This window comes from Brenneria roseae subsp. roseae, assembly GCF_003115845.1.
GTDB classification, from domain to species: Bacteria; Pseudomonadota; Gammaproteobacteria; order Enterobacterales; family Enterobacteriaceae; genus Brenneria; species Brenneria roseae.
In genome coordinates this window covers 115344-173014 of record NZ_KZ819028.1, presented here as the reverse complement: position 1 = coordinate 173014, position 57671 = coordinate 115344, and the positions used below count along the sequence as shown (strand labels likewise).

Sequence of the window (57671 nt, the reverse complement as noted above, 5' to 3'; positions counted from 1 at the left end):
GTTCGGCTTAATTCTGTTTGTGTATTCCATTGGGATTCAGGTCGGTCCGGGTTTTTTCTCTTCTTTGCGTGTTTCTGGTTTGCGTCTCAACGGTTTTGCCATTCTGACGGTATTTCTCGGCTGTCTGGTAACCGTCGGGATTCATAAAATTTTCAATGTTCCTCTCCCCATTATTCTCGGGATTTTCTCGGGTGCCGTGACGAATACGCCTTCGCTCGGCGCGGGCCAGCAAATCCTGACCGATCTCGGCTCCAGCAGCGCGATGGTAAATCAAATGGGAATGGGCTATGCCATGGCTTACCCGCTGGGTATCTGCGGCATCCTGCTGGTGATATGGCTGTTGCGGGTTCTGTTTCGCGTAGCGATCGATGCGGAGGCAAAACAGTTTGAAAACCACAGCGGGCAGCATCATGAACAGCTGCTTACGATGAACGTGTCGGTAACGAACGCCAATTTACAGGGACTGGCGATTCAGAATGTCCCCATTTTGAACAATGACACGATCGTTTGCTCTCGCCTGAAGCGTGGCGATGAACTGATGGTGCCTTCTCCGGCGACGGTGATTCAACAGGGCGATTATTTGCATCTGGTCGGGACGAAAAACGATCTGGAACAGGCGCGATTGGTGATCGGTCAGGAAGTGGATACATCGCTATCGACCCGTGGTACCGATTTGCATGTTGAGCGGGTGGTCGTGACCAACGAAAAGGTGCTGGGGCGCCGGATTCGTGAGTTAAACCTGAAGCAAAACTACGATGTGGTCATTTCCCGTCTGAACCGTGCCGGCGTCGAACTGGTCGCCGGTCACAATGCCAGTCTGCAATTCGGGGATATTCTGAATCTGGTTGGACGAAAATCCGCCATTGATGCCGTGGCGGATATCGTGGGAAACGCGCAGCAGAAACTTCAGCAGGTACAAATGTTGCCGGTATTCATCGGGATTGGTCTGGGCGTTTTGTTAGGATCGATTCCGCTGTTTATTCCGGGGTTTCCTGTCGCTTTAAGGTTGGGGCTGGCGGGAGGGCCGCTGGTGGTTGCGCTGATCCTTGGGCGAATTGGCGGCATTGGTAAGCTGTATTGGTTTATGCCCCCCAGCGCCAACCTCGCGCTGCGTGAACTGGGCATTGTGCTGTTTCTGTCGGTGGTCGGGCTGAAATCCGGCGGTGATTTTATTGACACTCTGTTGTATGGCGATGGGCTGTGGTGGATCGGCTACGGTGCGCTGATTACCATTATTCCGCTGCTGATTGTCGGCGTGTTGGCGCGAACGGTGGGCAAAATGAATTATCTGACGCTGTGCGGGATGTTGGCCGGCTCAATGACGGATCCGCCGGCGCTGGCGTTTGCCAATGGATTGCATTCCAGCAGTGGCGCCGCGGCGCTTTCCTATGCCACGGTCTATCCGCTGGCGATGTTTTTACGCATTATGTCGCCCCAGCTACTGGCCGTTCTGTTCTGGGCGATGTAGCGCACACGGCGGGAAAGCCATTTGCTTGAAAAGCGTGCTGAAATGTTATCGTCAGGATAAAAAATAAAACCAATTAAGGAGGGGAGAATTCCTCTCCTTAATTATTTTTATTTAATGGGAATATTGTGTTTAAAATAAATAAATTTGTATAAATGGTTGGCGGTAAAAAGGAATATAAAGACCTTTCAAATAATGTGGTTTTTATATTGGGTTTATAAGGTGGATTCAAGTTAATTTTATGTTCTTTAATTGTCAATTATTATTGAATTTAAAGGTTTTTTATTTTCCCCATTATCCTAAAAAAGAATTGCTAAATAAACTAATAATCACATTTAGTAATTAAAGTAATGCTATTTTCAGATCGCTTTATAATATTATCTTTTCATTAGTTATTCGATTTGATGGGACGAGAAAAGCCCCCTGACCTGTTATTTTCTCGTCCTTTTTTTTCCACAGATGTTTCCTGTTGTGCTCGTTAATATCGCATTAACCTGCTGGATGATGAAGGAAGAATAAAAGAAACGCCAACGCTTCCGCACGGGACATCCGTCGTGAATTAGAGAATTCGTTTTAATGAAGAGTGGTGTTCTTATGTCTGCAAATAGTAGCAGGTTGCTAAAGCTCCTGATCATACTTTGTATTGCCGGTGGGTTATGGTTACTCCCGGTTCCTGAAGGGGTTAAACCCGACGCCTGGCATTTAATGGCGATTTTTATTGCCACGGTTGTCGGTCTGATTCTCTCGCCTTACCCGCTCGGCGCCATGGCAATGTTCAGCCTGACGTCTGTCGCAATCCTCGGTCTGTTATCCATTAAAGATGTTTTGGCGGGATTCAGCGATCCGACCATCTGGATGATCGCCTGCGCGTTCTTTATTTCCCGCGGATTTATCAAGACCGGTTTTGGCCGCCGTATCGGTCTGCTGTTTATCAGCAAACTGGGTAACAGCTCACTGGGCCTGGCCTATGGATTGGTATTCACCGATTTACTGTTTGCGCCCGCCATGCCTTCCACCTCCGCACGCTGTGGCGGGATTATCACGCCGCTGTTCCGCTCCATTTCCGAAGCGTATGATTCAACGCCGGAAAAAGGCACGCAGCGTCGTATCGGCGCTTTCCTGGTGCAGTCCATTTTCCAGTGTAACGCCGTAACGTCAGCGATGTTCATGACCTCCATGGCGGGCAACCCGATGGTTGCCAAGCTGGCGTCTCAGTTCGGTATTCATATCAGTTGGACCGATTGGGCATTGGCCACGTTGTTGCCTGGTTTCCTGTCGCTGGCGCTGATTCCTTATCTGATCTACCGCTTCTATCCGCCGGAACTGAAAAAAACCTCAGAAATGCGCGCCATTGCTGTCGAAAGGCTGCGTGAAATGGGGGCGATGAGCCGCGATGAATGGGTCGTATTAGGCGTCTTCGTGGGTCTGGTGACGTTCTGGGTGCTGGGTTCTACGTTGAACATTGATGCCACCCTGACGGCGCTGGCGGGGCTGAGTGTGCTGCTGCTCAGCCGTGCCCTGACCTGGGATGACGTGGTCGGTGAAAAAGAAGCGTGGCACACCGTTGTCTGGTTCGCCGTGCTGATGACGCTGGCGGGACAGCTTAACAAAATGGGGTTGATTGCCTGGATGGGAGGGCTGGCAGGTAGTGCGGTAAGCGGTATGCACTGGTTGCCGATGCTCGGCCTGCTGCTGCTGGTTTACTACTACAGCCACTATCTGATGGCGAGTGCGATTGCCCACATCAGTGCGATGTATGCGATTTTTGTTTCGATTGCGCTGGCGGCAGGTGCGCCACCGATGCTGACCGTGCTGGTTTTCGGTATCTTCAGTAACCTGTTTATGTCCACGACCCACTATTCCAGTGGACCGGCGCCGATTCTGTTTGGCTGTGGTTACGTGCCGTTGAGCACCTGGTGGAAGATTGGTTTCTTTGTCAGCCTGGTCATCATTCCAATCTGGTTGGGTGTGGGCGGCATGTGGTGGAAACTGCTTGGTTTCTGGTAAGGCCAGATAACGCCCTTGTCTTCAGCTTTATTCTAGTTCCTTTCTAATATAACGCGCTCAACCACCCGTGGTTGGCGCGTTTATCCCAATACGCGAAAAGTGGCGAAACAGTATAAGATAACGGTGTCATGATGGTTATTCTGGAGAGCGACATGAGCAAGAAAAAAGCACCGTTGAAGTTAGGGACGTCGGTGTTTCTAATGGTTTCTGTTGTGATTGGCGCAGTATTGTTGATGGTGTACTCCTTATTGTTTTTTCGCATCAATCAATTATCAGAAGATCATCTGCGGGAAAAAGCCTTCTCGATTGCCCGTACCTTTGCTGCTTCCCCTGCGGTTATTAATGACCTGAAGGGCTTTGGAAATCCGGATGACGTTCAACGGGCGGCGGAAATGGTCCGTCAGCGTAATCAGTTGCTCTTCGTTACCGTCACCGATATGGATACCATTCGCCACAGTCATCCGGAACCGGAAAGGATTGGTGAATATTTTGCCGGTCGCGACATTTATCCCTCGCTGCTGGGGGTGGAAAACACCTCGATTAACCGTGGCACGCTTGATCCGGCATTGAGGGTGTTTACGCCGGTGTTTGACTACGATCATCGGCAGGTCGGCGTGGTTGCGCTCGGCATTGCGTTGACCAGTGTGCAAAAAGTTATCAGTGATAACCGTTGGATGATCCCGTGGGCAATCCTTGCCGGGGCGCTGGTCGGCTGGTTGGGAACCTTGATTCTGGTGAAGGTGCTCAAACGGATTATGCTGGGTTTTGAACCGTTCGAAATATCCAATCTGTTTGAACAGCGTAATGCCATGTTGAAACATATCAAGGAAGGTGTGATCGCGGTTGATCAACAGGCGCGTATTACCGTGATTAACGATGAGGCCAGGCGGCTATTCCGTCAGGATAATCCGTTGCTGAATAAGTCTACGGAGCGCGTCAGCGAGCAATGGCTGGAGCACTTACACCTGAAGCAGGTTTTGGAAAGCGGCACTCCCCGTCGTGATGAGGAAATCAACTTTAACGGACACCTGTTGCTGACCAATACCGTGCCGGTGTTTGTGAAGGGCGATATTATCGGGGCAATCGCGACGTTTCGTGATAAAACGGAGATCAGTCAGCTACTACAGCGTTTGACCGGGATGTCCTACTATGCGGACGCCCTGCGGGCGCAGTCGCATGAGTTTATGAATAAGCTGCATGTGATATTGGGGATGCTGCATTTAAAATATTATTCTCAGCTGGAGAATTATATTTTGAAAACCGCCAATAACTATCAGGCGGAAATTGGCTCCATTATTCGTAAAGTAAAATCGCCGGTGATCGCCGGTTTCTTGTTGGGTAAAATTAACCGCGCCCGCGATCTTGGCATTACGTTATCCATTAGCGAAGAAAGTCTGTTGCCGGACACGGATAATGTCGATGCAACCAATGAATTGATTACGGTGCTGGGTAACCTGATTGAGAACGCCATGGACGCCATAAACGGCCAGGAAAATTGCGAAATCAGCGTCAGTTTCCATCATCAGGATGGACGTTTACATGTTACGGTTGGTGATGACGGCCCCGGCATTGCGCTGGCGGATCAGGAACGTATTTATGAGCAAGGTTTTTCCACTAAAGGCAGTGGACGCGGTATTGGCCTGTATCTGACCAAACAGAGTCTGGAAAAGATCGGCGGCCACATCGATTTTGAGTCGGAACCTGAGGTATATACCCAGTTTTTCGTTAATATCCCTTATCAAGCAAGGCTGTTTGACCATGATTAATGTACTGATTGTTGATGACGATGCCATGGTTGCAGAGCTAAATAAATCTTATCTGAATCAGGTTTCCGGATTTAGCTGTTATGCGACAGTGCCCACATTGCAACAGGCAAGAAATTTACTGATGCAACCGAATTCCGAAATCGACCTGGTGTTGCTGGATATCTATATGCAGCAGGATAACGGGCTGGATTTGTTGCCAACCATCCGTGAATTCAGTGAGAAGACGGATGTGATTATTATTTCTTCCGCCAGTGACGTCCATACCATCAAAAAAGCGCTGCACTACGGTGTGGTGGATTACCTGATCAAGCCTTTCCAGTTCTCCCGTTTTGAACAGGCATTAACGGCCTACCGTGAAGAAGCGAATTTACTGAAACACCGTGATTTCGTGGCGCAGTCTGATATCGATAACCTGATTCGCCGTACCAACAGCAATTCGGCCAGTGAGCGTAAGAAACTGCCGAAAGGACTGACCAGCTTAACGTTGCGCACCGTGTGTGAGTGGATTGAAGGGAATCAGGGGGCTGAATTTTCAACGGAAATGCTGGCCAATGCTATCGGCATTTCCCGCGTCTCGTGCCGTAAGTATCTGATCTATCTGGCTGAGACCGGTATTCTTGCCACCAATATTCTGTATGGTTCAACGGGCCGTCCGGTGTATCTCTATCGCTTGTTGCCGGAAAAGCAGGATGCGTTGCGGCAGTATTGCGAATAGAGCAGGCATTCCCGCCGTATACGCGATGCGTTTGTACGCGGAATAACGCGTACAAACGCATCGCCACGATTTCTCTTTTATCTTGAAAGAAAATGTTCTTCACTTTATAGCGTCAAGCTGCCAAACGCTTTCTTCCAGTCGTTATCGAATTTTCCTATTGCCGCCAGTACCGCGGGCGTATTGATAAACTGTTCCGCCACGTCGACAGGCAGCGTAATGGCCCGGCATCCTGCCAGCATGCAGTCCAGCGCCTGACGCGGCGTTTTAAAACTGGCCGCCAGTACCGTGGCGTGCGGCGCGTGCAGCGTCAGCAATTGTTGAAGTTCGCTCACGGTCTGTATCCCGTTGCCTCCCTGCGCGTCGATGCGATTGACATACGGCGCCACATATTCTGCGCCTGCCAGTGCGGAAAACAGCCCTTGCGCCGCGCCGTAGACGGCGGTTCCCAGCGTGGGGATGCCCTCGCTGTGCAAGATCTTTATCGCCGCCAGACCTTCCGCGGTGGCTGGGACTTTGACGATCAGGTCGGCAATGCACCGCCTCAGTTCAAACGCTTCCTTGACCATCTCCTTTGCGTTTCCCGCCAGAACCTGGGCAAAAAGACGTCCTTTCCCCGCCAGCGCCTGATGCAGTTCCGGTAATCGCTGGCGGATGGGAACACCTGCGGCGGCGATAATACTGGGATTTGTGGTTACACCTGCCAGCGGCAGCGTGCGTGCTAATCGGGTGACGGCGTCGATATCCGCGGTATCAAGATAGATCTGCATGACTTCTTTCCTCTCCTCATTTGTTATCTTTCATATTAACCTATCATTTAGGTTTCATTTTGAAATAAATAACTTTCAAAGTGTGATCAATTTAAAATTAAAAAAAGAATTTTGATTATACTTTATTAGCATCTTAACGGGGGCGGCGCGATCGCCTGCCGTTGAGCACACACCAGAGGAAACAGGAGAGCGAGAATGATAGAGGTCATCACCCACGGGGCTGAGTGGTTTATCGGCCTGTTCCAGAAAGGTGGCGAAGTTTTTGTCGGTATGGTCACCGGCATACTGCCTTTACTGATAAGTCTGTTAGTCGTTATGAACGCCTTAATTGTATTTGTCGGTCAGGAGCGCATAGAGCGGTTGGCACAGCGCTGTGCCGGCAATCCCTTATCCCGGTATCTGATCTTGCCGGTGATCGGCACCTTCGTGTTCTGCAACCCGATGACGTTGAGCCTGGGGCGTTTTATGCCGGAGAAATATAAGCCCAGCTATTATGCCGCCGCGTCCTATAGCTGCCATTCGATGAACGGTCTGTTTCCCCATATCAATCCGGGTGAACTGTTTGTCTACCTCGGCATCGCCAACGGGCTGACAACGCTGGGGCTGCCGCTGGCGCCGTTGGCCGTGAGCTATTTGCTGGTTGGCATGCTGACCAACTTTTTCCGCGGCTGGATCACCGATCTGACCACGTCCATCTTTGAACGCAAAATGTCCATCCAGCTTGACCGCCAGGTCCGGCTTTAAGCGGAGACTCTTATATGAACAACGTCCGTATTGAAAAAGGCGAAAGCGGTTGGGGTGGCCCGTTACTGATTGAGGCCGTGCCAGGGAAGAAGATTGTGTATATAACGGCGGGAACGCGGCCGGCGATTGTCGATCGCCTGAGTGAACTGACCGGTTGGCCGGCGGTGGATGGCTTTAAAGACGGCGAACCGCCGGAAGAGGAAATCGGCGTAGCCGTGATTGACTGTGGCGGCACGCTGCGCTGCGGGATCTATCCCAAGCGCCGCATTCCGACGGTGAATATCCACTCTACCGGGAAGTCCGGCCCGCTGGCGCAGTTCATCACCGAGGATATTTATGTCTCTGGCGTACGCGAAAAGCATATTCAACTGGTGGACGCGTCGAGTGACGGGATTACGGCGCCTAAAGCCGCTCCAACCGCTGGCGGAATTGAGCGAGAGTACGACAGTAGTAGAAAAATTACCGAACAGAGCGATGGGTTGCTGGCCAAAATCGGCATGGGTATGGGGTCGGTGGTGGCGGTGTTTTTCCAGGCCGGCCGGGAAACCATCGACACGGTACTGAAAACCATCCTGCCGTTTATGGCGTTCGTCTCAGCGCTGATCGGCATCATCATGGCGTCCGGGCTGGGCGACCTGATTGCCCACGGCCTGACGCCGCTGGCGAACAGTCCGATCGGTCTGGTGACGCTGGCGTTGATCTGTTCGTTCCCGCTGCTTTCTCCTTTTCTCGGCCCCGGAGCGGTTATCGCACAGGTTATCGGCGTGCTGGTCGGCGTGCAGATCGGTCAGGGGAGCATTCCGCCGCATCTGGCGCTGCCGGCGCTGTTCGCGATTAACGCGCAGGCGGCGTGCGATTTCATTCCCGTCGGCCTGTCGCTGGCAGAAGCCAAACAGGACACCGTACGCGTGGGCGTGCCTTCGGTTCTGGTGGGGCGCTTCCTGACCGGCGCTCCTACCGTGCTGCTTGCCTGGGCGGTATCCGGCTTTATTTATCAGTAAATTCATTCGGTTGAGGAGTACGCATGAATACGATTTTTCAGACGGTTTTTACCCGGGTCGGCGATAACGCGCGCGAGTCGCTGATTGAAAACATGATGATTACCTTTCGCGAAGGTGCGCCGGCGGATATCGAAGCTTTCTGCTTTATCCACCGGCACGGCGAGATGAATGGCGAAGTGAGCGCCGGGAGTACGCTGAGACTGGCTGACGCCGAGTATCCAATCACCGCGGTAGGCAACGTGGCGACGCAGAACCTGCGCGAGCTGGGACATATCACTATCCGGTTTGACGGCGCCGCCCAGGCGGAATTCCCGGGCACCATTCACGTGGAGGGCGCGACGCCAAAAGATATTCCGGTAGGCAGTACGTTAACGATTTTGGCTTAAATTTCAGTTAGGAGTAGATATATGAAACAGGTTGCGGTCGTCATCGGTGGGGGACAGACTCTCGGTGCGTTCCTGTGTATGGGATTGGCTGAGGCGGGGTATCGCGTGGCAGTGGCCGATTTGAACACGCGACACGCCGATGAGGTGGCGGAGGAGATTAATGCGCGTTACGGCGCCGGCAGCGCCTGGGGTTTTGGCGCGGATGCAACGGATGAAGCGCAGGTCAGGCAACTGGCGCAGGAAGTGGACTCGCATTTCGGTCAGGTTAATCTGCTGGTTTACAGCGCGGGCGTGGCGAAAGCGGCGCCGCTTACCCAGTTTCAACTTAATGATTTCGACCTGTCGTTGCAGGTCAACCTGGTCGGCTATTTCCTGTGCGCGCGTGAGTTCGCGAGTCTGATGATCCGCGACGGCATTGCCGGGCGTATCATCCAGATTAACTCCAAGTCCGGAAAAGTGGGCAGCAAACACAACTCCGGCTACAGCGCGGCCAAGTTCGGCGGCGTCGGGCTGACGCAGTCTATGGCGTTGGATCTGGCTGAGTACGGTATCACCGTGCACTCTTTGATGTTGGGTAATCTGTTGAAATCGCCGATGTTCCAGTCGCTACTTCCGCAGTATGCCAAAAAACTGGGTATCCGGCCGGAAGAGGTGGAAAAATACTACATCGACAAGGTACCGCTGAGGCGGGGGTGTGACTATCAGGATGTGCTGAACACGCTGCTGTATTATGCCAGCGATAAGGCGTCGTATTGTACCGGTCAGTCGATCAATATCACCGGCGGACAGGTGATGTTCTGAACAAACAGACTTCTCTGGGCCGGAATGCCGGAGGACGATCGTAACGGGAGGAGAAATGAGTCCGGCATCGGTTTTGATTACGTGCGCCATCGGCGCCTGGGTGTTGCAGATTGCTTTGGGGTGGTGGCAACTGCGTCGTTTTAATCAGGCGTTTGACGCGCTATGCAGCAATGGCGTGACGGTGGGGATTGGGCGCTCGACGGGCAGATTTAAGGCCAGGGTCGTGATGGCGCTGGCTTTTGACGAACAGGAGCGAGTGTGTGACGGGTTTATCATGCGCGGTTTCACGGTGTTCGCCCGACCTCAGCCGATGCCGACGCTGATCGGCCTGAAGAGAACGCAACTGACGCCAAATGTGATCTTCCCGAAAGAGCTGGCATGTCAAACGGCGCTTTCATTAGCGATTAAACCGAAATCATGATATTTTCATTTTAAAAGAAACTTCCTTTCATTCTTTGTTTTTATGCTGTTGTCGGTTTGTAAAGGAAGCGGTGAAAATAGCATATCGGGATAAATATCGTGATGAAACCTAAGCAGCGGCAGGCTGCCATTCTTGAGTATCTGCAAACTCACAGTAAAGCCTCGGTGGAAGCGTTGGTTAGCCGTTTTAATACTACCGGAACCACAATCCGGAAGGATTTAACGGTTCTGGAAGAGGAAGGCGCGGTTATCCGCACCTATGGCGGCGTGATGCTGAGCCGTGAGGAAGGCGATCAGCCAATCGATCGCAAAACCCACATCAACACGGCCAAAAAGAAGCAGATTGCCCGCGTTGCGGCAACCTTGATTAACGATGGCGACTCGCTGATCTTCGATGGAGGCAGCACGGTGCTGCAAATGGTGCCGTGGCTGGCGCAGTTCAACAACATTACGGTAATGACTAACAGCCTGAGTATTGTGAATGAGTTGGTTGAGCTGAATAACGACCAGACCATTCTGATGCCAGGCGGGACCTATCGTAAAAATTCCGCCACTTTTCACGGCAGCCTGGCAGAGGCCGCCTTCTCGTATTTCAGTTTTGACAAGTTATTTATCGGCGCAGATGGCGTTGATATGAACGCCGGCGTGACCACGTTCAATGAGTTACATGCGGTTAGCCAGGCGATGTGCCGCGCCGCCAAGCAGCGGGTTTTGCTGGTAGACTCGTCCAAGTTTGGCCGTAAAAGTCCGAATGTGGTCTGTTCGCTGGAAGATGTGGATATCCTGATTACCGACAGCGATATCAGTCCGGATTATCTGCGCGCATTACGAGAAAAGGGGATTAATGTGATGCTGGTGGATAACGGCGATGAATGAACGTTTGCTGGCTTTCGCGCGGGTTCTGCATCAGCAACATATTTCCGCCGCGCCGGTGGTGGACAGCGAAGGCCGTCTGGTGGGGGCGATTAATCTGCACGATCTGCATCTGGCGGGAATGGGCTAAGCGATCCGCCGGAAATGGCGTTCGGCCATATTACGAGAAAGCAGATCGCCACGGAGAGAGAAAGTAAAATGCCAGTCGTCAACGTGACCGACTGGCATTGGCTGTCGCGTCAGACGCTATTACATCAACCACCCCAGCAGCAGTGTCGCGCCAATCACCGTTGATGCTCCACCGATACGGGTGGCGATCTGTGCAAACGGCATCAGCGACATACGGTTGGATGCTGACAGAATCGCCACGTCACCAGTTCCGCCCAGTCCGCTGTGGCAGGTCGTTACGATGGATGCTTCAATTGGATACATATTCAGGCGTGGCGCGATCAGGAAGCTGACCAGGGCCATAGACAATACCACCGAACCACAAACGATCACGTAGCCGACTGAGAACACGGAAACCACGCTTTCCAACGGGATGTACAGCATACCGAGGCCGATCATCAGCGGCCACACCAGCGAGCTGGAAACAAATTTGTAAACGCTGTGCGCGCCGGTTTCCATGATGGCGGGAATAACGCGGCCATATTTGCAGAATACGGCAATCAGAATCATCAGTACTGGTCCTGGAATATGAACCACATGTTCAAGCAGCCCGCCGATGATAAAGAAGGCGCAGATCATCAGCAGCCCGCCGCCCATCAAATGGAAATCCACCGGTTTGGGCGCTTCGTTGGTGACGAACAACGCGTTGTCCTCATCGCTGCGCACCAGACGGCCTTCACCGGTCAGATCTTTACGGCGCATTCCCAGACGAGACAGAATCCCTGCGCACAGAATAGCGAAGATATTACCGACAACGGCAGCCGGGGCGAGCTGTGCGACATAGACATCCGGGCTTTGACCCAGGATCGCCGAATAGGCTAATGACAGAGGCAGAATGCCTTCACCGATGCCACCGCCGATAATCGGGACGATGATGAAGAAGAAGGTGTGGTATACGCTGTAGCCGCACAGTTTGCCAACCAGCAAGCCGGTAACCAAGGCGGTTATGGTACCGATCACCAGCGGAACGAACATACGAATCATGCCCTGGATCAGGATTTTGCGGTTCATACCAAGAATACTGCCGACCACCAGACAGGCAATGACGAAGTAAAGGAAATTCGCCTCTTTCATCAGCAGGTGCACGGTCTTCATGGTGTTTTCATTGAAGAGATCAAAATACACCATAACGGACGGCACCATCAGGCAAAGAATTGCCGGACCGCCAATATCTTTAAATACCGGAATATTATGTCCGATGTGCGCCAGTAAAAAACCCATCGTCATGATAATGGCGAAACCGCCAATCATATTTTTAGGCAGGAAGCCCTCGTAGGCGGCGATAGTAACAATAGCCGCAATGGCAAAAAAAAGAAGGACAGGGACAGAGCCTATTTTCTTTTTGAAAAGAATATCCATGAATGAAGTGGAGATCGATGAATCTATGGCGATATTGTTATCACATAGAATATCAGTTTCGGTTTTTTTCATTGTGTTCACCCTGCTATGACAGTAGGTACAGGAAAACCTGTGCATTATTTTCTAAAAGTAAGAAATTACATTTTTTTGTTCTTTATCAATAAATAATAAAAAACTAAAAATGATAGTGGGTTATTTCAGTGCGTATTTTTATTAGTCGGTAATCTAGCATGGGGGAATGTTAAAAATAATATGTTATTTCATGATTTGTGAAGTTATCAGCAACTCCATTTTAAATAACTTATATTCTTTTTTCGTAATTAAATTAATTTTCAGATAACGATAGTGAAGAATTTTGGCGGGGAAAGTACAAACAGGAATGAGTTAAAAATACCATTTTTTGAGAATAAGTAAATACGCAAATTGATTATTGGTGATAATAATTTCATAACTAAAAATTTAATTTGTTTTTAGTGTGAATTAGCTGAATAAGTGCATATGAATTTTTCATGTAATACTTCGGATACTCATGTCATGCGACACCGACTCTCTATCGATGCCAAACCCGTCTCTGTGGCCGTCCCGGCTTGAGCAAACGGTGTGCTTCCACATCTTCGCTCCACCACCTGATCCTGTCTTGGATCGGAAGCCGCACCGATTCTCTATAACCTGTCATAAAGTTTTTTTATGAAGCGTAGATAGTTATATTTCTGCTTATAATGAACCAAATCAATATCAGTTTTTCTTATTAGAAGGCAGGGTTTTCACCTGTCATTAACCTTTTTAACAAAAAATAGTGCTCATATCTTGGACATACAAGTAGGTTTTACTATAGTTTTTTTAATGGTGATAATTTCTTTTTATATGCAGATTAATGGTTTTTTACCCTGATTTACTGGATTAAACCGAGATATAAGTAGTGATTTTATTCCAAAAGCTGAATTTTATTTTTAGAAATGATAAGGATGAGGATTGTAAATCCCTACTGCTTATATTGACGTCTCTTTGATCTGTTGACAAATTGAGGACGTCACTTAAAGGGGAAGCTGCGGATTGTATGAAAAATACGACGTACAGGCGTTCGTGAGTTTTGTGCACGCTGTGGCAAGCTCGTCTCCTCAATCATTTTGATTTGTGCCTTCGGGCAACAGGGTACGGACCGGGGCATTTAAAAATACAGGTCTGGCCGAATGAACACACAACATAACCCACATTGGAGCACAAGTAATGGCAAATTCCCTGGCTAAATCAAGGGTACTGAAACTCGGCCTGGGTCTGCTGGCAATGTCTGTCGCGGCAGGTCTACAGGCAAAAACGCTCGTTTATTGTTCAGAAGGCTCTCCGGAAGGATTCAACCCTCAGCTGTTTACCTCTGGCACCACGTTTGATGCCAGTTCCATTCCTATCTATAACCGTCTGATTGAATTTAAAGACGGCACCACCGATATCGAACCGGGTCTGGCAGAGAAATGGGATGTCAGCGACGATGGGAAAACGTACACTTTCCATCTGCGTAAGGGCGTGAAGTGGCAGGAAAATAAAGATTTTAAACCTTCCCGCGAGTTCAATGCCGACGACGTGATTTTCTCCTTTATGCGTCAGCAGGATGCCAACCACCCATACCATAAAGTTTCTGGCGGCAGCTATGAATACTATCAGGGAATGGGGATGCCGGAACTGATCGGTAAAATTGAAAAAGTGGATGATTATACCGTTCGCTTTGAGCTGACTCGTCCTGAAGCGCCGTTCCTGGCGGATCTGGCGATGGATTTTGCTTCCATCATGTCGTCTGAATATGGCGATAATATGCTGAAAGCGGGTACGCCGGAAAAAATCGACCTGAACCCGATCGGTACGGGTCCGTTCCAACTGCAACAGTATCAGAAAGATTCCCGTATTCTGTACAGCGCTTTTGACGGTTTCTGGGGAAGCAAACCGGGTATTGACCGTCTGGTCTTCTCCATCACCCCGGATGCTTCCGTGCGTTACGCCAAACTGCAAAAAAACGAATGCCAGGTGATGCCGTATCCGAACCCGGCCGATCTGGCGCGCATGAAAGAAGACAAGAACATTACGTTACTGGAAAAACCGGGTCTGAACGTCGGCTATCTGGCCTACAACGTTGAGAAAAAACCGCTGGATAACGTGAAAGTTCGTCAGGCGCTGAGCTATGCGGTCAACAAATCCGCCATCATCGAAGCGGTTTATCAGGGCGCGGGGCAAGCGGCGAAGAACCTGATTCCGCCGACCATGTGGGGCTATAACGACGACGTTACAGACTACGCTTACGATCCGGAAAAAGCCAAAGCCCTGCTGAAAGAAGCGGGCGTGCCGGACGGTTTCTCCATCGACCTGTGGGCGATGCCGGTACAGCGTCCTTACAACCCCAATGCCCGTCGTATGGCTGAAATGATCCAGTCTGACTGGGCGAAAGTGGGTGTCCAGGCCAAAATCGTGACCTACGAATGGGGCGAATATCTCAAGCGTGCCAAAGACGGCGAGCACCAGACCGTATTGATGGGCTGGACTGGCGACAACGGGGATCCGGATAACTTCTTCGCCACGCTGTTTAGCTGTGATGCCGCCAAGCAGGGTTCCAACTATTCCAAGTGGTGCTATAAGCCGTTTGAAGATCTGATTCAGCCTGCTCGTGCTGTCTCCGATCATGAAAAACGTATTGAGCTGTACAAACAGGCTCAGGTTGTGATGCACGATCAGGCGCCGGCGCTGATTGTCGCGCACTCCACGGTGTACGAACCGATACGTAAAAACGTCAAAGGCTATGTGGTTCAGCCACGCGGTGTGCACAGTTTCAACAACGTCACACTGGATTAATTCAGCCACTGATTTTTCATGGGTATTGAAAACCCCGACCTTGCGGTTGCTCGTTAGAGGAACCGTGGAGGCGGGGTTTCTTGCCCGTTAAATATTATGACGGGCTTGCTGCCCGTCACCCTGCGGGCCGTCGTACACGACGTTAAAAATCGCTCCTGGCGATTTTTTATGGCGGACTTCCCTGCCCGCCACCCTTACGGGCCGTCGTACACGACGTTAAAAATCGCTCCTGGCGATTTTTTATGGCGGACTTCCCTGCCCGCCACCCTTACGGGCCGTCGTACACGACGTTAAAAATCGCTCCTGGCGATTTTTTATGGCGGACTTCCCTGCCCGCCACCCTTACGGGCCGTCGTACACGACGTTAAAAATCGCTCCTGGCGATTTTTTAGCGGTGAGCAATGATAAGCCCGGTCGCCAATGAGCAATCGGGCACACTTATACAGAGAGTTCGGGATATGTTGCAGTTCATACTCCGGCGTTTGGGGCTGGTTATCCCAACGTTTATTGGTATTACCCTACTGACCTTTGCTTTTGTGCACATGATACCGGGCGACCCGGTGATGATCATGGCGGGTGAGCGTGGCATTTCTGCCGAGCGCCATGCACAGCTGTTGGCCGAAATGGGGTTGGATAAGCCGATGTGGCAGCAATATCTCCATTATATTGGCGGTGTGTTGCAAGGCGATCTGGGGGTTTCCCTCAAGAGCCGTATTGCTGTCTGGGAAGAGTTCGTTCCTCGTTTTAAAGCGACGCTGGAACTGGGAACCTGTGCGATGATTTTCGCCGTCATCGTCGGGATCCCCGTCGGCGTACTGGCGGCGGTAAAACGCGGTTCAATTTTCGATCACACCTCCGTTGGGCTGGCGCTGGCCGGCTATTCCATGCCCATTTTCTGGTGGGGCATGATGTTGATCATGCTGGTTTCCGTCCATCTTAATCTGACGCCCGTATCGGGACGCATCAGCGATATCGTTTTCCTTGATGAAAGTATGCCGCTTACCGGGTTCATGCTTATCGATACCTTGTTCTGGGGCGAACCCGGGGATTTTATTGACGCCGTTGAGCACATGATCCTGCCGGCCGTGGTACTGGGTACGATCCCGCTGGCGGTGATTGTGCGCATGACGCGCTCGGCGATGCTGGAAGTGCTGGGAGAAGACTACATTCGTACGGCGCGCGCCAAAGGGTTAAGCCGGCTGCGCGTTATTGTGGTACATGCGCTGCGCAATGCCATGTTGCCGGTGGTCACGGTGATTGGTTTGCAAGTCGGCACCATGCTGGCCGGCGCGATATTGACGGAAACGATTTTTTCCTGGCCGGGGCTGGGCCGCTGGTTGATCGATGCCTTGCAGCGTCGTGACTATCCGGTGGTGCAGGGGGGCGTTCTGCTGGTGGCCACCATGATCATTATGGTTAACCTGCTGGTGGATGTGCTCTACGGCGTGGTTAACCCACGCATCCGTCACAAGAAATAAGGGGAAGGCTGAGATGACACAAGTCACTGAACCTGTTGTAAATAGTGCGCCTAAGCCAATGACCCCGGTGCAGGAATTCTGGCACTATTTCAAACGTAATAAAGGGGCGGTAGTCGGCATGGTTTATGTCGGGCTGATGCTGATTATCGCCGTCGGCGCCAATATATTGGCGCCGCATGCGCCTGCCGAGCAGTTCCGTGAGGCCTTATTGCATCCACCCGTCTGGCAGGAGGGCGGAAGCTGGCAGTTTATTCTGGGCACGGATGACGTCGGTCGCGACGTCTTATCCCGCCTGATGCACGGCGCGCGCCTGTCGCTGCTGGTGGGGTGTCTGGTGGTGGTGCTTTCGCTGGTGCTGGGCGTGATCTTCGGTTTGCTGGCCGGGTATTTCGGCGGCATGGTGGATGCCATTATCATGCGTATCGTTGATATCATGCTGGCGCTGCCAAGCCTGCTGCTGGCGCTGGTGCTGGTGGCGGTATTCGGACCTTCGATTGTGAATGCTTCACTGGCGCTGACTTTTGTCGCCTTGCCGCACTATGTCCGTCTGACCCGTGCGGCGGTACTGGTGGAGGTCAACCGTGATTACGTCACGGCTTCACGCGTAGCGGGCGCAGGGGCGCTCCGCCAGATGTTCGTCAACATTTTCCCCAATTGCCTGGCGCCTTTGATTGTGCAGGCGTCTCTTGGTTTTTCTAACGCCATTCTTGATATGGCTGCTTTGGGTTTCCTCGGTATGGGCGCACAGCCGCCAACGCCGGAGTGGGGCACCATGCTGTCCGACGTTTTGCAGTTTGCGCAAAGCGCCTGGTGGGTGGTGACGTTCCCTGGTCTGGCAATTTTGCTGACGGTGTTGGCATTTAACCTGATGGGGGACGGCTTGCGTGATGCTCTCGACCCCAAACTCAAGCAGTAACAGAGGTAGAGAGATGGCGTTACTCAATGTAGATAAACTGTCGGTTCACTTTGGTGACGAGGATCTCCCGTTTCGCGCGGTCGATCGTATCAGCTACCAGGTCGAACAGGGCCAGGTTGTCGGGATTGTCGGTGAATCCGGCTCCGGTAAATCGGTTAGCTCGCTGGCGATTATGGGATTGATTGATTATCCCGGCAAAGTCATGGCTGACAAGCTGGAATTCAACCAGCGTGATTTAAAGAAAATTTCCGAGAAAGAACGGCGTCAGCTGGTCGGTTCTGAAGTCGCGATGATCTTTCAGGACCCGATGACCAGTCTGAATCCCTGCTACACCGTGGGTTTCCAGATTATGGAAGCGGTCAAAGCGCATCAGGGCGGTAATCGCAAGACCCGTCGTCAGAGGGCTATCGATCTGCTGACGTTGGTCGGGATCCCCGATCCGGCTTCACGTCTGGATGTTTATCCGCACCAGCTTTCCGGTGGGATGAGCCAGCGTGTGATGATTGCCATGGCGATCGCCTGTCGGCCGAAACTGTTGATTGCAGATGAACCGACCACGGCGCTGGATGTGACGATTCAGGCGCAGATCATTGAACTGCTGCTGGAACTGCAACAGCGTGAAAACATGGCGCTGATTCTGATTACGCACGATCTGGCCCTGGTGGCCGAAGCCGCGCAACACATTATTGTGATGTATGCCGGTCAGGTGGTGGAATCGGGCAAAGCGTCGGATATTTTCCGCGCGCCGCGCCATCCGTATACGCAGGCATTGCTACGCGCCCTGCCGGAGTTTGCCGCGGACAAATCACGACTGGCGTCGCTGTCGGGCGTGGTGCCGGGGAAATATGACCGTCCGAACGGCTGTCTGTTGAATCCGCGTTGTCCCTATGCCCATGACCGCTGCCGTCAGGAAGAACCGGAACTGCGTGATATTCCTGGTCGTCAGGTGAAATGTCATACACCGCTGGATGATGCGGGGAGGCCGAGCATATGAGTCAACATAGCGTGATATCGCAGCCGCACTTGTTGCATGCGATTGATTTGAAAAAGCATTATCCGGTGAAGACCGGTTTCTTCGCTCCGGAGCGCCTGGTGAAAGCGCTGGATGGCGTGTCATTTACGCTGGAACGCGGTAAAACGCTGGCGGTGGTTGGGGAATCCGGCTGCGGCAAGTCCACGCTGGGACGCTTGCTGACCATGATCGAAATCCCTTCGGGCGGAGAGCTTTATTATCAGGGACAGGATCTGTTGAAGCCGGATCAAACGGCGGAGAAGCTGCGTCGTCAGAAGATCCAGATCGTGTTTCAGAATCCCTATGGATCGCTTAATCCGCGTAAGAAAGTCGGGCAGATCCTGGAAGAGCCGTTGCTGATCAATACCGGACTGTCAAAAGCCGAGCGTCGTGAAAAGGCGTTGGCAATGATGGCGAAGGTCGGGTTGAAAACGGAGCATTATGACCGTTATCCGCATATGTTTTCCGGTGGTCAACGCCAGCGTATTGCGATTGCCCGCGGGCTGATGCTGGACCCGGACGTGGTGATCGCCGATGAACCGGTTTCCGCGCTGGATGTGTCGGTGCGCGCGCAGGTGTTAAACCTGATGATGGATTTACAGCAGGATATGGGGCTGTCCTATGTGTTCATCTCTCACGATCTGTCGGTGGTGGAGCATATCGCCGATGAAGTGATGGTGATGTATCTGGGACGCTGTGTGGAGCAGGGCAGCAAAGACGCTATCTTCAACAATCCCCGTCATCCGTATACGCAGGCGCTGCTGTCGGCGACGCCAAGGCTGAATCCGGATTTACGGCGCGAGCGCATCAAGCTGACAGGTGAACTGCCCAGCCCGCTGAATCCACCGCCGGGTTGTGCGTTTAACGCCCGTTGTCAGCGCTGTTTCAGTACCTGTACTCAGTTCCAGCCTCAGTTGAAGCGCTACGGCGAACAGAAAGTCGCGTGCTTCGCGGTCGATCAGGACGAACAGGAGAGTTAAGCCGGGATTCGCTAGCGGCGATGGGCCGACCGGGTATGATGAAAGGCCTCGGCCAGACGGGCAATACCCGGTTCAATCTGTTCGGTCTTGATGGCATGGAAGCCCAGCCGGAAAAAGTTTTCCGGTGGATGTCCGTCGAGAAAGCGATCCTGACCCGGCTCGATGAGTACGCCGGCATGGGCTGCGCGCCATGCCAGCTGCTGTGTATTGACGGTCGCAGGCGTTTGCAGCCAGAACGCGTTGGCGGGGCCGCTGCCGGGAAGACGGGTACACTCGGGAAGATAGGTATTCAGCGCATCGTTGAGGATATTCCAGCGTCTGGCGGAATCTTCGCGATAGCGATGCAGGTAAGTTTCATAATAGCCCTGTGCCAGAAAGTGAGCCATCTGGTACTGGATATTGGCGGGCGGATGGCGATAGGACAGGCGACGCAGCGCCCGCAGTTCATCAATCAGTTCAGATGGCGCAACCAGATAACCCAGACGCAGGCCGGGCGACAGCGATTTCGACAGGCTGCTGACGTAGATGACCCGATTATGCATATCACAGGCTTTCAATGCGGCTTTGGGGTAGGGATCAAAGCTGCTTTCAGAATCGTAATCATCTTCAATGATGATTTGGTCGTGTTGACAGGCGTGTTCAAGCAGCTCGGTACGGCGGGCGTTGCTCATGCTGATGCCGGTTGGCGCCTGATGACTGGGTGTGACATAGAAATAATCGCAGGTACGCGAGGCTTCGGTCAGCTGGATACCTTCGCTGTCCAGCGAGTGAGGAATAATATGGGCATCCTGCAATGAGAAGGTATTAATGGCTTCGCGGAAGACCGGATTTTCGACGCCGATGCGGGAGTTTTTGTTGAACAGCAAACGGGCGAGCAGGTAGAGCGCGTTCTGTGAACCCAGGGTGATAAGGATTTCATCACCCCGGGCGATGATGCCGCGTTTGGGGAGAATACGCTTGCGCACCTGTTCAACCAGCAGCGTGACATCCTGATCGATATTGTCGTATAGCCAACCGTGGTCATGATGGGTTCCTGTGACCTTACGCGTTGTCTCACGCCATTGTTCCAGCGGGAATAGCTGCGTATTGGGCTGACCATAAATAAAGGGATAGGGGTAATCCATCCACTGCGCGGGTTTCATGGCGGTGAGGTAGTTACTGGGGCAAATGTTGAATCGCTTGCCCCATTCCGGTGCCCGCGGCGCCATTTCCGATGGCGGCCTGTTGTTTGGCAGCTCGGGAAAGGTATCGGTGTGGTGATAGTTTGGGTGCAGGTAATACCCGCTGCGTGGGCGGCTGACCAGATAGCCGTCATTGAGCAGGCCTTCGTACACCAGCGCCACGGTGTTGCGTGAAATATTCAACTGGCACGATAATTTACGGCATGAGGGCAACGGTTCGTTAATAGGAAAAATACCGGCGAGAATAGAGGTAACCAGCGTTTCCCGTAGCTGTTCCTGCAAGCTTCTGGTCGAAACAAAATCGATATGCAGACAGTGGTCAATCATTTCCCGCTCCCCAGAAATTAACAACGCCTATCGGGAAGACAAGCAAATAGCGTACCTGAATCGAAGTGGGGTAGTAACCGGAAGGTGACTCATCAAACTCACTTTCCGTGTTTTTGTGCGCAGGGTATGGCGGGGAATTTACTCTGACGGTGAAAATAAAACGACGTTGTAATCAACGTCGGGGGAGATTGCTGACAACGTCGTCTGTGAGCCTGAGATTCACGGGGCGACCACGGGGCGAGGCGTCCCTGCGGGAACCTCATCCCCGTGTTTCCCCTAAAATCTAACTTTGTCAATGGCCTGACGACGTTGTAATCAACGTCGGTTGAAGAGAGCTTTCAGCATGGCGTCATGCTAGTCACGGTCGATGGCGAAAGATGACCATGCCTGACGTACCGGCATGATCTCTATGCGGTTGATATTCATATGGTCTGGCAGCGTCGCCACGGTATAGATTTGCCCGGCTATGTCCTCGGCGGTCAGCGGCGTGGTGCCGCGGTATAACCGATCGGACGCGGTCCGATCGCCCTTGGTTCTTACCAGCGTGAATTCGGTTTCGGCAATACCGGGCGCCAGATCGGTGACTCTCACCCCGGTTCCTTGCAGGTCACAGCGCAGGTTATAGCTGAACTGTTTGACGAACGCTTTTGAGGCGCCGTAGACATGGCTTCCCGGATACGGCCACTGGCCTGCAATTGAGCCGATATTGATGATGCTGGCCCCTTTTCCGGTCGCAATCAGCGTCGGTAGTAAAGCATGGGTCACATTCACCAGTCCGGTAATATTGGTATCGATCATGGTGTGCCAGTCGGCTAATTCAACGTTTTGGGCCGCCTGAGGGGATAACGCCAATCCGGCGTTATTCACCAGCGTCTTAACCGCTTTGAAGGCTTCAGGCAGGGTCGCCACCAGGTTCTGGACGGCCTGCGCGTCACGCACGTCCAATACCGAATAGTAAACGGGTACGTATGCCGACAGCTCATCCGACAGCGCCCTCAGGCGTTCTTCACGTCGGCCGGAGAGGATGAGCGACCAGCCATTGGCGGCAAAGTGGCGTGCCGCAGCATGGCCGAACCCAGAGGTCGCTCCAGTGATAAACACAATATTCCGCATGAAAATGTCCTCTTCTGAGAGTGATAAACGGTTTTCAACTTTACGAAGGGATCGACGCCTCCGACAGAGCCAGTTGCCCGGAATGTATGGGACAAATCAGCCGGTAACGCGGGCGCGGCATCAACTGGCCCAAGGTTATTCTCGATCTGGCTCTATCCCCGTTGCCTTTTTTATCCCTAGTCTGATTTTTTCTACTTGATGGCGGTATGTATGGCGTTACGCGGCGGTTTTGCCATGCTTGCAGGTCGTTGCTGACCCACATATGCGATACATGCCCGCGTAACGATGAGGATGGAAAGATGACGTTGAAGAATGAATCTGCATTGTCTAATGATTATGTCCGTCAGTTGGACAGACAGTATGTTTTCCACTCCTGGTCGACACAGGGGGCGTTGAATCCGTTGGTCATTGCGGGCGGGGAAGGGAGCCGGCTCTGGGATTATGACGGGCAATCCTGGCTGGATTTCAGTAGCCAGTTGGTTAACACCAATATTGGTTTCCGCCACCCGAAAGTGGTTGCGGCTATTCAGGCTCAGGCGGATTTACTGGCGACCATTTCCCCGGCAATCGCCAATCTGACCCGCGGCGAGGCGGCCAAACGCATCGTTGCGCGCGCGCCCGATAAATTCAATAAGGTGTTTTTCACCAACGCCGGGGCGGATGCCAATGAAAATGCAATCCGCATGGCGCGTTTGTTTACCGGCAAAGAGAAGATCCTGTCTGGCTATCGCTCCTACCACGGTAATACCGGCAGTGCGATTGGCGCGACGGGCGACTGGCGGCGCTTGCCCAATGAATATTCCCGCGGCCATATCCATATCTTCACGCCTTACCTGTATCGCAGTGAGTTTCTGGCAACCACCGAGGCTGAAGAGTGTCAGGCGGCATTGCATCATTTGCGCCGGATAATCGAGTGCGAGGGGCCAGACACCATTGCCGCGATTTTGCTGGAAACCATTCCGGGCACGGCGGGGATTCTGGTTCCGCCTGCGGGCTATCTGGCGGGCGTACAGGCGTTGGCTAACGAGTTTGGCATCATGTTGATTATGGATGAGGTCATGGCTGGTTTCGGCCGCACCGGCTCCTGGTTCGCCTTTGAGCATTACGGCATCGAGCCGGATCTCATCACGTTTGCCAAAGGGGTGAACTCGGGCTATGTGCCGGCGGGGGGCGTCCTGATTTCTGAACCCATCGCTCATTTCTTCGATAAGCAACTGTTCCCGGGCGGCCTGACCTACTCCGGGCACCCGCTGGCGATGGCCGCCATCGTGGCGACGCTGGATGCGATGGAAGAGGAAAACATCGTCGAGCATGCCGCGCAGATTGGGGATGGCGTATTGGCGGCCGGGTTACGCAAACTGGGTGAAAAATATCAAATTATTGGCGAGGTGCGCGGTATCGGCGTGTTCCATGCGCTGGAGCTGGTTTCCGATCCGGTCAATAAAACGCCGCTGCCGGCGTCGGCGATGGGCGAAATAAAAACCCGATTGCTCGCTAAAGGATTGTTGGGCTTTATCGCGGAAAACCGCCTGCATGTGGTGCCGCCCTGTATCGTGACGGCGGATGAGGTGCGGCAGGGGCTGGGTATCATTGATGAAGTTCTGGGGGAGATTAACGGTAAGTTTTGTTGATTCCGGCAAGATCCTCTATAGGGATCCGGTGAGATTTCGTGCGCGAAATCTCACTGAACCTGCATAGGCTGTATCCCCGCGGAACGCGTTCTGTAAAACTAAATATACGTTTTATGTATGCATCTTGCTCCAAATAGAGGCAAATAAGCGGCGATTTGCACCAAATGTGCTGGCGTGGGTTTTAAGCGCCCATGCAAAAGCCCACGTAGTCCGTAAGGTCGGGCAAAAAATAAACGTTGGCATGGAAATGGCATCAGTCAGTCCGGAAACCTAACCAGATAGTCAGAAATCGCCAGGAGGGGATACCGGTATGAGCCAACTAATGTACGCAGATGAGCCTTCTCTCATAACAACGCCAGTAGCCCCGGCCACCGCCAGACCGGCAATCGTTGTGCGTGACGCCAATGTTATCTATCCCGCCGCCGATCGGCCGGTGCACGCGCTGCAAGATGTGAATCTGACTATCCGTCAGGGGGAGTTTGTCTCTTTTATCGGCCCTTCCGGCTGTGGCAAAACGACCTTGCTGCGGGTGATTGCCGATCTGGAATCGATTACCTCAGGCGAAGTCTGGGTCAATGATATGACGCCATCGGAAGCCCGTCTGGCGCGGGCCTATGGCTATGTGTTTCAGGCGCCGGTATTGTTGCCGTGGCGTACCGTGCTGGCTAACGTCATGCTGCCATTGCAGATTCAGGGGAAATTACCTGCCCAGATTGAAGAGATTGCCCGCGAGCAGCTAGCGCGCGTTGGCCTGAGCGGCTTTGAGAAAAAGTATCCGTGGCAGCTGTCGGGCGGTATGCAACAGCGGGCATCTATCGCCCGGGCGCTGGGGTTTGAACCCAAAATCCTGATGATGGACGAGCCTTTTGGCGCATTGGACGAGCTGACCCGCGATAACCTGAATCAGCAGCTACAGCAGCTTTGGTACAACGAACAGCGCACGATGGTGTTTGTGACCCACTCCATTTCCGAAGCGGTCTATCTGTCTACCCGTATTGTCATTATGTCGCCGCGTCCCGGCCGCATCGTCAAAGTCATTGATTCGCCGTTACCGCACCAGCGGGATTTATCCCTGCGTGACTCACCGGCGTTTATTCGTCTGGCGCAAGAGGTACGGGAAGCACTGATCGAGGGACACCATGAACATTAACACCTTAAGTTACCGGGCCTTACCCGTTGGCGTGGTGATCGCTATCGCGGTGGCGTTCTGGTATCTGCTGGCCGTCGGGTTGAATGCTCAGGGGGCGATTGAACGCACGCTGGCTCCCGCAGGCGACTGGAACTGGCGCGATCTGTTTTATACCACGCTGAATATGACGCGTCCGGTTCTGCCGGCTCCGCACCAGATTCTGGCGGATATCTGGGCCAGTTTGACCAAATGGCCGGTCACCTCCCCCCGTAATCTGCTGTTGCATACCTGGGTAACCGCCAGCGCCGCGCTGACGGGTTTTGTGATGGGCGTGGTATTTGGCCTGCTGTTGGCGATTGGCATTGTGCACTCGCGCACGCTGGATAAAGCCTTACTGCCGTGGATCGTGGCATCACAAACGGTGCCGGTGCTGGCTATCGCGCCGATTGTGCTGATTATTCTGGGCAGTCTGGGGATTACCGGTCTGCTGCCGAAAGCCACCATTGCCATGTACCTCTGTTTCTTTCCGGTGACGATTGCCACCGTGCAGGGATTGCGTTCACCGCAGAAGATGGAAATGGAACTGGTGCATACCTACGCCGCCAGCCGTATTGATACCTTCTGGATGGTGAGGCTGCCGTCCGCTCTGCCTTATTTATTTCCGGCGTTTCGGGTGGCGATAGCCAGCGGGCTGGTGGGGACGATGGTGGCGGAACTGCCGACCGGAGCGCAGGCGGGATTAGGCGCGCGTTTGCTTACCGGCTCCTACTATGGCAACACCATCCAGATCTGGTCCGCCCTGGTGATGGCGTCGTTACTGGGACTGTTGTTGACCGCGTTGGTCAGCCTGACGGAATACAGCGTGATGAAACGCCGTAAAGGGGGTCGATGATGCGTAAATCCGTTCCCGGTGGAGTTGGCCTTGTCGTGGCGTTGATTGCCGCGTTGCTGGGGCTGGGACAATGTCTTCCCGGCATGTTGGCGGGAACCGCCGTGTCCGTGATGGCGGTTTTACTGTTGCTGCTATGTGTGACGGTGCTGGCAATGCTGCCGTTATCATCACCGTGGTATCTGACGTTGCTGATGGTACTGATTGTGGCGGCGGCCGGGCTGCTGCTCCTGCCCGGCGTCATGGCTCAGGCCGGTGCGCCATACTGGTTGGCTATTTTTGCCCTGGGGTTATTGGCATGTCACAGCGTACAGCGGCTGGCAACGATCGATAGCCGTAAACTGCCGGCCAGCGTGGTGGCGGCGCTGTTTGGTGTCTGGGTGATCTATTTCTGGCAACTGCTGGTCACGGTGTTCGCCGTACCTCAGGTGCTGCTGCCTGCGCCGCTTGATATCGTTCGGGCGCTGTACCAAAACGCCGGGCCGCTGAGCGGGGATTTTGTGCAAACGGTACTGAAATCGGTGCTGGTGGGGTATCTGCTGGGCAGCGGTATGGGCATTGCCGTGGGGATCCTGATTGATCGTCTGCCCTTCCTGCAACGTGGACTACTGCCGTTGGCCAACCTGACGAGCACCATTCCGCTGGTGGGGGTCGCGCCTATTGCGGTGATGTGGTTCGGTTTTGACTGGCCTTCCAAAGCGGCGGTGATCGTGCTGGTGACGTTTTTTCCCGCGCTGGTCAGCACGCTGGCGGGATTGCAGGCCAGCGGCAAGCTGGAGCGCGAGCTGATGTATTGCTATGCCGCCACGCCGCGTAAAACGCTGTGGGTGTTACGTTTACCGGCCGCATTACCCTTCATTTTCAATGCATTGAAAGTGAATGCCACCCTGGCGCTCATCAGTGCGATTGTCGCCGAGTTTTTTGGCTCCCCCACGTCCGGGCTGGGCTTTCGTATTTCGACGGAGGCGGCGCGCATGCATATGTCCACGGTGTGGGCGGCGATTGTGGTGGCCTCCGTCGTTGGATCGGTGTTTTACGCTCTGCTGGTGCGGTTGGAGAAAAAAGTCAATTTCTGGCACCCCTCGGTACGCGGGGAGTCGTAGTCCGTTTGTCGTTGTGTGTTCCACTTTACCCCGAGGATACTCAGATGAGAGATCGTTCCGCTTTTCGCAAATGTCTTATCGCGGCCGCCACAACGCTGGCGTTTTCCCTGACGACCGGCGCCTGGGCCGCCGAGAAAGTCACCTTGCAGCTTAAATGGCTGCCGCAGGCGCAGTTTGCGGGCTATTACGTCGCGCAGGCCAAGGGCTACTACAAGGATGCCGGTCTGGATGTGACCATCAAGCCTGGCGGTACGGACATTTCGCCGGTGCAGGTGATTGCCGGGAAATCGGCGGACGTAATCGTGAACTGGATGCCGGATGCGTTGGCGGCGCGGGAATCGGGGGTGCCGCTGGTGAATATCGCCCAGATATTTGATCGTTCCGGCATGATGCTGACCTGCCGTAAATCAACCGGCATTAAAACACCGGCGGACTTGAAAGGGAAAACGCTGGGCGTGTGGTTTGGGGGGAACGAGTATCCGTTTTTCAACTGGATGCACAAGCTGGGTTACAAGCCGGATACGGACATTAAGGTGTTGAAGCAGGGTTTTAACGTTGATCCGCTGTTGCAGAATCAGGCCGCCTGTATTTCAACCATGAACTACAACGAATACTGGCAGTTGATTGATGCCGGCATGAAACAGGACGAACTGATTTCCTTCCCGTATGAAGATCAGGGCGTATCGACGCTGGAAGATGGGTTGTATGTGCTGGAGTCGAGCCTGAACGATCCGGCGTTTGTCGCGAAAATGGCGAAGTTCCTGCAAGCGACCTATAAGGGTTGGAATGACGCGGTGAAAAATCCAACCGAAGCCGCCGAGATTGTGGTGAATGAAGATATGTCCGGTTCCGCCACGATAGAAGTGCAACAGCGGCAGATGGAGAATGTCGCCAAGCTGATTACCCATGCCAATACGCCGGAAATTGGCTATCTCGATCCGGCGGCCTACCGTCGCACGGTGGATGTGCTGCTGAACGGAGGCGATGCCTCGGTGATCAAAAAAGACCCCGGCGACAGCGCCATGACCCACGTCGTCTGGGATGAGGCGGCGAAATAATCGATTTTTCTGAAGGCCCGTAAACCATCGCTTTACGGGCACTTTGCCGGTTGTATGATCCTGCCCGCCATCCTTTCGTTGCTGACGTTAACGAATCCCGCCCTTCAGATAGGCGCGCCACCCCTTCAGGTGGGTGATGTCCTGCGCATCCTTCAGCCCGTATGGTTCACAGATAAACCCGGTTTCCCAACTGCCGTCGGACAGTTGCACTTTCCCCAGTCCCAGCGGCGCGGGGATCCCGGTGAGAAAAGAGCCGAGCTCCGCACTGGGCAGTTCCCACACCTCGACCTCGATGGCTTCGCCGTCAGCCGCCACCCGCACCATGCCGGGACGAAACGGCGGGCCGCCTGCCAGCGCATACAGCCGATAGTCTGGTGAACTTTGTGTCGCGTGCAGCAGCCGGCCTCCGCGCTGGGTAAGCTGCCCGTTTAAGGGTTGGCCTGAGAGATGCGCGCCGCACACCGCCAGCCGGGCCCGATCGTTGCGGGCAACGCGTTCCGGCGTCGTGGCGTGCGGCGTGTGCCCGCCCGCCAGCGGCAGTGATTGCCGGCGCTGAAACGCCGCCGCCAGACTGAGCAGATACTGATCCGTGAAGACGCGCCCGAACAACGTCACTCCCCAGGGCAGACCGTTTGTCTGGAACCCGGCGGGCAGCGCGACCGCCGCATAGTCAAGCATGTTCATGAAGTTGGTGTAGTAGCCGAGATCGGCATTACGTTTGACTGGTTCGGCATGCAGTTCGTCCAACGTCACCGCGCGCGGGTAGGAAGGGGTCAGGACGCATTCCAGATCGGCCATGGTCCGATCGCAAATGACCTTCAGCGCCTGTAGCCGGTACTGGGCGCGAAAGGTATCCACGGCGCTGTGGCGAGGGGCCTGGGCGAGCACATCGCGGATCACCGGCAGTACGGCGTCCGGCTGGCGTTCGATAAGCTCGCCCGCCACGCTGTAACGCTCCGCGGTCCACGGCCCTTCATAAAGCAATTTGGCGGCTTCCAGAAAAGGGGAAAAATCAATGCTGACCGGGATGCCGCCCAGCGCTTTCAGCTGTTCAACCGCGGCGGAGAATAATGCCGGGCTTTCAGGGCAGCCTAAAAACTCCAGTTTATCGGGCACGCCAAAGCGGAAGCCGGGACGAGGCAGGCCAAACGCGCTGGCGTCGTTCCATTGTGGATTGGCGCGGCTGTATGCGTCGTCGGGATCCCGCAAGGCGACCAGCGCCAGCAGCTGGCTGGCTTCCTCGGCGCTGGCGGTGAAAAAGGTGACGCAGTCCAGCGTGCGGCAGGCGGGGACGACGCCCGCGGTAGAAATCAGTCCCTTACTGGCTTTCAATCCAACCAGATTATTCAAGGCGGCGGGCACCCGCCCGCTGCCTGCCGTATCCGTTCCCAGCGCGAAACTGGCTAAACCGAGCGCCACCGCCAGCGCCGAACCGGCGCTGGAGCCACCCGCCGGATAATCGGGGTGGATACTGTTGCGGCATTCGCCATAGGGCGAGCGTGTACCGTTAAGGCCGGTGGCAAACTGATCCAGATTGGTTTTCCCGACGGGGATCGCGCCTAATGCGATCAATTGCTCGACGATCGTGGCGCTCTTTTGCGGCACATAGGCATAGGCCGGACAGGCGGCGGTGGTGGGGATGCCGGCCAGATCGATGTTGTCCTTGATGGCAAAGGGAATACCGTACAGCGGCAGAGACGCCGGGGATTGTTGTTCCAGCGCCGCCAGATAAGGCTCCTGTTCGTCGGCGTTCAGCGGATGGATGAACAGATGGAATTCAGGGTTGAGCGCGACTGCTGCGGTACGCAACTGTTGCAACAACGCGCGTGGCGTTAAGTCGCCTTTCTGGTAAGCATCCCGCAGCGTACTCAGACGCAGATCAAAAGTCGGTTGCATGGTATTTTCCTCACTCTTTCTCAATGACAATGACACACTGCCCGGCACTCACGGGCGATCCCGGTTGTACTCTCACTTCGCGTACTATCCCCCGCCAGGGGGATTCGAGCGGGATTTCCATCTTCATGGACTCCAGTATCACCAGCGTATCGCCCTGCATGACGTGAGAGCCCACGCCGACCGCAACCTGCCACAAATTGCCGGCAATCGGGCTTTCGACGCCGTGTTGACCGGGTTGCAAGGGGGCGCCGTCATGCTGTTCCGCGTGCCCGGCTTCGCTGTCGAGAGGGGTTTGATCGGCGTCGGCCCAGCGCAGCCGCTCGGCATTAAACGCCGCACGTTGCCGGTGGCGGAACGTGGCGATACTGTCTGCCTCGCGCTCAAGAAAAGCCTGATAGTCGGCCAGCGCCAGCTCGCTGTGCTCAATTCGTAACGGATAACGCCCCAGCGGGAAGTCTCGGCGAATTTGCAATAGCTCATCGGCACCGACCGGATAGAAACGAATCTGGTCGAAGAAACGCAGCAGCCAGGGCTTGCCGTCAAACGCCGCCACGTCCCGGTATCGGTTCCACATTTGCAGGGTGCGGCCAACAAACTGATATCCGCCGGGCCCTTCCATGCCATACACGCACAGATAGGCGCCGCCGATGCCGACCGAGTTCTCCGCCGTCCAGGTACGCGCCGGATTGTATTTGGTGGTGACCAGACGATGGCGCGGATCGAGTGGTGTGGCGACGGGCGCGCCCAAATACACATCGCCCAGCCCCATGACCAGATAGCTGGCGGCAAAGACCAGACGGTGGACCTCATCCAGATCGGTCAGGTCATTGATGCGGCGGATAAACTCCAGATTGCTCGGGCACCACGGCGCATCCTTGCGCACCGTGGTCATATATTTCTGGATTGCCAACTGACAGGCGGGATCATCCCAGGAGAGAGGCAGATACACGATGCGTGAAGGGACGCGCAAATCCTGTTTTTTACCAACCTCTTGCCACACCTCGGCCACCTTGCGCAGCAGCTGCGGCAGCGCCAGCGTTTCCGGCTGGTAGTGGATTTGCAGCGAGCGGATCCCCGGGGTGATATCGATGATGCCGTCAATATCGTCCGCCTGTAGCATTTGCATCAGCACATGACCCCGCAAGCGCAGCGCCAGATCCAACTCCGGCTCACCCAGTTCCAGCAACAGATAGGTGTCGCCGCTGAGGCGGGCCACCAGCCGCTGGTTGCCTTGTCCGCAGTCAAGCACCACCGGGGATTGTAGTGGATGCGCTTGCCAGTCGGATGCGACCGCCCGCAATTCGGCATACTCCGTTTTTTGCGCCACCGCCCGCGCTCGTGCCGTTTCGATGCTGACCGGCGTAAAGCGCACCTTATCGCCGGCCCTGAGCTGACCGAGTTGCCACAGGTCAGCCTCGATGACGGTGACCGGACAGACGAAACCGCCCAGACTCGGACCGTCAGGGCCGAGGATCACCGGCATATCCCCGGTAAAATCAACGGCGCCAATGGCATAAGGGTTGTCATGGATATTGGAAGGATGCAATCCCGCCTCGCCGCCGCTGTCCCGCACCCATTCTGGCTTTGGACCAATCAGGCGCACGCCGGTACGGCTGGAGTTGAAGTGGACTTCCCACTCGGTGGCAAAAAACGTGTCGATATAGCCGGGCGTAAAATACTCGGGCGCGCCGTGCGGGCCATAAATGACCCGCATTTCACGCACCGCGGGCAGCGTGGCGACCAGTTCATCAGGCAGCTGTACGCCGCTGGCGTTGTTCTGCAACGCAGTCAGACGCAGCACGTCGCCCGCGCGTAGGGCACGACCGGCATGACCGCCGAACTGGCCCAGCGTAAAGGTGCTTTTGCTGCCTAAATAATCGGGCGCCTGAATGCCGCCCCGCAGGCACAGATAGCTGCGTGCGCCTGCTCCCGTCAGCGTGCCCAATTGCAGGGTGCTGCCTGCCGGGATCGGGAATGAGACATTCATCGGCTGCGGCTGTCCGTCCAGTTGTACCGACAGCTCGGCCCCGGTCACCGCGGCGACCGCCTCCGTGTTGAAGCGCAGGGTGGGGCCGCTCATGGTCACTTCCAGCGCCGCCATGCCTGCGTCGTTGCCCAGCAAACGGTTTCCCAGACAGAGCGAGCGGCTGTCCATCGGCCCGGAGGGCGGAACCCCGACGGCCCAGTAACCAATACGGCCGGGATAATCCTGTACCGTGGTCTGCGTACCGGCGGCCACGACCTCGAACGTATTGGCCTGATAAACCAGCGTTTCCAGGCAGCGGGTCCAGGGTAATCCGCTGGCAAATGGGGTATCCCTTACGATCTGCCGCAGATAATCGCGGTTGGTTTCCACCCCGTACAGCACCGTCTCGGCCAGCGCCTTATCGAGCGCGTGCAACGCGTCCTGCCGGCAAGACGCCCAGCTAATCAGCTTGGCAATCATCGGGTCGAAATAGGGCGGGATCTCACATCCCGCTTCGACCCAGGTATCAATACGCAGTGATTTACCTTCGGCGTGAGGGAAGCTGACCGCCGTCAGTAGTCCCGGGCTGGGCTGAAAGTGGCGTCCCGGATCTTCGGCGTACAGCCGCGCCTGAATCGCATGGCCCTGTGGCGATAAATCCCGCGCCAGCGCCGCCAGCGGCGGCAGTTCACCCGCGGCCAGTTGCAGCATCCAGCGCACCAGATCCACGCCCCAGACCTGTTCAGTGACGCCGTGTTCAACCTGTAGGCGCGTATTGACCTCAAGGAAATAAAAGCGTTCAGCCTGACTGTCATAGATGAACTCAACCGTACCCGCGCTGCGGTAGTTGACGGCCTGAGCCAGCTTCACCGCCGCGTTGCACAGTGCCGCATCCATCCCAACCGGCAGGTTTGGCGCGGGCGTTTCTTCCAGCACTTTCTGATTACGCCGCTGCACGGAACAGTCACGCACCCCTAAAGCCAGTACCTCTCCGCTGCCGTCGCCAAAAATCTGGACCTCCAGATGACGGGCGCGTTCGATATATTTTTCGACGAACACCCCGGCATCGCTGAAATTGTTCTGTCCCAGACGGCGAACGCTTTCGAAAGCCTCTGACAGTTCGTCCGCGGACCAACATACGCGCATGCCGATGCCGCCGCCGCCCGCGGTACTTTTCAGCATCACCGGATAGCCAATGGCGATCGCCGCCGTCAGCGCGGCGTCCACATCCTCCAGCAATGCCGAACCTTCCAGCAGGGGGATGTGATGAGCTTTCGCCAGCGCGCGCGCGGTATGTTTAAGACCGAATACGCGCAGCTGTTCCGGCGTGGGTCCGATAAAGGCGATACCGGCGGCTTCACACGCTTCGGCAAAGGCGGCGTTTTCCGACAGGAAACCATAGCCGGGGTGAATGGCGTCGGCCCCTGTTTTTCTGGCGACGTCGAGGATCTTGTCCACCATCAGATAGGTTTGCGCCGCGGGGCCGTCTCCCAGACTGACCGCGATGTCCGCCTGCTGGACATGCAAACTGGCCGCATCGGCTTCTGAATAGACCGCCACGCCCTGAACATTCAAGTCCCGCAGGGTGCGTAAAATACGACAGGCAATGGCACCGCGATTGGCAATCAATACGTTTTCAAACATGTGAAGCGCTCTCGAAATGAGGCAGGTCGTCCTGCTTCTGCTGTGCTGCGCCAGGGTCGTCCGTGGCGAGGGGATCGCGGGTTGTGCCGCGGATGCCCGTTACCTGAAGTTCAGGTCATTGGCGTTATCCGCCCGTTCACGCTCCGCCGATAAGGCAGGCAGCAGCCCGGTATAATGTCTGGCCCGGGCGACCAATAACGCGGCGAGAAAGCGGCCCGCCACGCGCCAGACGGCGGCGAATGCATGCCTGGTCATGACCATATCAGGACCTCCGCCGGGGTCGGGTTCCAGCCGTTGCAGGGGTTGTTGAGCTGCGGGCAATTGGAGATCAGCACGATCACCTCCGTCTCTGCCCGAAGTTCGACGTATTTTCCCGGCGCCGAGATGCCATCTTCAAACGTCAGTCCGCCATCGGGCGTAACCGGGACATTCATGAAAAAGTTGATGTTGGCGCCAATGTCTTTTTTATCCAGACGGCCGTCGTGCAGGCAGGCGCACAGGAAATTATCGCGGCAGCTGTGCATATAGCGTTTATCCAGCGCATAGCGCACCGTGTTGCTCTCCTGCGCGCAGGCGCCGCCGAGCGTATCGTGCCGGCCGCAGGTGTCGGCGACGATGGTCAGCAACGGATTGCCGAGATTGGAATAAAGGACGCTGCCGGTGGTCAGATAGACGTTGTTCTGACGGCGCAACGTCCGCTGAGGATCGTAGCGCTCACGCGGGTTGGCGGCGCGGTAAAACAGCGTATCAACGGCCTGATTGCCTTCCAGATCGAGCAGGCGCACCGTTTGGCCTTTTTTGACTTCAAACAGATAGGGTTCGCCCGCCGGGATCACATGACGGAACAGCGCCTGTTCAGGCTGAAGGTGACTGGTGGTTAAGCTCATCGTATTGTCCCTCAAAGATATTGGCGTTCAGTGTTGTGAAAGGCGCGGGCGTTTTCCGCGCGTGAATGCCGGCAAAGCCCGGTGATGCCGTCGCTGTTCGGCTGGAACCAATTCAGTTGGACGGGCCGGGGGGAATAGTGCGGATTGGGGTCCATCGGGTGCTGGAGCGCGGTAAGTATCACCAGCGTATCCATTGGCGCGTAGAGTTCGATGCAGTCCCCGGCTTTGGCATTACCCGGCTGGAAGTGGAAGCCGCCGGTTTCATCCACCGTCACCTTGCTGAACAGGTTGACGACCATCAGCAAGTCTTGCAGGTTCAGGTTCCACTTACCCATCTCCACCAATAGGTTATCCACGCCGTTGCGATGAAAGGCGTTACGCTGTTCCTGATAACGTCCCTGACCGTATTTCTCTTCGACTTCCTGTGCATTGAGCACTCCGCCGAAGCTGTCGTGCCAGCCGCAGGTGTCGGCGGTGATGGCGGCCAGAACCCGGCCCATATCCGAATACAGGCAGTGGCCCGCAGTGAGTTTTGCCGTGTGCTGGCCTTTCAGGGTATCGGGCAGATTAAGCCGCTCGCTGGGCTGGGCCGCATTCAGCAGCATCAGGCTGACGTTGGCATCACCTTCAATATCCGTGATGCGCAGCAGTTGGCCCCGGCGCAGGACAAACGAGGTGTGTCCGCCGCCCGGAACGGTTTCTTCATATAAAGCAGATTGTAAAATCAATGGGTTGGTCATGGCTAAAATCCTTATCAATGATCGGTTGCCGGGGTAGGCGTGATATGCGGCGGCGGCACGGCAAGCGCGCGGCGCGCGGCAAGGCGATCGGCGTTCAGGGGAATGTCATAGGTGACGCGCGCGCCATAGGCGTTCGGCGCCTGGGGATCCTGCCGAACCTTGTCAAACACCAGCAGCCGGGTGCCGAGATTGAAACCTTCTGACAGATCGTGAGTCACCATGAAGGCGGTCAGGCGGGTTTCCTGCCATAGCTCCAGCAGCAGCCGGTGCATATCTTTGCGTATACCGGGATCGAGCGCGCCGAACGGTTCATCCAGCAGCAGAATGCGCGGACACATGATGAACGCCTGCGCGATGGCCAGACGCTGTTGCATACCGCCGGATAACTGACCGGGGTATTTATCCAGCGCGTGCCCCAGCCCTACCCGATGTAACAGACGCATCGCCTCTTCTCTGGCCTGACGTTTGCGGCGTCCGAAGAAGCGGCCTGTGACGCGGGCATGCAGCAGCTCCGGGCCGATGACGACGTTGTCCAGCACGTTCAGATGCGGGAAGACCGAGTAGCGCTGAAACACCACGCCCCGGCTGGCATCGGGCTCATCCGCCAGCGGCTTGCCCTCCAGCAACAGGCTGCCTCTGCTTGGTTTTTCCTGCCCCAGCAGCAAGCGCAGAAACGTCGACTTACCGCACCCGGAGGCGCCTACCATGGTGCAGAATTCCCCTTCCTCGATGGAGAGGTTCAGGCGTTCCAGCACTACATGGTCGCCATACTCCTGCCAGATATTGTTGATTTGAATAAAACTCATCCTTTTTCTCCCTCAGACCAGGGGAAAAAGTAACGATTAAGAAGCCTCAATGCGTAGTCCATCAGCCAGGCCAGCAGCGTGATCCACACGACGTAAGGCAGGATCACGTCCATGGCCATATAGCGACGCACCAGGAATATCCGATAACCCAGACCCGCCGTGGCCGAAATAGCCTCGGCGGAGATCAGAAACAGCCAGGCGGAGCCCAGCATCAGGCGCAGTGAAACCAGCAGCCGCGACAGCAGCTGGGGCAGAACCACCCTGAGCACCAGCGTCCAGCTATTCGCGCCCAGCGTTTGCGCCTTGATCAGCAGTTCGGGAGGGATTTCACGGGCGCGTTGTTCGAGATCGCGCGCCAGTACCGGTGTGATGCCGATGACGATCAGCATCACTTTTGACAACTCATCGAGGCCGAAAACGATAAACAGAATCGGGAGTATTGCCAACGGCGGGATCATCGACAGCACGGTCATCAGTGGGGATAGCGACGCTCTGAACAGCGGAAATACCCCGGCGGCAATGCCGAGGCACAATCCCGCCAGCGAGGATACGCCCAGTCCGATCGCCAGCCGGCTCAGGCTGGCGGCGGTGTCGGCCCACAGGACATATTCGCCGCTGCGCTTGTCTGCGGTAAAAGCGACGCGTTCTATCGCATCAACCATCTGCGCGGCGCTGGGCAACAGTTTGTCACTGGGGTTGTCCGCCAGTCGGCTGACCGAACTGGTGAAATAGAGGGCAATCAGCAGTACAAACGGCAGCAGCATCAGTAGCAGCCGCCCGCCGCGACCCGGATGACGATTGATTAAGCGCATGGCAATTCCCCGCGGTGATTAGAGCTGGCCTTCGGCGGCCATCTGCGCAAAGGTCGCGTCAAAGCGCAGCTTCACGTTGTTTTTGTCACCGAGGATCACATCGCCGGGAAAGGCCATTCCCACCGCATCGGCGCTGCGCGCGCCTTCACCCAACAGCCCCTTTTCAAAGGAAAAATTCGCTACCCGCTGCATGGTTTTCGGCAGTTCGCCGCTGGTGACGAACTGTACTGCGTCGGCAGGGGAATGGAATAAATGGGTGGTTTTGAGCTGGGCCTGATAGCCGGCCAGATCGGTTCCTGAAGCGCGAGCCATGGATTCAAGCGCGGCATTATCGCCCGCTTGCATTATGGACATGATTTCAAACCAGGCGCCGGTCAGGGCCTTGCCCAGCGCCGGGTTGTCTTTGAGCGTTTGGGTATTGACCACCATCAGATCGATGATTTCGCCGGGAATCTGGCTGGAGCTGAACACTTCCGTGGTGTTGGGGACGGCTTTGATGGCGGAAAGCTGAGGGTTCCAGGCGCCGGCGGCCTGAACGCCGCCGGTATTAAACGCGGCCACAATATCGGCGTCGGAGGTATTCACCACTCTGATATCTTTTTCCGCCAGCCCGGCCTTTTCCAGCCCGCGCACCAGCAGATAGTGAGAAACGGAGAGTTCGGGCAGGTTGATATTCAGCCCTTTCAGATCGGATAGCGTCTTGTTGTCGCCCTTCATGACAATACCGTCATTGCCATCGGAAAAGCTGCCGGCGAGCAGGGCGGTGGTATCGACCCCGCCCGCGGCGGGCATGGTCAGCACGTCCATATTGGTCATGGTACAGCCATCGAACTGGCCGGCGGTATACTGGTTTATCGACTCAACATAGTCATTAAGCTGGGTGACTTTGATGTCAATCCCGTATTTCTTTGCCCACTTATCGATAATCCCTTCGGTACTGACATATCCCCACGGCATCCAACCCGCATAAATTGTCCAGCAGACGTTAAAGCTCTTTTTCGTTTCAGCGGTGGCGGAAAAGCTCAGCAGAGTCAGGAGGCAGGCGGTAAGGAAAGGTTTTCTCATCAGTGTATCTCCAGTCAGGTTTACGGGTGCAGGAGCAGCAAAATACCTAGGGTTTTAGGTTTGCTGTCTCCCGGGCTTTTATCCCGCCGTGTAACCTCACTGGAGGTCGCCAGCTCTCGGACCAGTCATTCACAAATTGTGAATCGGAACCCTAGCCAGCCATTCATCGTGCGCTCAGACATGGTAGTACTGTGCTGCCCTGTTTATTGGTTTAAGCAAGATGCGTACCAATATGTAAGCATAATAAAAACAGATAGTTAATAATCTATCCTCTGATAAGGAAACCCTAAAAGGGTGCGACAGAATCGCGGCGTGCCCGAAAATAGGGCAATCTTCCCTCACGGACCGGCTCACTCCCTTTACGCCAGCGGGAAAACACGCTTTTGCCCGGTGCTTGTTCCTGAATGGCGTATAAGAAATAGCGGGCATAACAGGGCTGCATCTTCTTTTGTCGATCCTGGCGCGTGTCTTGCACCGCGTAAATCAGGTAATGTTGTGCGTGAACCGTTGAAGGGAGAAGGCAGATGTTAAAACACACGCTAACCGATGAATCCGTAAAAGGCCGCATCCGGCTCGATAATGAAGCGATCATCCTGCTGGCGGCGGAGCGCGTGTTTGCCCGCTACGGCTTCAAAGGCACGACAATGGCGCTGATTGCGGCGGAAGCCGATCTGCCTAAACCAAACCTGCACTACTATTTTGGCAACAAGCAAAATCTTTATTTACGCGTGCTGGACGGCATTCTGCATGACTGGCTGGCGCCGCTGGAACATTTCCATCCGCAGGCCGATCCACGTGCGGTGATTGAACAATATGTCCGGCAAAAAATGGTGTTGACGTTTGAGCGTCCGCACGCCTCGAAGCTGTTTGCCAACGAACTCCTGCAAGGTGCGCCAATGGTGCATGAACTCCTGAAAACGCAGCTGCGCGATTTGGTGACCCGTAAAGCGGCAGTGGTGGATGACTGGGTTGAACAGGGGTTGCTGGCGCCGTTAGACAGTAAGCACTTTTTTTTCTCTATCTGGGCGATGACGCAGACTTACGCGGATTTTGACATTCAGATTGCCGCCGTGCTCGGCAATGAGGCGCATGAACCGGGCGCCCGGCAGCGAGCCATCGAGCATGTGCTGACCAGCATTTTCAGAATGTGCGGCCTTCCCGATGCGTTGAACCACTAAGCGTCATCACCTGGTTTTTTCCATCTTTATAAACCTCCTCCCCCTCCTGTTTTATCAAGCCCATTATTGGCGCAATCATCGCCAATAATGGAGCAACCTGCACCTAAAAGATCCACAAAATCCGCCATCGTGAAAAGTTATGATCGGATAACGCCTTGTTTTTAACGTTATTGATCGTTTCTGAAGAAATGGCACATAAATCGCATGGTTAGAAGGGAAAACTTAACCATTTGGTCAAGATTTTACCGAAGGTGTGGCGCCACCGGCCTTTCCCTTAATCCGACGTTAGCGGGAGAACCACCATGAGCCATCGAAAGCAAAACCGTATCGGCAGGTTGTGGAATGAATTACCGATGCTGTGCCCTCGTGCCCCTGATAGTGCCCAGCCAAAGGAGTGCGCCGCATGAAAACACGATTACCGGCCGGCAGCGATGCGCCGGGCATTCTGGCGGGACGACTCAGCGACGCGGAATATGCAGACAACTTTGGCGATAGCGCCGCACCGCTCACCAAAATTCAGGCCGTGATCGAATCGGAGCGTTGCTATTACTGCTACGACGCGCCCTGTACTCGTTCATGTCCGGCAGACATTGACGTACCGAGCTTTATTCATCGTATCGCGCAGGACAATGTGCGCGGGGCGGCGGAGGCCATTCTGAGCGAGAACGTGCTGGGCGGCATGTGTGCCCGGGTCTGTCCGACAGAAACCTTGTGCGAGCAAGCCTGCGTGCGCAATCAGCAGGATGGCAAACCGGTACAAATCGGCCTGTTGCAACGTTATGCCACCGACGCCTATCTCTCCAATCCCGGTCAGCCTTTATTCAGCCGCGCATCGTCAACGGGCAAAAAAGTGGCCGTCGTCGGGGCGGGCCCGGCGGGGCTGACTGCCGCACATCGGCTGGCGCAGAACGGACATCACGTCGTGGTGTTCGACGCCAGGGATAAACCGGGCGGATTAAATGAGTACGGCCTGGCGGCCTACAAGACCACCGATGATTTCGCCCAGCGTGAAATTGCCTGGCTGCTGTCGATCGGCGGCATTGAACTGCGTCTTAACCATCGTCTGGGACGGGACATTACGCTGGATGCGCTGCGTATGGATTATGACGCGGTGTTCCTCGGAATGGGGTTGGGCGGCGTGAATGCGCTTGGCGTTGAAGAAACCCCGCTGGCGGGGGTGCGCGAAGCGGTCGATTTTATTGCGGAACTGCGTCAGGCCGCGCATCCCGGAGAGGTTGCCATCGGCCGTAACGTGGTGGTCATCGGCGGCGGCATGACCGCCGTTGACGCCGCGGTGCAGGCGAAAAAGCTGGGCGCGCGTGAAGTTACGATGGTCTATCGCCGCGGCGAACAGGACATGAAAGCATCTCAATATGAGCAGGCATGGGCGAAAACCAACGGCGTCGCCATCCGTCACTGGGCAGCCCCGCAGGCTATTGAAGGGGAGAACGGCAAAGTGAAAGCGGTGTCGTTCATAGTCATGCAGTCGCAGTCCGGCGCGCGGGTGGCTACCGGGGAAACGTTCACCCTGCCCGCCGATATGGTGCTGAAGGCGATTGGACAGACGTATGACGCCAGCCTGACCGGCGCGTCGATTGTCCTGAAAGAGGGCCGCATTGCGACGGATGAAGACGGACGCACCTCGTTACCCGGCGTATGGGCGGGCGGGGATTGTTGCGCAGACGGGCTGGATCTGACGGTCGATGCAGTACGTCAAGGCAAAGCGGCGGCGAAATCCATCGACGCGATGCTGCGCCCCTCGGCCAATCAATCTCTGACGGGTAAACCTTCAATGAGCACACGGGAGTATCTACATGGCTGATCTCAGTAGTCGCTTTTTGGGTATCGAAAGCCCTAATCCTTTCTGGCTGGCATCCGCGCCGCCCACGGATAAAGAGTACAACGTCGTGCGCGCCTTTGAAGCAGGCTGGGGCGGCGTGGTCTGGAAAACGCTGGGACAGGACCCGCATGTGGTAAACGTCAACGGGCCGCGCTATAGCACCCTGCGTACCACGGATCGGCGCATTATCGGCCTGAATAACATTGAGCTGATTACCGACCGTTCGCTGGATACCAATCTGGAAGAAATCGCCCGCGTGAAGCGCAACTGGCCCGATCGGGCCATGATTGTGTCGATTATGGTGCCCTGTGAAGAAGATGCCTGGAAATCCATTCTGCCGCTGGTGGAACAAACCGGCGCCGACGGCATTGAGCTGAACTTTGGCTGTCCGCACGGCATGAGCGAACGGGGCATGGGCGCGGCGGTGGGACAGGTGCCGGAATACATCGAAATGGTCACCCGCTGGTGCAAGCAGTATTGCCGCCTGCCGACGATCGTCAAACTGACGCCCAATATCAATGATATCCGCTATCCGGCGCGAGCCGCGCTGCGCGGCGGCGGCGATGCGGTGTCGCTGATCAACACCATCAATTCGGTAATGGGGGTGGATCTGGAGCAGATGAGCATTCATCCCAATACCGGCGGCAAAGGATCGCACGGCGGTTACTGTGGCCCGGCGGTCAAGCCCATCGCTCTGAATATGGTGGCGGAAATCGCCCGTGATGAGCTGACGCGCGGTTTGCCGATGTCCGGCATCGGCGGGATTTCCACCTGGCGTGACGCCGCCGAGTTCATCGCGCTGGGCTGCGGCACGGTGCAGGTCTGTACCGCGGTGATGGTGCATGGCTTCCCGATCGTTCGCGACATGACCAGCGGTCTTGCCAATTTTATGGACCAACAGGGTTACCGCACGCTGGAAGATTTCCGTGGCCGCGCCGTCAGCACCGTAACGGACTGGCGTTATCTGAACCTTAATCACGTGGATAAAGCGGTTATCGATCAATCGCAGTGTATTAAATGCGGACGCTGTCATCTGGCCTGTGAAGATACGTCCCATCAGGCCATCACCAGCATGAAAAATGGCGAACGTTATTACGAAGTGAAGGAACAAGATTGCGTCGGTTGCAATCTGTGTGTCTCCATCTGTCCGGTAGAAAACTGCATTTCCATGCGCAGCCTGCAACCGGGAGAAGTGGATTTGCGCACCGGAAAAACCGTGAGCGGAGAATACGCCAACTGGACGACGCACCCGAATAATCCAATGGCAACCCCGGCCTGAAAGGTCTGATCGTTTCTTTATACCCATGCAATGTCGGGTCGTTCAGCGGCCATGATCAAGCAAAATGAGGGGAAAACAATGAGTCATAACCTGTTAATCAAAGGCGGTACGGTCGTCAATGCCGATCGGGAGTTTCGTGCCGATGTACTGTGCTCGAACGGTATTATTGTTGCCGTGGGTGAGGATGCCGCATTACAGGCCCCGGCGGGCGCCGAGGTGATTGACGCGGGCGGCCAGTATGTGATGCCGGGAGGCATCGATCCCCATACCCATATGAACTTTCCGTTTATGGGCACGGTAACGGTGGATGATTTTTACAGCGGCACCGCCGCCGGGCTGGCGGGCGGCACCACGACGATTATCGATTTTGTTATTCCCAACCCGCAGCAGCCGCTGATGGAAGCGTACCGGGACTGGCGTGGCTGGGCAGAAAAAGCGGCCTCGGATTACAGTTTCCATGTCGCCATTACCTGGTGGGACGAGAGCGTGCATCGGGATATGGGCACGCTGGTGCAGGAAGAAGGCGTCAATAGCTTCAAGCACTTTATGGCCTATAAAAACGCCATCATGTGTGATGATGAAACGCTGATGAACAGCTTCCGCCGTTCGCTGGAACTGGGAGCGATGCCCACGGTGCATGCGGAAAACGGTGAAATGGTTTATCTGCTGCAACAGGAAATGATACGGCGTGGTATCAACGGACCGGAAGGCCACCCGCTGTCGCGTCCGCCGGCGGTTGAGGGCGAAGCGGCCAGCCGCGCGATCGCCATTGCCAACGTCATGGGCGTCCCCATTTATGTGGTGCACGTTTCCTGCATGGAATCGGCGGAGGCGATCGCCCGCGCCCGCGCCCGTGGCCAGCGCGTCTATGGCGAGGTGCTGGCCGGGCATCTGGTGGTGGATGACAGCGTATATCGTCATCCGGATTTCAATCAGGCGGCGGCGCACGTCATGAGCCCGCCGTTCCGTCCTAAAGCGCATCAGGAAGCGCTGTGGCGCGGGCTGCAATCCGGTCAACTGCACACCACCGCGACCGATCACTGTACGTTCTGCGCCAGCCAGAAAGCGGCGGGCAAAGACAGTTTTACCAAAATTCCCAACGGCTGTGGCGGCGTTGAAGAACGGTTGTCCGTTATCTGGGATGCGGGCGTGAACACCGGACGCCTGACGCCCAGCGAGTTTGTCGCCATTACCTCCGCCAATACGGCGCGTCTGTTCAATATTTATCCGCGCAAAGGCAGTATTTCTGTCGGCGCTGATGCCGATCTGGTGGTGTGGGATCCGCAGGGCAGTAAGACGCTCTCGGCGAAGACGCACCACTCGAAAAATGACTTCAATGTCTTTGAAGGCCGCACGGTACGCGGCATCCCGACCTATACCGTCAGTCATGGCGTAGTGGTGTGGGCGGATGGCGATCTGCGGGCGCAAGAGGGGGCCGGGCGCTATATCAAACGCCCGGCCTTTGGCCCTGATTTCAAAGCCAGCGCGTTGCGCGAGCGTTTGCTGGCCCCCGAGGCCGTAGTGCGCTGACCCGTTGATGACTGGAAAAGACAACCTGTAACCGCGTTCCACCCAAGAGGAAATCCGCGATGAATAGTGACGTGTTATCTGCAACGAAAAAGGGTTCTGATATTACCGATCTGCGAGTTGATGGCGAACGCCTGTGGCAGTCGCTGATGGAGCTGGCCGTTATCGGCGCGACCCCCAAAGGCGGCGTTTGCCGGCTGACGCTGACGGATTTGGACCGTCAGGGCCGGGATTTGGTGGTGAGCTGGGGTAAAGCCGCCGGGCTGTCCGTCGAGATCGATAAGATTGGTAATGTGTTTATGCGCCGTCCCGGTCGCAATAACGCCCTGCCTCCGGTGGTGGCGGGGAGCCATATTGATACCCAGCCGACCGGCGGAAAGTTTGACGGCAACTTTGGCGTGCTGGCCGCGCTGGAAGTGATTCGCACGCTGAACGATCGGAAGATTGAAACCGAAGCGCCGGTAGAGATGGTGTTCTGGACTAACGAAGAAGGTTCCCGTTTCGTACCGGTCATGATGGGATCGGGCGTATTTGCCGGCGTGTTCTCGCTGGAACAGGCTTATGCCGCCGTGGATGTGGATGGCAAAAGCGTGCAGGACGAACTGACGAAAATCGGTTATGCCGGCCCGCAAACGCCTGGCGATCATCCGATTGGCGCCTATTTTGAAGCGCACATTGAGCAGGGGCCGATACTGGAAGATCAGGATATTGCCATCGGCGTGGTGCAGGCGGTGCTGGGTATCCGCTGGTATGACTGTGTGGTGACGGGGATGGAATCCCACGCCGGACCAACGCCGATGGCGTTGCGTAAAGACGCGTTGCAGGTTTCAACCCGTATCATGCAGGAGGTGATTGCCATTGCCGACCGCTTTGCACCCCATGGGCGCGGCACGGTGGGGATGGTGCAGGTGCATCCGAACAGCCGTAACGTCGTACCGGGCAGTGTGAAATTCTCCATCGATTTCCGCAATCTGACGGATGAACTGGTGGATGAAATGGATGCGGCGCTGAAGACGTACCTCGCCGAACTGGGCGCGGAAACCGGGCTGGATATTCAACTGACGCAGGTATCGCAGTATCGCGCCGCGCCATTTCATCCTGAATGCAAAGACGCCGTGCGCCGGGCCGCTGATCTGCTGGGCTATTCCAATATCGACATCGTTTCCGGGGCGGGGCACGACGCGGTGTATGTCGCCGAACTGGCGCCGACCGGGATGATTTTTATTCCATGCAAAGACGGCATCAGCCACAACGAGATTGAGTATTCCTCGCCTGAGCAGGTCACCGCGGGGGCGAATGTTTTGCTGCATGCGGTGTTGGAGACCGCGGGTGTGGTGGGGATAAAGGCATAGCGGAGCTAGACTCTAAGGCCCTTCCCGGCTCAGCCCCTTTTACGCCAACTGTCTCTTATACACAAATGTAGGGACGCTGACGGGGTTGGCCGTTACTGGCATAATTTAGCCGGAAGCCGGGGTTCATAGGGGGCTGGCGTTTGAGCCCCCTATGTCGGGCGCGTGCCACGATATAGCATGGAAATGGCGGCATTGTGGCGCACAAAACGGCCTCTGAGTTTGCATAAAAATGTGACCCAGAGACAGTTACGCCAGAGGGGGGCAATTCCTGCCCAGAGGCGAAGAGTTAACAAGGAAAATTATCGGTGCGCTGTCGCCTTCGCTATTTCCTCCGCCAGAATCGCAATCCCGCGTTCAATCTTGTCGGGCTCCGGCACGTAATTCATCCGCAGGCACTGATGGGCGTGCGGCCATTCCTGTTCCAGACCGGGGAAGAAGTAGTGGCCCGGCACCATCAGCACGCCACGTTTTTTCAAACGTTGGTACAGCACTTCCGTGGTGATTGGCAGCTCTTTGAACCACAGCCACAGGAAAATCGCTCCCTCGGGTTTATGAATCAGACACTGCTCGGGGGAAAGGTAACGCCGAATGATGGCAATGGTTTCGCTGACGCGCTGCTGGTAGAACGGGCGAACCACCTCGTTGGATAGCCGCAGCAAATCGCCACGCTGGATCATTTCCTGCGCCAGTGCCGGTCCAATCGCGCCGGGGGACAGGCTGATGATGCCGTTCATGTTGCCAATGGCTGAAATGACCTTTTCATCGGCAATGACAATGCCGCAGCGGGAACCGGGAAGCCCCAGCTTGGACAGGCTCATGCACAGGATGATGTTGGGATTCCACAGTGGGGTGGCTTCACTGAAAATAATGCCGGGGAAGGGCACGCCATAAGCATTGTCGATCAGCAGCGGGATATGGTGTTGCTGCGCCAGAATATCGAGACGCATCAGCTCGTCATCCGTCAGTACATTGCCGGTCGGGTTGGTTGGACGTGAAACGCAGATGAGCCCCACATCGTCGGTGATCGACAGATGATCGAAATCCACATGGTATTTGAACTGTCCTTCCGGTAATAGCTCGATTTGCGGACGCACGGACATAAACATGTTTTCATCCAGCCCGGAATCGGCGTAACCGATATACTCCGGCGCCAGTGGGAATAGCACTTTTCTCAGACTGCCATCGGCGTGACGACCGGCAAACAGATTAAATAAGTAGAAAAACGCACTCTGGCTGCCATTTGTCAGAGCAATATTCTGTGGTCCAATCTGCCAGCCAAATTCATCCCGCAGCAGATCAGCCAGTGCGCCGAGCAGCGTATCTTTACCCTGCGGACCATCGTAATTGCAAAGCGCATCCGTCAATTTCCCCTGTTCCAGCATTTCCTGGCAGAGTTGTTGGAAATAGGTATCCATCTGCGGAATATGCGCCGGATTTCCGCCCCCCAACATGATGGCTCCCGGCGTGCGGAGTCCCTCGTTCAGATCGTCCATGAGCTGGGTAATGCCTGCATGGCGGGTGAATTTATTGCCGAAAAGAGAAAAATTCATAGTTTGTCAGTGAGTGTTCATACGTGGGCAAGAGGCAACCATAGCGCTTGCGCTGCCAGTGTGCAATGTGGCTTAAAATAGCTCATTTGTTACATTTAACTGAATTAATTGATTTTATTAGCATGATTATCTAAAAGAAAGCGGGCGATTTGGTCATTTGCCTGCCAACGTGGCTTTCGTCTGCTTTACAGGCAATAAAGCATAAAACATCATTTTTTTTAATTGGTTACATGCATTATCTCATTTGGATAATGTCGATCGTTACGTTTTGCTGAACGTTGTCAACCTTACCGCAATATAGCGCTGTGATTTTATGGATGAAAGCTGAATCGATATCAAAAATAGTCGATCGATATCCCATTTATTTTGCAATAAATACGATGATAGTTAACGTAGCCGTGATCTTTATTCAGAAAAATTAGCAATAACGCAGTGTTTTTTCATCTGGTGATAGCTGTCACATTCTGAAAGTAGGCTGATTTGTAATCTTGGCTTCTCGGTAGCTAAATCAATTCAGCAAAAAGGAAGAATGAAATGAAAAAATTATTGGTGATGGGGATATCATTAGCGCTGACGTCATGGCAACTGTCTGCCCAGACGTTCGTGCTGACGGATGCTGAAGGCAGTGTGGAAAAGGGAAACTGGCAAATCAGCAGTGATGTAATGAAGATCAAGGATCAGCATTTCAGCATTGAGCAGACGGTCCTGCACGGCGGGCGTCAGGAAGGCAGTAAAATCATTACGATCGCTAGCCGGAACGGGTTGAAAATTGTACTTAGCCCAAGCCGTGGTATGGATTTGCTGCACGTGACGGGCAAAGACATTCGTCTGGGATGGGATTCTCCGGTGAATGAGGTGGTCAACCCGAATACCATCAATATGGAAAGTCGTAACGGGCTGGGCTGGCTGGAAGGCTTTAACGAAATGATGGTGCGCTGTGGCTATGAATGGACCGGTCACCCCGTGGTGGACAAGGGGACGATTTATACGCTGCATGGCCGTGCCGGCAACACGCCGGCATCAAAAGTCGTCGTAGACGTCAGTGAAAAAGCGCCTTATCAGATCACGGTTCGCGGCCTGCTGAAAGAGAACAGCTTCAAGCAATCCAATCTGGAAACCTGGACCGAACTGCGTTACATCCCCGGCAGCGAGTCGTTTACGGTACATGATGTGCTGACGAATAAGGCGGACTATGCCCGCGATTATCAGATTATCTATCACAGTAATTTTGGTACGCCGATTCTCGAAGAGGGCGCGCGGTTTATTGCGCCGGTAAAAGAAATTTCACCCTTTAATGATTACGCCAAAGCCGGGCTGAAAGAGTGGCAAACTTATCAAGGCCCCACCAAAGATTTCGATGAAATGGTTTTTAACCTGACGCCGTATGCCGATAAACAGGGCAAGACGCTGGCGGCACTGGTAAACCGGGCGGGCGACAAAGGCGTATCCATTGAGTTCGATACCCGCCAGCTGCCGCTGCTGACGCTGTGGAAAAACACCGATACCGTGAAGCAGGGCTATGTTACCGGCATTGAACCCGGCACCAGCTATGCCTATCCGGTGACCATTGAGCGGGAACAAGGGCGGGTAAAACAGCTTCAGCCGGGACAAAGTACGGTATTTGAGCTGACATACAGCTTGTTGAGCAGTGCGGACGCGGTTAAGGCAACAGAACAAAAAGTACAGGCTATTCAGGGTGATAATAAAACCACGCTGACGGAAAAGCCGATCGCGATTGAGTGATCGCGGGTTTCCGGCAAGGCTGCAATCGCAGCCTTGCTTTTTCACCTGAAGTTTATTTCAACACCTGCGGATTAACGCAGTTTTCTTTTACCGTACCAGTTAGCGCCGCAATCAGGTTATCTACCGCGCAAGCCGCCATGTTATAACGAGTTTCATGGGTTGCCGAGCCGATGTGGGGCAGCGCCACCACGTTCGGCAGGCTTAACAGCGGTGATTCCTTCGGTAGCGGTTCTTTAACAAATACGTCCAGACCGGCTGCATGGATTGTCCCGTCGCTGAGCGCATCGATTAGCGCTTTTTCATCCACCACCGCACCGCGGCCGATATTAATCAGGATCGCGCTGGACTTCATTTTAGCCAGCTGTTCACGGCCAATCAGATTGTGCGTTTCGGCGGTCAGCGGCAGGGTAATGCACAGAAAGTCTGATTCGGCGAGCAGCGTATCCAGATCGCAATAACGTGCGTCAAAGCGCTCTTCCGCTTGCGGATGGTGACGACGCGCGTTGTAGAGGATCGGCATACTGAAGCCAAAATGCGCCCGCTGCGCCACGGCCAGACCGATGCGCCCCATACCGAGTATCCCCAGCGTTTTATGATGAACATCGGTGCCGAACCAGTCGCTGTCGATACTGCTCTGCCATTCGCCTGCTTTGACTCGTTCTGCGACTTCCACTACCCGGCGGGCGCTGGCCAACATCAGCGCCAGTACCGTATCGGCCACGGTTTCTGTCAACACGGTCGGCGTATGCATCAGGGCGACGCCTTTCTCGCTCATGGCATCCACATCAAAGGTGTCGTAACCGACAGAGATGGTGGACGCGGCGCGCAGATGCGGCGTGTGTTCCAGAAAGGCTTTATTCACTTTACCGCCGGAGCCGATCAAACCTTCTGCCTGCGCCAGTGCGGGATGATCTACAGCAGGAAAGTCATCAAGTTCAGTGACGGTAAAATGTTGATCCAGGCGGGCGCGCAGATCGTCAGGAATTTTTCTATACAGAATGACGTTAGGTTTCATCGCAAACTCCGGTGAGTTAGGAAGGTCAGGGCGAAAATAACGTAGGGAATCATCGCGTAGTGAGCGGGATACTGCAAGCCTATGATGCTGTCGGTAATTCACGCGGTGCGCACGGGTTTTCCCATCCGGTGTCTGAAAGGGAAAAAACCGGACGCTTACTGGCTGGAGAAAGCCAGGATCGCCGGTAAACCTGATATCGCTGAACAACCGAATATTTCAGCGGGCAGTCCGGTTTTTATCCTGAAATGTATCCGTGATATTGATGGTGAACGGGTTTCTATTGAAGCGTCCTATGCCCCAGCCTGTTTTCGCCATTCACGCAACCTGAACAGCTCACTGCTGTAATGCTCAAGATCAACCTGATTGGCCTCTTCCAACTGCTGTTTAAAGTGCGGAGCAATACTGCCGATCCCGTTTATCGCACCGCAGATCGCGGTAGCCATGGCGCCGATCGTGTCGGTATCTCCGCCAAGATTGGCGCACAGTATTGCGCAACGGTTCGGGTCGGTTTCTGCCAGTTCGACCATCGCAATGGCGGCCGGAACGGATTCAATAATTTCCACCCCCGTACCAATCAGGTCATAAACACGCTCCAGCGCGTGTTCCGTTTCATGCACGGCTCTTACCGTCTGTAACGCCAGCGTGATCCGCGCCGACATGGAGGCACTGTAAGTGGTCACGCGTTTTTCCTGCGCCGCTTGCGCGACGGCGGGAAGCGCATCGCTGATCTCCAGCCACGAAACGCCGTCGATCCCTTTTGATACCGCCCAGGCAATCACGGTGGCGCCCGCGATAGCAACGTCGGATTTATGCGTTGCGCTGGAGGCGAGTTCGACATCACGAATGAAATCGTCCAGCGAATCCACCGGCACCAGACAGCCTAACGGTGAAATACGCATGGCGGCGCCGTTCGTTAATCCGTTGTTGTCCAGTTCATCGATCGCGGTGCCCTGCTGTATCGCCGTCAGCGCCGCTTTGGAGGTTGGCCCAAGGATGTTTTTCTCGAAAGCGTTGAATGACAATGCCCAGTGCAGAATATGTTTCCCGATGGCGACGGGATCGATGCCGCCTTCACGTTCGATCAACGCATCTGCCAGTGCAAGGGCCATGGCAGTATCATCGGTATATTCTGCGGTTTTAAAATAACAGGCTGCCATGTTTTCTTCTGGACCGGGTAAAAACCGATCAATCCAACCGAAATGCGCTTTGATACGTGAACGCGGCCATAGCTCTGATGGCATGCCCATCGCATCACCCAACATCTGTCCATATAGCGCGCCCGTGATACGGCTCTTTTTATTTAATGGCATGGTACGTCCTTAATGAGACTGAATAATCTCGTCCGCCGGCGGAATAAATATCATTTGCCTGAATTTTTAATATTAATTTTTGATTTAAATGATAAAACAACCGGAACCGGTTGATATTGCAATAAAATGTCGGGCGCCGGAAATGATGGGATCTCCGTCTGCCATTTGCGCATAGCGTAACATCAAATAATACCAATGTAATACCTTTGCGGTGAATTTTTGAGCTTTATGCGCGTGCGGAAAGAGTGGTATCCGACGGTATGTTTGGGCAGGGGAGCGGCGGCGAAGAGAGCGGATTAACCGAGGGTGTTTGGCGGGTGACTATTCTTTGGATGCCCACTGCATAATCAACGTTGTGGCTTGGGTTTCGTGATTAAAATGCTCTGCGGTGACCACGAACCCCTGTTTACGGTAAAATGCACAGGCTCGTTCGTTCTGTTGATAGACCTCCAACAGTAGTAGAGGAAAATATTGCTGAACGTGTCTGATTAACGCCGCACCGATGTGTTTACCGTGAAACCGCTGTTCGACGAACAAGGCGCCGATGAAACAGGCATCCAGCACGCTGATAAAGCCGATAATCTGCCCCTGTTCCTCATACACCCAGGTTTGCGATTGGGGAATGTAGACATCACGCACCTGCCCGGCGCTTTCCCGCCAGTATTCCTGATTGATAAAAGGATGCGCCAGCGTGGTACTTTCCAGCCACAGGGACATCAACGAGGCCAGATCGGGTTCCTGATACGCGCGAATCATTTTGCTGCTTCCTGATAACAGCAGCAGTCGACGGTATGATCGTTCACCAACCCGCCTGCCTGCATAAAGGCGTAGCAAATGGTGGAGCCGATAAACTTGAAGCCGCGTTTTTTCAGCGCTTTTGACATGGCATCCGAGATAGCCGTTTTAGCCGGGATATTGGCAAGCGATACCGGTTGATTAATCAACGGCTTATGGTCGACAAACGACCAGATGAAATGCGAGAAGCTCTCTCCCTGATTTTCCAGCGCCAGCCAGGCGCGGGCATTGGTAATAATGGCTTCGATTTTCCCGCGATGACGGATAATACCGCTGTCCTGCAACAGCATGGTTACATCGTCCTCGGTCATCCGGGCAATGCGCTCAGGATTGAACTGATGAAAACAGCGACGGTAATTTTCACGTTTTTTTAATACGGTAATCCATGACAATCCGGCCTGCTGGCCTTCCAGACAAAGCAGCTCGAACAGCTTCTGGCTATCCTTGCAGGGCTTGCCCCATTCATTGTCATGATAGTCCTGATAAAGCGCGTCCTGGGTAACCCAACCACAACGATTCATTTTATTTTCCTATCAGCCATGGCCTGTCGGCAGGTTGTTATTTGGCGGTGTTGTTGTTATTGATATATCCGTCATCTTTCGTGTTGCAAGTGCGTTGGTTGTTTTATCCGGCCGTTGTTTGGGGCCGCAGCCAGCCGCAGGGCGATCATTGCATTTAAAATACTGTATATGCAACCAGACTTTTGCGTGGTTGCTCACGGATATGATGACGGTGGACCCGCGTGGGATGAGGCGCATCAGGTACTTTGTGGTTCAGGCGATGTTATAAAAAACGATAACAAACGACAAATTGGGGAATGGAATGGCGGTTGAGTGGATTTTGGCCTATCTGGCGTTAGGCGCGGTAGTGGGGTTCATGGCCGGATTATTGGGGATTGGCGGCGGAGGCATCATGGTGCCGATCCTGACCGCGATGTTTGCTGCCCAGGGTGTACAGAATGAGCATCTGGTACATATGGCATTGGGGACATCAATGGCGGCGATTGTGATTACGGCCATTTCCAGCCTGCGTACCCATCATCAGCATCAGGCTGTGTTATGGCCTGTCGTATTGCGGATTACGCCCGCGATTCTGATTGGGACATTTGCCGCTACCTGGCTGGCAACGCTGTTGCCGACGCGTGCGCTGGCGATCTTTTTTTCCTGTTTTATGGCCTATGTTTCCCTGCAAATGGTGCTGAATATCAAGCCCAAGCCGCAGCGTCAATTACCCGGCACGGCGGGGATTTCACTGGCGGGCCTGGTGATTGGCAGCATTTCCGCGCTGGTGGCGATTGGCGGCGGCTCGCTGACGGTGCCGTTCCTCACCTGGTGCAACGTGCGAATTCAGCAGGCGATCGGGACCTCGGCGGCGGTGGGGCTGCCCATCGCGCTGTCCGGGGCGTTGGGTTACATGATCAACGGTTGGTCAATGGCCGGGCTGCCTGATTACAGCATCGGCTATGTCTCCCTGCCCGCGGTAGTGCTGATTTCGGCAGTGAGCTATTTCACCGCACCGGTCGGCGCCCGTCTGGCTCACCGTTTACCGGTTGCGACCCTGAAGAAAGCCTTTGCGGCGCTGCTGTTATTACTCAGCCTGAAGATGCTGCAAACGGTGTTTACGGGGTAATCCTTGCCGTACCGTCCGGCCCAAACGCTGCTCACTCTCCTCTGGGCTTCATACTATTCAGCGCCCAAAACCGGAAATAGCGATAGGATCACGGGGATCGTGATGAGGGCAATCAGCAGGGAAATAATGATTGAAAGTGATATGACTTCCTGTTTGAAGCCATATTTATTAGAGAAAACGTAAACGCCAGCCCCTATGGGTTGCGCGGCCATGACGATGGCGGCGATCGGCCAGATAGTGTCAGTTTTCTGCATGCCGAACAGGTAATAGGCTATGGCAAACGTTATGGCTGGTTGTATAACCAGCTTGAGGATAACCATGGGTACAACCAGTTTGAGCACCTCCCTGTTCGCATGCTTCCGGATATTGAGTCTTGCCAGCCCCAACCCCAGGGCAAATAAGGCCGTGGGGCCTGCGGCGCCACCCAGAAAGCTGGCGAAGGACGTGAGAAAATCAGGCACGGGAATTTCTAGAAAAACAAATACCAGCCCGGCAATAACGGCAACGGTCAGTGGATTGGTAACGGTTGTCTTTATTGCGTTGAGAATGCTTTTAATCACGGATGATTTGTCGCCAACGTTCCGATTCGACAAGATGTCGTAGGTAATGATAACGGCCATGATCGTCGGAATGTTATGGAGGATGGTGGCGATTGCGGCCGGGAGCGCGGCCGATTCTCCGTATACGGAGATCAAAATCGGGACGCCCATATATCCGGTCGTACCATAGCTGGCCCCCATACTCAGAATCGCGGACTGCGGCATGCCAAACCCCATTATTTTCGCGATCAGCGTACCGGCGATATACACCGCCGCGATGCCTGCAAGCGTGGCAACGATGAAGCCTGACTGGTTGAGTTCGCTAATATCGGCTTTTGCTATGGCGAGAAATAACAGAGCCGGCAGTGCGACATACAGCACATAGTCGTTGATCAATTTGTCGGATGACCGGTCATCAGGACGCAGGTGTCCGTAGCCATAGCCAATAAAGATAACCATAAATATTGGGGCAACAATCATAAACATCGGCGGTCGACCTCGCAGGGAGAATGGCAATGTGCATATCGTTGAAATCCCTGAACATCTCCGGGGATAACCAATGACGATAATGTCGGTTTTATACTGGCGAACATGTGCTGCGGGCATGACATCGGAACCGTACGAAATGATCGAATTCTTTCATATGGGCTGGTTTTAATGATTCATCATCAGATTTCTGCCTGCTCCTCAATGCTGTATCAAATGCTTCTATTTATTAAATAAATAGTTTCTTTGTTATAATTGATTTCATCAATTTTGACGCAGTTGGAGAAGCCGGCAGTGGATCAGGACATTGGCACAGACCGCTTTGATGGACGTAGTGTGACGCTTGAGCAACTACGTGCATTTGTGTTCGTCGCCGATCATGGCGGCTTTGGGCGTGCAGGCGAAGAGCTGGGGCGAACTCAATCAACCCTCAGCATCAGCCTCAAGCGGTTGGAAGCAGACATCGGCTGTCGATTGATCAACCGGCGCCAGGGGCATATTGTGGGTTTGACGGATGAGGGGCAGCAGTTACTTCCCGCCGCGCGGGATATCCTTACTCGTATGACCCGGGCGATTCAATCTGTTCGGAAGTTCCAATTACGCGGAAAGATTACCCTCGGCGTGCCGGATGATTTTAGGGTCGATAACTTGCATAAAGCGGTTTCATGGTGCCTGGAGGAAAACCCGGAGCTAAGGGTTGAAATTACCGCGGCCTCATCTTCGGCCCTTGCCGTTTTGTCTGAGCGCCGGAATTTGGATGTGGTCATTCTTAAGAAAATAGCGGGTCAGCCAATCATTGCCGATACGGAAAGCGTTCTTAGCGTGGAGCAATTGCATTGGGTCTCTTCAAAGAAAGAACACTTCAACAATATTCCTGAAATACCCCTTATTACTTTTCCTGAAGGATGCGTCATCAGAACATGCGCAATACAGGCGCTGGAGCGTGCCGGCAAGCCCTATTTCCTCTCTTATGTCAGCGCATCGTTTGAGAATATAAAAAGTGCCGCCGCGAATGGGCTTGGTATTGGTCTATTACCGCAAAAAGCAGTAACTGGGGATCTCCAGGTTCTTTCTTCGGCATATGGGGCGCCAGGGGTTCCCGCTATTCAACTGATCCTGAATGTCACGACGCAGGGAGAGCTTTACCAACTATTTGCAGACTATCTGCGGCGTTCGTTGGCCGAATAATTCGAGACATACATTACGGATAATGTCGTGATGAGCAGGTAAAACGGGAGCTGGCGATCGGAACGTCTGGTTTTTCTCCTCTATTCCTGCAAATTGACGCGCACGTCTCCTGCCCGCATGAAAAATCGCCACCGATATGAACTTGTTGCCGCATTCTGGCTGTATATCTTGCACTCAGAGGGTATACTGGCGCCTTCATTGTAAATCCACTTGTGTCGCGTGCGAATCCAACATGCAAAAGTTTGATACCAAGACCTTCCAGGGCCTGATCCTGACATTACAGGATTATTGGGCGCGTCAGGGCTGTACCATTGTCCAACCGTTGGACATGGAAGTCGGTGCAGGCACCTCACATCCGATGACCTGTCTGCGAGCGCTCGGACCTGAGCCGATGGCTACCGCCTATGTCCAACCTTCCCGCCGTCCTACCGATGGCCGCTACGGCGAAAATCCCAACCGTCTGCAACACTACTACCAGTTTCAGGTCGTGATTAAGCCATCGCCCGATAATATTCAGGAACTCTATCTTGGCTCATTGAAAGAGCTGGGTATGGACCCGACCATCCATGACATTCGTTTCGTGGAAGACAACTGGGAAAACCCGACGCTGGGCGCCTGGGGATTGGGTTGGGAAGTCTGGCTGAATGGCATGGAAGTGACCCAGTTTACTTACTTCCAGCAGGTTGGCGGTCTGGAGTGCAAGCCGGTTACCGGCGAGATCACGTATGGTCTGGAACGTCTGGCGATGTACATTCAGGGCGTGGACAGCGTTTACGATCTGGTCTGGAGTGACGGCCCGCTGGGCAAAACCACCTACGGCGATGTATTCCATCAGAATGAAGTCGAGCAATCGACCTATAACTTCGAATACGCCGATGTCGATTTCCTGTTCAGCTGTTTTGAACAGTATGAAAAGGAAGCGCAGCATCTGCTGGCGCTGGAAAAACCGCTGCCGTTACCGGCTTACGAACGTATTTTGAAAGCGGCGCACAGCTTTAACCTGCTGGACGCGCGTAAAGCGATTTCCGTTACCGAACGTCAGCGCTACATCCTGCGTATTCGTACCCTGACCAAAGCGGTAGCGGAAGCCTATTATGCTTCCCGCGAGGCGCTGGGCTTCCCCCTGTGCAATAAAAACGTGTGCAATAAGAAAGAGAGCTAAGAGGCAGCCATGACTGACAAGACTTTTCTGGTGGAAATCGGCACGGAAGAGCTGCCGCCGAAGGCTCTCCGTAATCTGGCGGAATCTTTTGCCGCCCATTTTACCGCCGAGCTGGATGCCGCCGGCTTGACCCATGGCGATGTGCGCTGGTTTGCCGCGCCGCGCCGTCTGGCGTTGAAAGTAGAGGCGTTGAGCGCCGCGCAGCCGGATCGTGAAATAGAAAAACGCGGCCCGGCGATTGCTCAGGCGTTTGGTGCGGATGGCAATCCGACCAAAGCGGCCGAAGGCTGGGCGCGCGGTTGTGGTATCACGGTCTCTCAGGCTGAGCGTCTGACAACCGATAAAGGCGAGTGGTTGTTATACCGCGCGCAGGTTAAAGGCGAGCAGGCTCAGGCTCTGCTGGCGGGGATGGTGAGCACGGCGTTGGCTAAGCTGCCTATCCCGAAACTGATGCACTGGGGCGATAAAGAAACCCAGTTTGTGCGTCCGGTTCATACCGTAACCTTACTGCTGGGCGACGAACTGATCCCCGGTCAGGTGTTGGGCATTGATTCCGCCCGCACGATCCGTGGTCACCGCTTTATGGGTGCAGCGGAATTCACCATCGACAATGCCGATCAGTACCCTGAAATCCTGCTGGAGCGCGGTAAGGTCATGGCGGATTACGACCAGCGTAAAGCCAAAATCAAGGCAGATGCCGAAGACGCCGCTCGCAAGATTGGCGGGAACGCCGATCTGAGCGACAGCCTGCTGGAAGAAGTCACCTCGCTGGTTGAATGGCCGGTGGTGCTGACGGCGAAGTTTGAAGAAAAATTCCTTGCGGTGCCGTCCGAAGCGCTGGTGTATACCATGAAGGGCGACCAGAAATACTTCCCGGTTTACGATAACAGCGGCAAGCTGCTGCCGAACTTCATTTTTGTCGCCAACATCGAATCCAAAGATCCGCAGCAGATTATCTCCGGTAATGAAAAAGTGGTGCGTCCGCGTCTGGCGGATGCCGAATTCTTCTTCAACACCGACCGTAAAAAGCGTCTGGAAGATCATCTGCCGCGCCTGGAAACCGTCCTGTTCCAGCAACAGCTGGGGACGCTGCGTGATAAAACCAATCGCATTCAGGCGCTGGCGGGCTGGGTTGCCG

The 57671-nt window shown here is 54.7% G+C and carries 50 protein-coding genes and 1 riboswitch (2 of these 51 cut by a window edge); of the genes, 32 read left to right on the top strand and 18 right to left on the bottom strand.

Annotated elements, in window-relative coordinates; genetic code table 11:
- From DDT52_RS11355 to dcuR, 4 genes are all read left to right on the top strand, one after another.
- Positions 1-1468 carry the 3' portion of a putative transporter gene (locus DDT52_RS11355; RefSeq protein WP_136156447.1) on the top strand. 191 nt of this gene lie to the left of the window's left edge, so the window shows 1468 of its 1659 coding nt (coding positions 192-1659); its start codon lies off the left edge, out of view; its stop codon occupies positions 1466-1468.
- A gap of 591 nt (positions 1469-2059) precedes the next feature.
- A complete protein-coding gene (locus DDT52_RS11350) occupies positions 2060-3472 on the top strand; it encodes a DASS family sodium-coupled anion symporter (protein ID WP_136156446.1) in 1413 nt (470 codons plus the stop codon).
- Positions 3473-3624: 152 nt separating this feature from the next.
- The gene (locus tag DDT52_RS11345; protein WP_136156445.1) at positions 3625-5238 is read left to right on the top strand and encodes a sensor histidine kinase; all 1614 of its coding nucleotides are present in this window, start codon (positions 3625-3627) and stop codon (positions 5236-5238) included.
- Complete coding sequence (dcuR, locus tag DDT52_RS11340; RefSeq protein ID WP_109054402.1) at positions 5231-5953, top strand: two-component system response regulator DcuR; 723 nt, start codon at positions 5231-5233, stop codon at positions 5951-5953. The genes DDT52_RS11345 and dcuR overlap by 8 nt, the downstream gene beginning before the upstream one ends.
- A gap of 104 nt (positions 5954-6057) precedes the next feature.
- Here the strand turns inward: dcuR and fsa are convergent, their stop codons facing one another.
- Positions 6058-6720, bottom strand: coding sequence for a fructose-6-phosphate aldolase (gene fsa, locus DDT52_RS11335; RefSeq protein WP_136156444.1), 663 nt, complete (start codon positions 6718-6720; stop codon positions 6058-6060).
- 195 nt (positions 6721-6915) lie between these two features.
- Between fsa and srlA the strand changes: the two genes are divergently transcribed.
- The 7 genes from srlA to DDT52_RS11300 all read left to right on the top strand — a co-directional run bounded on the left by srlA (position 6916) and on the right by DDT52_RS11300 (position 11075).
- Positions 6916-7464 (top strand): PTS glucitol/sorbitol transporter subunit IIC, encoded by a 549-nt coding sequence (gene srlA, locus DDT52_RS11330; RefSeq protein ID WP_109054400.1) that lies wholly within the window; start codon positions 6916-6918, stop codon positions 7462-7464.
- Positions 7465-7478: 14 nt separating this feature from the next.
- Positions 7479-8465, top strand: coding sequence for a PTS glucitol/sorbitol transporter subunit IIB (gene srlE, locus DDT52_RS11325; protein WP_136156443.1), 987 nt, complete (start codon positions 7479-7481; stop codon positions 8463-8465).
- Positions 8466-8488: 23 nt separating this feature from the next.
- The gene (gene srlB / locus DDT52_RS11320; protein WP_136156442.1) at positions 8489-8851 is read left to right on the top strand and encodes a PTS glucitol/sorbitol transporter subunit IIA; all 363 of its coding nucleotides are present in this window, start codon (positions 8489-8491) and stop codon (positions 8849-8851) included.
- A 21-nt stretch (positions 8852-8872) separates the two neighbouring features.
- Positions 8873-9652, top strand: a complete 780-nt coding sequence (gene srlD, locus DDT52_RS11315; RefSeq protein WP_136156441.1) for a sorbitol-6-phosphate dehydrogenase — start codon at positions 8873-8875, stop codon at positions 9650-9652.
- Between the two features lie 55 nt (positions 9653-9707).
- Positions 9708-10073, top strand: coding sequence for a transcriptional regulator GutM (gene gutM, locus DDT52_RS11310; protein WP_136156440.1), 366 nt, complete (start codon positions 9708-9710; stop codon positions 10071-10073).
- Positions 10074-10174: 101 nt separating this feature from the next.
- Entirely contained in the window at positions 10175-10948 is a 774-nt protein-coding gene (gene srlR, locus DDT52_RS11305) for a glucitol operon DNA-binding transcriptional repressor SrlR (protein WP_136156557.1), read from the top strand.
- A gap of 4 nt (positions 10949-10952) precedes the next feature.
- Positions 10953-11075, top strand: coding sequence for a CBS domain-containing protein (locus DDT52_RS11300; protein ID WP_425591549.1), 123 nt, complete (start codon positions 10953-10955; stop codon positions 11073-11075).
- A gap of 119 nt (positions 11076-11194) precedes the next feature.
- On the opposite strand, the gene DDT52_RS11295 is transcribed toward DDT52_RS11300, so the two are convergent.
- Positions 11195-12544, bottom strand: a complete 1350-nt coding sequence (locus DDT52_RS11295; RefSeq protein ID WP_136156439.1) for a 2-hydroxycarboxylate transporter family protein — start codon at positions 12542-12544, stop codon at positions 11195-11197.
- Between the two features lie 1155 nt (positions 12545-13699).
- Between DDT52_RS11295 and dppA the strand changes: the two genes are divergently transcribed.
- The 5 genes from dppA (at position 13700) to dppF (ending at position 19693) form a co-directional block, all read left to right on the top strand.
- Positions 13700-15307: a dipeptide ABC transporter periplasmic-binding protein DppA gene (dppA, locus tag DDT52_RS11290; RefSeq protein WP_136156438.1), complete on the top strand. Its 1608-nt coding sequence runs from the start codon at positions 13700-13702 to the stop codon at positions 15305-15307.
- 458 nt (positions 15308-15765) lie between these two features.
- A complete protein-coding gene (gene dppB, locus DDT52_RS11285) occupies positions 15766-16785 on the top strand; it encodes a dipeptide ABC transporter permease DppB (protein WP_136156437.1) in 1020 nt (339 codons plus the stop codon).
- Between the two features lie 13 nt (positions 16786-16798).
- On the top strand, positions 16799-17701 hold the full coding sequence (gene dppC / locus DDT52_RS11280) for a dipeptide ABC transporter permease DppC (RefSeq protein WP_136156436.1): 903 nt from the start codon (positions 16799-16801) through the stop codon (positions 17699-17701).
- Positions 17702-17714: 13 nt separating this feature from the next.
- Positions 17715-18695, top strand: a complete 981-nt coding sequence (dppD, locus tag DDT52_RS11275) for a dipeptide ABC transporter ATP-binding protein (RefSeq protein ID WP_109054389.1) — start codon at positions 17715-17717, stop codon at positions 18693-18695.
- Positions 18692-19693: a dipeptide ABC transporter ATP-binding subunit DppF gene (dppF, locus tag DDT52_RS11270; protein WP_136156435.1), complete on the top strand. Its 1002-nt coding sequence runs from the start codon at positions 18692-18694 to the stop codon at positions 19691-19693. Before dppD ends, dppF begins: the two co-directional genes overlap by 4 nt.
- Positions 19694-19704: 11 nt before the next feature.
- Here the strand turns inward: dppF and pdxR are convergent, their stop codons facing one another.
- Together pdxR and DDT52_RS11260 are read right to left on the bottom strand one after the other, a co-directional pair.
- On the bottom strand, positions 19705-21201 hold the full coding sequence (gene pdxR, locus DDT52_RS11265; RefSeq protein ID WP_136156434.1) for a MocR-like pyridoxine biosynthesis transcription factor PdxR: 1497 nt from the start codon (positions 21199-21201) through the stop codon (positions 19705-19707).
- A gap of 354 nt (positions 21202-21555) precedes the next feature.
- Entirely contained in the window at positions 21556-22314 is a 759-nt protein-coding gene (locus tag DDT52_RS11260) for an SDR family NAD(P)-dependent oxidoreductase (protein WP_136156433.1), read from the bottom strand.
- Between the two features lie 299 nt (positions 22315-22613).
- Between DDT52_RS11260 and DDT52_RS11255 the strand changes: the two genes are divergently transcribed.
- The 5 genes from DDT52_RS11255 to DDT52_RS11235 all read left to right on the top strand — a co-directional run bounded on the left by DDT52_RS11255 (position 22614) and on the right by DDT52_RS11235 (position 28124).
- Complete coding sequence (locus DDT52_RS11255) at positions 22614-23945, top strand: aspartate aminotransferase family protein (RefSeq protein WP_136156432.1); 1332 nt, start codon at positions 22614-22616, stop codon at positions 23943-23945.
- Between the two features lie 310 nt (positions 23946-24255).
- Entirely contained in the window at positions 24256-25095 is an 840-nt protein-coding gene (locus tag DDT52_RS11250) for an ABC transporter ATP-binding protein (protein ID WP_136156431.1), read from the top strand.
- Positions 25085-25966, top strand: coding sequence for an ABC transporter permease (locus DDT52_RS11245; RefSeq protein ID WP_136156430.1), 882 nt, complete (start codon positions 25085-25087; stop codon positions 25964-25966). Before DDT52_RS11250 ends, DDT52_RS11245 begins: the two co-directional genes overlap by 11 nt.
- Entirely contained in the window at positions 25963-27066 is a 1104-nt protein-coding gene (locus DDT52_RS11240; RefSeq protein WP_247595517.1) for an ABC transporter permease, read from the top strand. Before DDT52_RS11245 ends, DDT52_RS11240 begins: the two co-directional genes overlap by 4 nt.
- Positions 27067-27110: 44 nt before the next feature.
- Positions 27111-28124 (top strand): ABC transporter substrate-binding protein, encoded by a 1014-nt coding sequence (locus DDT52_RS11235; protein ID WP_136156429.1) that lies wholly within the window; start codon positions 27111-27113, stop codon positions 28122-28124.
- A gap of 87 nt (positions 28125-28211) precedes the next feature.
- Here DDT52_RS11235 and atzF read toward each other — a convergent pair whose 3' ends face one another.
- From atzF to DDT52_RS11200, 8 genes are all read right to left on the bottom strand, one after another.
- Positions 28212-30020, bottom strand: a complete 1809-nt coding sequence (atzF, locus tag DDT52_RS11230) for an allophanate hydrolase (protein ID WP_136156428.1) — start codon at positions 30018-30020, stop codon at positions 28212-28214.
- Positions 30021-30030: 10 nt separating this feature from the next.
- Positions 30031-33630 (bottom strand): urea carboxylase, encoded by a 3600-nt coding sequence (gene uca / locus DDT52_RS11225; protein WP_136156427.1) that lies wholly within the window; start codon positions 33628-33630, stop codon positions 30031-30033.
- Positions 33631-33729: 99 nt separating this feature from the next.
- On the bottom strand, positions 33730-33891 hold the full coding sequence (locus DDT52_RS20935; protein WP_168709762.1) for a hypothetical protein: 162 nt from the start codon (positions 33889-33891) through the stop codon (positions 33730-33732).
- Entirely contained in the window at positions 33882-34517 is a 636-nt protein-coding gene (locus tag DDT52_RS11220) for an urea amidolyase associated protein UAAP2 (RefSeq protein ID WP_136156426.1), read from the bottom strand. Before DDT52_RS11220 ends, DDT52_RS20935 begins: the two co-directional genes overlap by 10 nt.
- An 11-nt stretch (positions 34518-34528) precedes the next feature.
- On the bottom strand, positions 34529-35257 hold the full coding sequence (locus DDT52_RS11215; RefSeq protein WP_136156425.1) for an urea amidolyase associated protein UAAP1: 729 nt from the start codon (positions 35255-35257) through the stop codon (positions 34529-34531).
- 14 nt (positions 35258-35271) lie between these two features.
- Positions 35272-36063, bottom strand: a complete 792-nt coding sequence (locus tag DDT52_RS11210) for an ABC transporter ATP-binding protein (RefSeq protein WP_136156424.1) — start codon at positions 36061-36063, stop codon at positions 35272-35274.
- Positions 36060-36875, bottom strand: a complete 816-nt coding sequence (locus DDT52_RS11205) for an ABC transporter permease (protein ID WP_136156423.1) — start codon at positions 36873-36875, stop codon at positions 36060-36062. Before DDT52_RS11205 ends, DDT52_RS11210 begins: the two co-directional genes overlap by 4 nt.
- Before the next feature lie 18 nt (positions 36876-36893).
- The gene (locus tag DDT52_RS11200) at positions 36894-37940 is read right to left on the bottom strand and encodes a putative urea ABC transporter substrate-binding protein (RefSeq protein WP_136156422.1); all 1047 of its coding nucleotides are present in this window, start codon (positions 37938-37940) and stop codon (positions 36894-36896) included.
- A gap of 65 nt (positions 37941-38005) precedes the next feature.
- Positions 38006-38106: riboswitch (guanidine-I (ykkC/yxkD leader) on the bottom strand.
- Positions 38107-38464: 358 nt separating this feature from the next.
- Between DDT52_RS11200 and DDT52_RS11195 the strand changes: the two genes are divergently transcribed.
- The 5 genes from DDT52_RS11195 (at position 38465) to DDT52_RS11175 (ending at position 45116) form a co-directional block, all read left to right on the top strand.
- Positions 38465-39118: a TetR/AcrR family transcriptional regulator gene (locus tag DDT52_RS11195; RefSeq protein WP_136156421.1), complete on the top strand. Its 654-nt coding sequence runs from the start codon at positions 38465-38467 to the stop codon at positions 39116-39118.
- A gap of 403 nt (positions 39119-39521) precedes the next feature.
- On the top strand, positions 39522-40940 hold the full coding sequence (locus DDT52_RS11190) for an NAD(P)-dependent oxidoreductase (RefSeq protein ID WP_136156420.1): 1419 nt from the start codon (positions 39522-39524) through the stop codon (positions 40938-40940).
- Positions 40933-42237: an NAD-dependent dihydropyrimidine dehydrogenase subunit PreA gene (gene preA, locus DDT52_RS11185; RefSeq protein ID WP_136156419.1), complete on the top strand. Its 1305-nt coding sequence runs from the start codon at positions 40933-40935 to the stop codon at positions 42235-42237. The genes DDT52_RS11190 and preA overlap by 8 nt, the downstream gene beginning before the upstream one ends.
- A gap of 78 nt (positions 42238-42315) precedes the next feature.
- Positions 42316-43767, top strand: coding sequence for a dihydropyrimidinase (gene hydA / locus DDT52_RS11180; RefSeq protein WP_136156418.1), 1452 nt, complete (start codon positions 42316-42318; stop codon positions 43765-43767).
- A gap of 59 nt (positions 43768-43826) precedes the next feature.
- The gene (locus DDT52_RS11175; protein WP_136156417.1) at positions 43827-45116 is read left to right on the top strand and encodes a Zn-dependent hydrolase; all 1290 of its coding nucleotides are present in this window, start codon (positions 43827-43829) and stop codon (positions 45114-45116) included.
- Positions 45117-45415: 299 nt separating this feature from the next.
- Here the strand turns inward: DDT52_RS11175 and DDT52_RS11170 are convergent, their stop codons facing one another.
- A complete protein-coding gene (locus DDT52_RS11170) occupies positions 45416-46666 on the bottom strand; it encodes a valine--pyruvate transaminase (RefSeq protein ID WP_136156416.1) in 1251 nt (416 codons plus the stop codon).
- Positions 46667-47200: 534 nt separating this feature from the next.
- Here DDT52_RS11170 and DDT52_RS11165 point away from each other — a divergent pair.
- A complete protein-coding gene (locus DDT52_RS11165; protein ID WP_136156415.1) occupies positions 47201-48409 on the top strand; it encodes an aldose 1-epimerase family protein in 1209 nt (402 codons plus the stop codon).
- 52 nt (positions 48410-48461) lie between these two features.
- Here DDT52_RS11165 and ghrB read toward each other — a convergent pair whose 3' ends face one another.
- Positions 48462-49424, bottom strand: a complete 963-nt coding sequence (ghrB, locus tag DDT52_RS11160) for a glyoxylate/hydroxypyruvate reductase GhrB (RefSeq protein ID WP_136156414.1) — start codon at positions 49422-49424, stop codon at positions 48462-48464.
- 81 nt (positions 49425-49505) lie between these two features.
- On the opposite strand from ghrB, the gene DDT52_RS11155 reads away from it, so the two are divergent.
- On the top strand, positions 49506-49769 hold the full coding sequence (locus DDT52_RS11155; protein ID WP_136156413.1) for a UTRA domain-containing protein: 264 nt from the start codon (positions 49506-49508) through the stop codon (positions 49767-49769).
- Here the strand turns inward: DDT52_RS11155 and DDT52_RS11150 are convergent.
- The 3 genes from DDT52_RS11150 to DDT52_RS11140 form a co-directional block, all read right to left on the bottom strand.
- Positions 49715-50734 (bottom strand): ADP-ribosylglycohydrolase family protein, encoded by a 1020-nt coding sequence (locus DDT52_RS11150; protein ID WP_136156412.1) that lies wholly within the window; start codon positions 50732-50734, stop codon positions 49715-49717. The two genes, DDT52_RS11155 and DDT52_RS11150, sit on opposite strands and share 55 nt — an antisense overlap.
- A gap of 321 nt (positions 50735-51055) precedes the next feature.
- Complete coding sequence (locus DDT52_RS11145) at positions 51056-51490, bottom strand: N-acetyltransferase (RefSeq protein WP_136156411.1); 435 nt, start codon at positions 51488-51490, stop codon at positions 51056-51058.
- Complete coding sequence (locus DDT52_RS11140; protein ID WP_136156410.1) at positions 51487-52050, bottom strand: DNA-3-methyladenine glycosylase I; 564 nt, start codon at positions 52048-52050, stop codon at positions 51487-51489. The genes DDT52_RS11145 and DDT52_RS11140 overlap by 4 nt, the downstream gene beginning before the upstream one ends.
- A 301-nt stretch (positions 52051-52351) precedes the next feature.
- Between DDT52_RS11140 and DDT52_RS11135 the strand changes: the two genes are divergently transcribed.
- Positions 52352-53158: a sulfite exporter TauE/SafE family protein gene (locus DDT52_RS11135; RefSeq protein WP_136156409.1), complete on the top strand. Its 807-nt coding sequence runs from the start codon at positions 52352-52354 to the stop codon at positions 53156-53158.
- A gap of 53 nt (positions 53159-53211) precedes the next feature.
- On the opposite strand, the gene DDT52_RS11130 is transcribed toward DDT52_RS11135, so the two are convergent.
- Complete coding sequence (locus tag DDT52_RS11130; RefSeq protein WP_136156408.1) at positions 53212-54183, bottom strand: AEC family transporter; 972 nt, start codon at positions 54181-54183, stop codon at positions 53212-53214.
- A 294-nt stretch (positions 54184-54477) separates the two neighbouring features.
- On the opposite strand from DDT52_RS11130, the gene DDT52_RS11125 reads away from it, so the two are divergent.
- The 3 genes from DDT52_RS11125 to glyS form a co-directional block, all read left to right on the top strand.
- Positions 54478-55371 (top strand): LysR family transcriptional regulator, encoded by an 894-nt coding sequence (locus tag DDT52_RS11125; RefSeq protein ID WP_247595516.1) that lies wholly within the window; start codon positions 54478-54480, stop codon positions 55369-55371.
- 232 nt (positions 55372-55603) lie between these two features.
- Positions 55604-56533 carry a glycine--tRNA ligase subunit alpha gene (gene glyQ, locus DDT52_RS11120; RefSeq protein ID WP_109054359.1) on the top strand — a complete coding sequence of 310 codons (930 nt, stop codon included), beginning with the start codon at positions 55604-55606 and terminating at the stop codon, positions 56531-56533.
- A 9-nt stretch (positions 56534-56542) separates the two neighbouring features.
- On the top strand, positions 56543-57671 hold the 5' portion of the coding sequence (gene glyS / locus DDT52_RS11115; RefSeq protein ID WP_136156407.1) for a glycine--tRNA ligase subunit beta. Its footprint extends 941 nt past the window's final position; 1129 of the gene's 2070 nt are visible here — the first part of the coding sequence; it begins with the start codon at positions 56543-56545; the stop codon falls past the right edge of the window.

Coding starts and splice junctions, on each gene's coding strand:
- DDT52_RS11145 (WP_136156411.1), bottom strand. CDS start 51,490: ATGATTCGCGCGTATCAGGAACCCGATCTGGCCTCGTTGATGTCCCTG.
- fsa (WP_136156444.1), bottom strand. CDS start 6,720: ATGCAGATCTATCTTGATACCGCGGATATCGACGCCGTCACCCGATTA.
- dppA (WP_136156438.1), top strand. CDS start 13,700: ATGGCAAATTCCCTGGCTAAATCAAGGGTACTGAAACTCGGCCTGGGT.
- DDT52_RS11345 (WP_136156445.1), top strand. CDS start 3,625: ATGAGCAAGAAAAAAGCACCGTTGAAGTTAGGGACGTCGGTGTTTCTA.
- DDT52_RS11165 (WP_136156415.1), top strand. CDS start 47,201: ATGAAAAAATTATTGGTGATGGGGATATCATTAGCGCTGACGTCATGG.
- DDT52_RS11170 (WP_136156416.1), bottom strand. CDS start 46,666: ATGAATTTTTCTCTTTTCGGCAATAAATTCACCCGCCATGCAGGCATT.
- DDT52_RS11295 (WP_136156439.1), bottom strand. CDS start 12,544: ATGAAAAAAACCGAAACTGATATTCTATGTGATAACAATATCGCCATA.
- dppC (WP_136156436.1), top strand. CDS start 16,799: ATGACACAAGTCACTGAACCTGTTGTAAATAGTGCGCCTAAGCCAATG.
- DDT52_RS11195 (WP_136156421.1), top strand. CDS start 38,465: ATGTTAAAACACACGCTAACCGATGAATCCGTAAAAGGCCGCATCCGG.
- atzF (WP_136156428.1), bottom strand. CDS start 30,020: ATGCAACCGACTTTTGATCTGCGTCTGAGTACGCTGCGGGATGCTTAC.
- DDT52_RS11215 (WP_136156425.1), bottom strand. CDS start 35,257: ATGACCAACCCATTGATTTTACAATCTGCTTTATATGAAGAAACCGTT.
- dppF (WP_136156435.1), top strand. CDS start 18,692: ATGAGTCAACATAGCGTGATATCGCAGCCGCACTTGTTGCATGCGATT.
- DDT52_RS11205 (WP_136156423.1), bottom strand. CDS start 36,875: ATGCGCTTAATCAATCGTCATCCGGGTCGCGGCGGGCGGCTGCTACTG.
- DDT52_RS11255 (WP_136156432.1), top strand. CDS start 22,614: ATGACGTTGAAGAATGAATCTGCATTGTCTAATGATTATGTCCGTCAG.
- DDT52_RS11240 (WP_247595517.1), top strand. CDS start 25,963: ATGATGCGTAAATCCGTTCCCGGTGGAGTTGGCCTTGTCGTGGCGTTG.
- dppD (WP_109054389.1), top strand. CDS start 17,715: ATGGCGTTACTCAATGTAGATAAACTGTCGGTTCACTTTGGTGACGAG.
- DDT52_RS11175 (WP_136156417.1), top strand. CDS start 43,827: ATGAATAGTGACGTGTTATCTGCAACGAAAAAGGGTTCTGATATTACC.
- dcuR (WP_109054402.1), top strand. CDS start 5,231: ATGATTAATGTACTGATTGTTGATGACGATGCCATGGTTGCAGAGCTA.
- DDT52_RS11190 (WP_136156420.1), top strand. CDS start 39,522: ATGAAAACACGATTACCGGCCGGCAGCGATGCGCCGGGCATTCTGGCG.
- srlA (WP_109054400.1), top strand. CDS start 6,916: ATGATAGAGGTCATCACCCACGGGGCTGAGTGGTTTATCGGCCTGTTC.
- pdxR (WP_136156434.1), bottom strand. CDS start 21,201: ATGATTGACCACTGTCTGCATATCGATTTTGTTTCGACCAGAAGCTTG.
- DDT52_RS20935 (WP_168709762.1), bottom strand. CDS start 33,891: ATGGTCATGACCAGGCATGCATTCGCCGCCGTCTGGCGCGTGGCGGGC.
- ghrB (WP_136156414.1), bottom strand. CDS start 49,424: ATGAAACCTAACGTCATTCTGTATAGAAAAATTCCTGACGATCTGCGC.
- DDT52_RS11245 (WP_136156430.1), top strand. CDS start 25,085: ATGAACATTAACACCTTAAGTTACCGGGCCTTACCCGTTGGCGTGGTG.
- DDT52_RS11200 (WP_136156422.1), bottom strand. CDS start 37,940: ATGAGAAAACCTTTCCTTACCGCCTGCCTCCTGACTCTGCTGAGCTTT.
- DDT52_RS11220 (WP_136156426.1), bottom strand. CDS start 34,517: ATGAGCTTAACCACCAGTCACCTTCAGCCTGAACAGGCGCTGTTCCGT.
- DDT52_RS11235 (WP_136156429.1), top strand. CDS start 27,111: ATGAGAGATCGTTCCGCTTTTCGCAAATGTCTTATCGCGGCCGCCACA.
- hydA (WP_136156418.1), top strand. CDS start 42,316: ATGAGTCATAACCTGTTAATCAAAGGCGGTACGGTCGTCAATGCCGAT.
- DDT52_RS11150 (WP_136156412.1), bottom strand. CDS start 50,734: ATGCCATTAAATAAAAAGAGCCGTATCACGGGCGCGCTATATGGACAG.
- gutM (WP_136156440.1), top strand. CDS start 9,708: ATGAGTCCGGCATCGGTTTTGATTACGTGCGCCATCGGCGCCTGGGTG.
- DDT52_RS11130 (WP_136156408.1), bottom strand. CDS start 54,183: ATGTTTATGATTGTTGCCCCAATATTTATGGTTATCTTTATTGGCTAT.
- DDT52_RS11135 (WP_136156409.1), top strand. CDS start 52,352: ATGGCGGTTGAGTGGATTTTGGCCTATCTGGCGTTAGGCGCGGTAGTG.
- DDT52_RS11260 (WP_136156433.1), bottom strand. CDS start 22,314: ATGCGGAATATTGTGTTTATCACTGGAGCGACCTCTGGGTTCGGCCAT.
- DDT52_RS11155 (WP_136156413.1), top strand. CDS start 49,506: ATGATGCTGTCGGTAATTCACGCGGTGCGCACGGGTTTTCCCATCCGG.
- srlD (WP_136156441.1), top strand. CDS start 8,873: ATGAAACAGGTTGCGGTCGTCATCGGTGGGGGACAGACTCTCGGTGCG.
- DDT52_RS11210 (WP_136156424.1), bottom strand. CDS start 36,063: ATGAGTTTTATTCAAATCAACAATATCTGGCAGGAGTATGGCGACCAT.
- dppB (WP_136156437.1), top strand. CDS start 15,766: ATGTTGCAGTTCATACTCCGGCGTTTGGGGCTGGTTATCCCAACGTTT.
- preA (WP_136156419.1), top strand. CDS start 40,933: ATGGCTGATCTCAGTAGTCGCTTTTTGGGTATCGAAAGCCCTAATCCT.
- srlR (WP_136156557.1), top strand. CDS start 10,175: ATGAAACCTAAGCAGCGGCAGGCTGCCATTCTTGAGTATCTGCAAACT.
- srlE (WP_136156443.1), top strand. CDS start 7,479: ATGAACAACGTCCGTATTGAAAAAGGCGAAAGCGGTTGGGGTGGCCCG.
- glyQ (WP_109054359.1), top strand. CDS start 55,604: ATGCAAAAGTTTGATACCAAGACCTTCCAGGGCCTGATCCTGACATTA.
- DDT52_RS11350 (WP_136156446.1), top strand. CDS start 2,060: ATGTCTGCAAATAGTAGCAGGTTGCTAAAGCTCCTGATCATACTTTGT.
- DDT52_RS11140 (WP_136156410.1), bottom strand. CDS start 52,050: ATGAATCGTTGTGGTTGGGTTACCCAGGACGCGCTTTATCAGGACTAT.
- uca (WP_136156427.1), bottom strand. CDS start 33,630: ATGTTTGAAAACGTATTGATTGCCAATCGCGGTGCCATTGCCTGTCGT.
- srlB (WP_136156442.1), top strand. CDS start 8,489: ATGAATACGATTTTTCAGACGGTTTTTACCCGGGTCGGCGATAACGCG.
- DDT52_RS11250 (WP_136156431.1), top strand. CDS start 24,256: ATGAGCCAACTAATGTACGCAGATGAGCCTTCTCTCATAACAACGCCA.